The sequence below is a fragment of the Stenotrophomonas sp. 14P6.2.3 genome (assembly GCF_057799055.1).
Genome location: NZ_JBYOLA010000023.1, coordinates 1 through 57396, shown reverse-complemented (window position 1 = coordinate 57396; position 57396 = coordinate 1). Strand labels below are relative to the sequence as shown.

At 66.4% G+C, this 57396-nt stretch carries 49 protein-coding genes (1 of these 49 only partly in view); 17 read left to right on the top strand and 32 right to left on the bottom strand.

Annotation, left to right across the window (positions count from 1 at the left end; genetic code table 11):
* Together AC27VL_RS16125 and AC27VL_RS16120 are read right to left on the bottom strand one after the other, a co-directional pair.
* Positions 1–75 carry the 5' end (the start) of a DUF4785 domain-containing protein gene (locus AC27VL_RS16125; RefSeq protein ID WP_488767349.1) on the bottom strand. 1125 nt of this gene lie to the left of the window's left edge, so only the first 75 of its 1200 coding nucleotides appear in the window; it begins with the start codon at positions 73–75; the stop codon falls past the left edge of the window.
* Positions 76–86: 11 nt separating this feature from the next.
* Entirely contained in the window at positions 87–965 is an 879-nt protein-coding gene (locus AC27VL_RS16120; protein ID WP_089241829.1) for a hypothetical protein, read from the bottom strand.
* A 233-nt stretch (positions 966–1198) separates the two neighbouring features.
* Here AC27VL_RS16120 and AC27VL_RS16115 point away from each other — a divergent pair, with 233 nt between their 5' ends.
* Positions 1199–2038, top strand: a complete 840-nt coding sequence (locus AC27VL_RS16115; RefSeq protein WP_488767347.1) for an acid phosphatase — start codon at positions 1199–1201, stop codon at positions 2036–2038.
* A 132-nt stretch (positions 2039–2170) separates the two neighbouring features.
* On the opposite strand, the gene AC27VL_RS16110 is transcribed toward AC27VL_RS16115, so the two are convergent.
* On the bottom strand, positions 2171–4441 hold the full coding sequence (locus AC27VL_RS16110; RefSeq protein ID WP_100554305.1) for a TonB-dependent receptor: 2271 nt from the start codon (positions 4439–4441) through the stop codon (positions 2171–2173).
* 159 nt (positions 4442–4600) lie between these two features.
* Between AC27VL_RS16110 and AC27VL_RS16105 the strand changes: the two genes are divergently transcribed.
* The gene (locus tag AC27VL_RS16105; protein WP_488767345.1) at positions 4601–5617 is read left to right on the top strand and encodes a TIGR00266 family protein; all 1017 of its coding nucleotides are present in this window, start codon (positions 4601–4603) and stop codon (positions 5615–5617) included.
* A gap of 211 nt (positions 5618–5828) precedes the next feature.
* Positions 5829–6821, top strand: a complete 993-nt coding sequence (locus AC27VL_RS16100) for a patatin-like phospholipase family protein (RefSeq protein WP_100554303.1) — start codon at positions 5829–5831, stop codon at positions 6819–6821.
* Positions 6822–6848: 27 nt separating this feature from the next.
* Here AC27VL_RS16100 and AC27VL_RS16095 read toward each other — a convergent pair whose 3' ends face one another.
* Both AC27VL_RS16095 and AC27VL_RS16090 read right to left on the bottom strand, forming a co-directional pair.
* The gene (locus AC27VL_RS16095; RefSeq protein ID WP_488767343.1) at positions 6849–8852 is read right to left on the bottom strand and encodes a hypothetical protein; all 2004 of its coding nucleotides are present in this window, start codon (positions 8850–8852) and stop codon (positions 6849–6851) included.
* Positions 8853–8956: 104 nt separating this feature from the next.
* The gene (locus tag AC27VL_RS16090; RefSeq protein WP_346558519.1) at positions 8957–9439 is read right to left on the bottom strand and encodes an Lrp/AsnC family transcriptional regulator; all 483 of its coding nucleotides are present in this window, start codon (positions 9437–9439) and stop codon (positions 8957–8959) included.
* 125 nt (positions 9440–9564) lie between these two features.
* Here AC27VL_RS16090 and phhA point away from each other — a divergent pair, with 125 nt between their 5' ends.
* Together phhA and AC27VL_RS16080 are read left to right on the top strand one after the other, a co-directional pair.
* Positions 9565–10458: a phenylalanine 4-monooxygenase gene (phhA, locus tag AC27VL_RS16085; protein ID WP_205404641.1), complete on the top strand. Its 894-nt coding sequence runs from the start codon at positions 9565–9567 to the stop codon at positions 10456–10458.
* Between the two features lie 91 nt (positions 10459–10549).
* Positions 10550–11200, top strand: coding sequence for a DMP19 family protein (locus tag AC27VL_RS16080; protein ID WP_100554300.1), 651 nt, complete (start codon positions 10550–10552; stop codon positions 11198–11200).
* Positions 11201–11280: 80 nt separating this feature from the next.
* Here AC27VL_RS16080 and AC27VL_RS16075 read toward each other — a convergent pair whose 3' ends face one another.
* From AC27VL_RS16075 to AC27VL_RS16035, 9 genes are all read right to left on the bottom strand, one after another.
* Positions 11281–12405 (bottom strand): GDSL-type esterase/lipase family protein, encoded by a 1125-nt coding sequence (locus tag AC27VL_RS16075; protein ID WP_488767340.1) that lies wholly within the window; start codon positions 12403–12405, stop codon positions 11281–11283.
* Between the two features lie 85 nt (positions 12406–12490).
* Positions 12491–13246: a 2-dehydro-3-deoxy-D-gluconate 5-dehydrogenase KduD gene (gene kduD / locus AC27VL_RS16070; protein ID WP_100554298.1), complete on the bottom strand. Its 756-nt coding sequence runs from the start codon at positions 13244–13246 to the stop codon at positions 12491–12493.
* A gap of 80 nt (positions 13247–13326) precedes the next feature.
* Positions 13327–14175, bottom strand: coding sequence for a 5-dehydro-4-deoxy-D-glucuronate isomerase (gene kduI, locus AC27VL_RS16065; RefSeq protein ID WP_089241851.1), 849 nt, complete (start codon positions 14173–14175; stop codon positions 13327–13329).
* 231 nt (positions 14176–14406) lie between these two features.
* Positions 14407–15465 (bottom strand): LacI family DNA-binding transcriptional regulator, encoded by a 1059-nt coding sequence (locus AC27VL_RS16060; protein ID WP_346558515.1) that lies wholly within the window; start codon positions 15463–15465, stop codon positions 14407–14409.
* Positions 15466–15503: 38 nt separating this feature from the next.
* Complete coding sequence (locus AC27VL_RS16055) at positions 15504–17093, bottom strand: family 43 glycosylhydrolase (RefSeq protein WP_488767337.1); 1590 nt, start codon at positions 17091–17093, stop codon at positions 15504–15506.
* Between the two features lie 17 nt (positions 17094–17110).
* Positions 17111–18394 (bottom strand): TRAP transporter large permease, encoded by a 1284-nt coding sequence (locus AC27VL_RS16050; RefSeq protein WP_488767335.1) that lies wholly within the window; start codon positions 18392–18394, stop codon positions 17111–17113.
* A gap of 3 nt (positions 18395–18397) precedes the next feature.
* A complete protein-coding gene (locus AC27VL_RS16045; protein WP_375068657.1) occupies positions 18398–18925 on the bottom strand; it encodes a TRAP transporter small permease in 528 nt (175 codons plus the stop codon).
* 10 nt (positions 18926–18935) lie between these two features.
* Positions 18936–19940, bottom strand: coding sequence for a TRAP transporter substrate-binding protein (locus AC27VL_RS16040; protein WP_488767333.1), 1005 nt, complete (start codon positions 19938–19940; stop codon positions 18936–18938).
* Positions 19941–19979: 39 nt separating this feature from the next.
* Positions 19980–20807: a 2-keto-4-pentenoate hydratase gene (locus AC27VL_RS16035; protein ID WP_251477401.1), complete on the bottom strand. Its 828-nt coding sequence runs from the start codon at positions 20805–20807 to the stop codon at positions 19980–19982.
* Positions 20808–20982: 175 nt separating this feature from the next.
* Here AC27VL_RS16035 and AC27VL_RS16030 point away from each other — a divergent pair, with 175 nt between their 5' ends.
* Genes AC27VL_RS16030 through AC27VL_RS16020 form a run of 3 tightly spaced genes read left to right on the top strand, consistent with a single transcriptional unit; the run spans position 20983 to position 24206 of the window.
* Positions 20983–21948 (top strand): alpha/beta hydrolase, encoded by a 966-nt coding sequence (locus AC27VL_RS16030; protein ID WP_488767356.1) that lies wholly within the window; start codon positions 20983–20985, stop codon positions 21946–21948.
* Positions 21945–23567 carry a carboxylesterase/lipase family protein gene (locus AC27VL_RS16025; RefSeq protein WP_488767331.1) on the top strand — a complete coding sequence of 541 codons (1623 nt, stop codon included), beginning with the start codon at positions 21945–21947 and terminating at the stop codon, positions 23565–23567. Before AC27VL_RS16030 ends, AC27VL_RS16025 begins: the two co-directional genes overlap by 4 nt.
* 51 nt (positions 23568–23618) lie before the next feature.
* Positions 23619–24206, top strand: coding sequence for a cysteine dioxygenase family protein (locus AC27VL_RS16020; protein ID WP_099819440.1), 588 nt, complete (start codon positions 23619–23621; stop codon positions 24204–24206).
* 91 nt (positions 24207–24297) lie between these two features.
* Here AC27VL_RS16020 and AC27VL_RS16015 read toward each other — a convergent pair whose 3' ends face one another.
* Positions 24298–28101: a LamG-like jellyroll fold domain-containing protein gene (locus AC27VL_RS16015; protein WP_488767329.1), complete on the bottom strand. Its 3804-nt coding sequence runs from the start codon at positions 28099–28101 to the stop codon at positions 24298–24300.
* Between the two features lie 136 nt (positions 28102–28237).
* A complete protein-coding gene (locus tag AC27VL_RS16010) occupies positions 28238–31000 on the bottom strand; it encodes a TonB-dependent receptor (protein WP_488767327.1) in 2763 nt (920 codons plus the stop codon).
* 285 nt (positions 31001–31285) lie between these two features.
* Between AC27VL_RS16010 and AC27VL_RS16005 the strand changes: the two genes are divergently transcribed.
* Both AC27VL_RS16005 and eda read left to right on the top strand, forming a co-directional pair.
* Positions 31286–32305 (top strand): sugar kinase, encoded by a 1020-nt coding sequence (locus tag AC27VL_RS16005; RefSeq protein WP_100554289.1) that lies wholly within the window; start codon positions 31286–31288, stop codon positions 32303–32305.
* Positions 32292–32930 carry a bifunctional 4-hydroxy-2-oxoglutarate aldolase/2-dehydro-3-deoxy-phosphogluconate aldolase gene (gene eda / locus AC27VL_RS16000; protein WP_100554288.1) on the top strand — a complete coding sequence of 213 codons (639 nt, stop codon included), beginning with the start codon at positions 32292–32294 and terminating at the stop codon, positions 32928–32930. The genes AC27VL_RS16005 and eda overlap by 14 nt, the downstream gene beginning before the upstream one ends.
* A 52-nt stretch (positions 32931–32982) precedes the next feature.
* Here the strand turns inward: eda and AC27VL_RS15995 are convergent, their stop codons facing one another.
* On the bottom strand, positions 32983–34833 hold the full coding sequence (locus tag AC27VL_RS15995) for a sigma-54-dependent Fis family transcriptional regulator (protein WP_243382148.1): 1851 nt from the start codon (positions 34831–34833) through the stop codon (positions 32983–32985).
* Between the two features lie 222 nt (positions 34834–35055).
* Here AC27VL_RS15995 and adh point away from each other — a divergent pair, with 222 nt between their 5' ends.
* From adh to AC27VL_RS15980, 3 genes are all read left to right on the top strand, one after another.
* Positions 35056–36585 carry an aldehyde dehydrogenase gene (adh, locus tag AC27VL_RS15990; RefSeq protein ID WP_089241881.1) on the top strand — a complete coding sequence of 510 codons (1530 nt, stop codon included), beginning with the start codon at positions 35056–35058 and terminating at the stop codon, positions 36583–36585.
* 74 nt (positions 36586–36659) lie between these two features.
* Positions 36660–37688: an alcohol dehydrogenase AdhP gene (gene adhP / locus AC27VL_RS15985; RefSeq protein ID WP_089241883.1), complete on the top strand. Its 1029-nt coding sequence runs from the start codon at positions 36660–36662 to the stop codon at positions 37686–37688.
* Between the two features lie 104 nt (positions 37689–37792).
* Positions 37793–38182 carry a hypothetical protein gene (locus AC27VL_RS15980; protein WP_100554286.1) on the top strand — a complete coding sequence of 130 codons (390 nt, stop codon included), beginning with the start codon at positions 37793–37795 and terminating at the stop codon, positions 38180–38182.
* A gap of 117 nt (positions 38183–38299) precedes the next feature.
* Here AC27VL_RS15980 and ligD read toward each other — a convergent pair whose 3' ends face one another.
* The 3 genes from ligD to AC27VL_RS15965 form a co-directional block, all read right to left on the bottom strand.
* A complete protein-coding gene (ligD, locus tag AC27VL_RS15975) occupies positions 38300–40777 on the bottom strand; it encodes a DNA ligase D (RefSeq protein ID WP_488767323.1) in 2478 nt (825 codons plus the stop codon).
* 3 nt (positions 40778–40780) lie between these two features.
* Positions 40781–41710 carry a non-homologous end joining protein Ku gene (gene ku, locus AC27VL_RS15970; protein ID WP_488767321.1) on the bottom strand — a complete coding sequence of 310 codons (930 nt, stop codon included), beginning with the start codon at positions 41708–41710 and terminating at the stop codon, positions 40781–40783.
* A gap of 145 nt (positions 41711–41855) precedes the next feature.
* A complete protein-coding gene (locus AC27VL_RS15965) occupies positions 41856–42254 on the bottom strand; it encodes a hypothetical protein (RefSeq protein ID WP_100554284.1) in 399 nt (132 codons plus the stop codon).
* Positions 42255–42395: 141 nt separating this feature from the next.
* Here AC27VL_RS15965 and AC27VL_RS15960 point away from each other — a divergent pair, with 141 nt between their 5' ends.
* Positions 42396–42722, top strand: coding sequence for a hypothetical protein (locus AC27VL_RS15960; protein WP_089241889.1), 327 nt, complete (start codon positions 42396–42398; stop codon positions 42720–42722).
* 105 nt (positions 42723–42827) lie between these two features.
* Here the strand turns inward: AC27VL_RS15960 and AC27VL_RS15955 are convergent, their stop codons facing one another.
* Positions 42828–44942, bottom strand: a complete 2115-nt coding sequence (locus AC27VL_RS15955; RefSeq protein WP_488767319.1) for a TonB-dependent receptor family protein — start codon at positions 44940–44942, stop codon at positions 42828–42830.
* 171 nt (positions 44943–45113) lie between these two features.
* Between AC27VL_RS15955 and AC27VL_RS15950 the strand changes: the two genes are divergently transcribed.
* The 3 genes from AC27VL_RS15950 to AC27VL_RS15940 all read left to right on the top strand — a co-directional run bounded on the left by AC27VL_RS15950 (position 45114) and on the right by AC27VL_RS15940 (position 48427).
* Positions 45114–46316: an amino acid aminotransferase gene (locus tag AC27VL_RS15950; RefSeq protein WP_100554282.1), complete on the top strand. Its 1203-nt coding sequence runs from the start codon at positions 45114–45116 to the stop codon at positions 46314–46316.
* A 275-nt stretch (positions 46317–46591) separates the two neighbouring features.
* Complete coding sequence (locus AC27VL_RS15945) at positions 46592–47608, top strand: class 1 fructose-bisphosphatase (RefSeq protein ID WP_100554281.1); 1017 nt, start codon at positions 46592–46594, stop codon at positions 47606–47608.
* Between the two features lie 108 nt (positions 47609–47716).
* Positions 47717–48427: a 2OG-Fe(II) oxygenase gene (locus tag AC27VL_RS15940; RefSeq protein ID WP_488767317.1), complete on the top strand. Its 711-nt coding sequence runs from the start codon at positions 47717–47719 to the stop codon at positions 48425–48427.
* Positions 48428–49228: 801 nt separating this feature from the next.
* Here AC27VL_RS15940 and AC27VL_RS15935 read toward each other — a convergent pair.
* From AC27VL_RS15935 to AC27VL_RS15885, 11 genes are all read right to left on the bottom strand, one after another.
* Positions 49229–49411, bottom strand: a complete 183-nt coding sequence (locus AC27VL_RS15935) for a hypothetical protein (RefSeq protein ID WP_488767315.1) — start codon at positions 49409–49411, stop codon at positions 49229–49231.
* Between the two features lie 299 nt (positions 49412–49710).
* The gene (locus AC27VL_RS15930; protein ID WP_488767314.1) at positions 49711–50358 is read right to left on the bottom strand and encodes a hypothetical protein; all 648 of its coding nucleotides are present in this window, start codon (positions 50356–50358) and stop codon (positions 49711–49713) included.
* Between the two features lie 21 nt (positions 50359–50379).
* Entirely contained in the window at positions 50380–50988 is a 609-nt protein-coding gene (locus AC27VL_RS15925; protein WP_488767312.1) for a hypothetical protein, read from the bottom strand.
* A 139-nt stretch (positions 50989–51127) separates the two neighbouring features.
* Positions 51128–52240: a PA0069 family radical SAM protein gene (locus AC27VL_RS15920; protein WP_488767310.1), complete on the bottom strand. Its 1113-nt coding sequence runs from the start codon at positions 52238–52240 to the stop codon at positions 51128–51130.
* A gap of 302 nt (positions 52241–52542) precedes the next feature.
* On the bottom strand, positions 52543–53286 hold the full coding sequence (locus AC27VL_RS15915) for a pyridoxine 5'-phosphate synthase (protein ID WP_488767309.1): 744 nt from the start codon (positions 53284–53286) through the stop codon (positions 52543–52545).
* Positions 53287–53295: 9 nt separating this feature from the next.
* Positions 53296–53556, bottom strand: a complete 261-nt coding sequence (locus AC27VL_RS15910) for a hypothetical protein (RefSeq protein WP_100554276.1) — start codon at positions 53554–53556, stop codon at positions 53296–53298.
* Positions 53557–53596: 40 nt separating this feature from the next.
* Entirely contained in the window at positions 53597–55057 is a 1461-nt protein-coding gene (gene cls / locus AC27VL_RS15905; RefSeq protein WP_180164759.1) for a cardiolipin synthase, read from the bottom strand.
* Between the two features lie 206 nt (positions 55058–55263).
* Positions 55264–55677 carry an ExbD/TolR family protein gene (locus AC27VL_RS15900; protein WP_004132666.1) on the bottom strand — a complete coding sequence of 138 codons (414 nt, stop codon included), beginning with the start codon at positions 55675–55677 and terminating at the stop codon, positions 55264–55266.
* A 3-nt stretch (positions 55678–55680) separates the two neighbouring features.
* Positions 55681–56106 carry an ExbD/TolR family protein gene (locus AC27VL_RS15895; protein ID WP_012509603.1) on the bottom strand — a complete coding sequence of 142 codons (426 nt, stop codon included), beginning with the start codon at positions 56104–56106 and terminating at the stop codon, positions 55681–55683.
* 56 nt (positions 56107–56162) lie between these two features.
* Complete coding sequence (gene exbB / locus AC27VL_RS15890; RefSeq protein ID WP_025875552.1) at positions 56163–56924, bottom strand: TonB-system energizer ExbB; 762 nt, start codon at positions 56922–56924, stop codon at positions 56163–56165.
* A 94-nt stretch (positions 56925–57018) separates the two neighbouring features.
* Positions 57019–57396 (bottom strand): energy transducer TonB (locus AC27VL_RS15885; RefSeq protein ID WP_488767306.1); only part of this gene is annotated, 378 nt, incomplete at its 5' end.

The window sequence follows — 57396 nt, the reverse complement described above, 5'->3', positions numbered from 1 at the left end:
CTGCGCGGCCTGCGCCGATGCGGTGGAAAGGACCGCAAACACGGCGGTAGCCAGCAAGGTGGAATGGATCGTCATGGTCATCTCCCTCACTGGGTCAGGTCGTTGCGCAGGATGCTGCCGAGGCCGAAGCACTCGCGGCGGCTCTGGTTGTGGCTGAGCGGCTCGGCGCCCTGGGTGCGCGCCTTGTCGGTGAACCACAGGGTGCCGGCCGCCTTCTGGCTGCTGCATTCCAGGAAACCGTCCGAGCACGACGACAGCCAGTTCTGGGTGAACTCCAGGCCGACGTTGGCGGCATAGCCACCGCAGTAGCTGTTGCTGTCCCACACCGCCGATTCGACATCGCTGCCGACCACGGCGCGGAACGGCTTGGGCAGGGCCGGGCGGCCGGCGGTGCCGTACAGGTTCTGCGCGTTGTAGGTGGCCATGTGTCCCACCTGCTGCATGCGCACGGCATCGCTCTTGTAGCCCAGCAACCAGCCCAGCGAGGTTTCGAAGGTATTGCCGTTGAGCACGGCGTCGGCCAGCGGCGTACCTGCCGACGAGGGCGCCAGCGCAGTGACCTTGCGCACCCGGTTGATGATCTTCGGGTAGCGGCTGTCGTAGGTGGGGTTGGACAGGATCCAGCGCATCACGTTGCCGCCGTTGGAGTGGGTGATCACCACCAGCTGGGTGATGCCACGGCTGTCGATGAAGCCGGTGAGCTGGTTGGCCAGGCAACCGGCCGCTTCCGGCTTCCACATGTACTGGGTGAAGTCGCAGTTGATAACCACGTAGTTGCTGCTGTTCGGCAGGCCCTGGCGGACGGTGTCGATGATCGCCGGCTGCCAGTAGTCCTGCGTGGCATTGGTCTGCGCGCCGGTGCCATGCACGAAGGCCACGCCGTAGACGTCGGCGGCCTGCGCCGGGGCGGTCGCCAGCCCCAGAACCAGGGCCAGAACGGTACTTCCTGTTGCGGTGCTGCGCATCGCTTCTCTCCCTTTCAGCGGATCCCCCCGGCCCGGCTGTGACCTGATGCTCATGGCGGCAGCGCGTGAAAGTCCGTGCGCTGCGCCCGGATTCAGGAGATTGCCGACAATTGATGACTGTTTTCATCGCCCAGCGTCTGACCATGCCGGGTCTGGCCGTATGACTGATGGACGCTGCGGCCGGCAATCGAGGCTGCGATCATGGCCAGCGAGTTCCCAGCCCGAGTCTGCCCATGTCGTCGATCCTCCCCCCTGCCCGTCCGTTGCTCGGCCTGGCAATCGCGCTGTCGCTGGCCGGCTGTGCCGCCACCGCCAGCAAGCCGACCGCGGTCGAAGCCAACATCACCACCAAGGCCGTGGGCTACCTGGACAAGACCGCAGTGCCGGCCAGCATCGATCTAGTGCCTGCGCCACCGGCCGCCGGCTCGGCCGCCTTCGCGCTGGATGAGCAGGTCAGCCGCGAGGCACGTGCGCTGCGCGGCAGCCCGCGTTTCGCCCAGGCAAGTGTCGATGCCGAACTGGGCTTCCCGGAAGGCGCCAACCACTTTTCCTGCGCCGCCGACATCGACGTCGATGCAGTGAAGACCCCGGCCCTGTACCGCCTGCTGGAGCGCAGCCGCATCGACGCCAGTGCTGCCACCAAGGCCGCCAAGAACACGTACCAGCGCCCGCGTCCGTTCATGGTCAACGGCGAGCCGACCTGCTCGCCGAAGGATGAGGAGGGTCTGCGCAGCAACGGTTCCTACCCGTCCGGCCACACCTCGATCGGCTGGGCATGGGCATTGATCCTGTCGGAGATCGCACCGGACCGCGCCGATGCCATCCAGGCACGTGGCCGCAACTACGGCGAGAGCCGCCTGGTGTGCAACGTGCACTGGCAGAGTGACATCCTCGAAGGCCGCTTCATGGGCGCAACCGCCGTTGCCCGCCTGCATGACAACGCCGCGTTCAACAAGGATCTGCTGGCCGCACGCAGGGAAATCGCTGCCGCGCGCAAGGCCGGCCTGCATTCCAGCCGTGACTGCGCCACCGAAAACGCGGTGCTGAAGGTGCGCCCGCAGAGCGCGCTGTAAGCCATGCCTCTGTAGAGCCGAGCCATGCTCGGCTCAGAGCAGCCGAGCGCAGGCTCGGCTCTACAGGAAGCAAAAAACAGAAGGGCCGGCGTTGCGCCGGCCCTTCTTCATTGCATTACCGCAGCAACCGCATCAGAACTTCGCGGTGAACTCCACGCCCCAGGTACGCGGCTCGTTGAGGAAGCCGGTCAGGTTGTTGAAGTCGATCGCGCCGACCACGCGGGTCTGGTTGGTCAGGTTGCGGCCGAACACGGCCACGTCGTACTGGCCGTAATCCCAGTTGTAGCCCAGGCGCAGGCCACCTTCCAGCGAGCTGCGGCCACGGAACTCCGGCGACTCGTAGATGAAGAAGTTGACCGCGCTGCGGTAGGCCCAGTCGGTGTAGGCATACAGCTCGCTGCCATCGCTGAGCGGGAAGCCCACGCGCAGGGTTGCGTTGTGGATCCACTTCGGCGCCTGCGGCAGCGGATTGCCGTTGACCAGGGCGTAGGTGCCGCCATTGATGATCGTGGTCGGGTCGGTGATGGTGCAGCCGCCACCGCAGACCGCCACCGCCAGGTTCTTGTCCTTGATCTCGGTGTCGTTGTAGCTGCTGCCGAAGGTCAGCAGGACGTTGTCGGCCAGATAGGCCTCCAGGTCCAGCTCGACGCCCTGGCCGATGGTCTTGTCGGCGTTGAGCAGGGTGGCGGTGTTGTTGGTGCCGCCGACGGCGATCAGCTGCTGTCCGTCCACGTCGTAGCGGAACACGCTGAAGCCCAGGCGCGCGCGACGCTCGAACAGGTCGGCCTTGATGCCCGCTTCGTACGAAATCACCTTCTCCGAATCGGCCTGCGACAGACCCGGCGCAAACGCCAGTCGACCCTGGATCGACGGTGCGCGGAAGCCCTTGGCCACGCGTGCATAGGCATTGACGTTGTCGGTCAGCTTGTACACGCCGCTGACATCCCAGCTGACGTCGTTGACGTCGGTGTTGGCCAGGTACGGGCCACTGACCGGGGTACCGAACGGCACGGCCTGCAGCACGCTGGCGCTGAAGTCCTTCTTGTCCTGCGTGTAGCGCACACCGGCACGCAGCTTGAAGCGGTCGGTGACATCGAAGTCGCCCGAAGCGAACACCGCCCACGCCTTGTTGCGCTGCTGCTGCACCACGTGGCCGGTCTGCGGATTGCCCGGCGTCAGCGAGTCATAGTTGAAGTTGTTGATGGTGACGTCTTCATCGAAGTAGAAGACGCCGGCCTGCCAGTCGAAGCGGCCCCATTCGTTGGATTCCACGCGGAATTCCTGGGTCCACTGGCGGTGGTGCGGCAGGCCGTCGGCCGACTCGGACGAGAACGGAATCAGGCCCGGGCCGGAGTTGCCCGCGCCGAGGAACGCTGCGCCGTAGCCACCGTCGATGTCGCCACGGTTGAGCGATTCGGCGGTCTCATAGCCGGTGATCGAATGCAGGGTCACCGAACCGAGGTTCCACTGCAGGCGCGCGCTGCCGCCCCAGGTTTCCAGGTCGGAGAAATTGACGCCGTCGTTGGCGACCTTGTCGCGGTCGAAGTTCTCGACCAGCGCGTTGCCGCCCTTCTCGATGATGTTGGCGCGGAACAGGCGGGCGGTGCCGTTGAGCTTGCGCTTGTGCAGGTTGAACAGCGCTTCGAAATCATCGCCTTCGTACAGGAACTGCACGCGGCCGGCGGCTTCGTCATAGCCTTCGAAGCCGCTGTTGGGCGCACCGGCACGGGTGTTGTCGACCCAGTCGTCGCGACGCTGGTAGATGGCCGACACGCGTGCGGACCAGCGGTCGGTCAGCGGGCCGCCGTAGGCGCCCTGCACATTCCAGCTGTTGTAGGTGCCATAGCCCACGCGCACGTAGCCATCGGCATCCTGCGACGGACGCGCCGAATCGAACTTGACCACGCCGGCCGGGGTGTTGCGCCCGAACAGGGTGCCCTGCGGACCGCGCAGCACTTCCACACCGGCCAGGTCGAACAGCGGGAAGCCCTTCAGCAGCGGGCTTTCCTGCACCACATCGTCGTACACCAGCGAGACCGGCTGCGAAGCGTTGAGGTCGAAATCGGTGTTGCCCAGGCCGCGGATGTAGAAGCGCGGGAAGGCACGGCCGTAGGAAGACTCGATGTTGAGGCTCGGCACGCGCGCAGCAAGGAAGCGGATGTCATCGCCCGCCGAACCGAGCACGTCGAGCTTTTCGCCCTGGATCGCGCTGATCGCAACCGGTACGTCCTTGGCGTTCTCGACGCGACGCTGTGCAGTCACCTGCAGCGCATCGAGGGCGACCGGATCCTTGGCGGCGGGGGTTTCCTGGGCGGCTGCTACCAGCGGCAGCAGGGCGGAAAGAGCGACAACGAGCGGGCGCGCGACCGGAGAGCGGCCACGGGAAGTACGGGTCGGAGACATGGCGGTAGGCTGTGTTTGGAGGGGTGGTAAAACGGCGCTACCAGATAATTGTTGCAATACAGCACCTCCCCCGCAAATGCCGATCGTTCATGGCCGCCTCCCGCGCCGCCGGAAGCTGCCGCTAGACTCGGGGTTTTCCCCCGCAACGGACCTGCTGCGATGACCCAGTGGTACTTCCATGCTCCCGGCCAGGCCGACCGTGTCGGTCCGTTCGACGAGGAGGCCGCGCGCCGCTTCGCACAGGCCAATCCACGCGCGTTGGCCTGGTGCCAGGGCATGACAGGGTGGACACCGGTGTCCGAAATCGTCGGCCTGCAGCAGGCCGGCGCCGCGACGGCAGCGCCGCCGCCGATGCCCGCAGCCATGCCCGCAGCCATGCCCGCAGCCGCAACAGCATCAGCCGGCGGCCGTGCCGACCGCATCGATTTCCGCATCGTCGGCCATGAAATGCAGTTCGTGGAAATCGAACTGGACCCTGGCGAAGGTGCGGTGGCCGAGGCCGGCGCGTTGATGTTCAAGGACGCTTCGGTGCAGATGGATACCGTCTTCGGCGGCGGCGCACGCGGTGGCCAGGGCAGCGGTTTCATGGACAAGGTGATGGCCGCCGGCAAGCGCGTGCTGACCGGTGAGAGCCTGTTTGCCACCGTCTACACGCAGACCGGCCAGGGCCGCGGCAAGGTCGCCTTCGCCGCGCCCTATCCCGGCACGGTGCTGGCGATGAAGCTGGACCAGCACGGCGGTCGCCTGATCTGCCAGAAGGACAGCTTCCTGGCGGGTGCGCGCGGCGTGCAGATCGGCGTGCAGTTCCAGCGCAAGATCATGACCGGCCTGTTCGGCGGCGAAGGTTTCATCATGCAGAAGCTGGAAGGCGACGGCTGGGTGTTCATCCATGCTGGCGGCTGCGTGGTCGAGCGTGAGCTGGCCGCCGGCGAACGCCTGGATGTCGATACCGGCTGCATCGTCGCCTATCACCCGACCGTGGACATGGACGTGCGCCGGGTCAAAGGCATCCGAAGCGTGCTGTTCGGTGGCGAAGGCGTGTTCCTGGCCACCCTGACCGGGCCGGGCAAGGTCTGGCTGCAGTCGCTGCCGTTCTCGCGCCTGGCCGGGCGCATGTGGATGGCCGCGCCGCAGGGCGGCGGCAAGAGCCGCGGCGAGAGTTCGCTGCTGGGCTGAGCGGGCCGGAGGCTGGACACCGCGCCGGTTCTGACCGCGGGATATCGGTAGGTGCCGACCTTGGTCGGCACTGGATTGTGCAAGCGCCGGCCAAGGTCGGCATCTACCGCCAGCATTTCATGAATGGGGAGTCGCCCCACCCTGCCCGCTCCGCCTCGCCTTCGGTATGCTGGCGCCCTTTCCTGAATCCGGCGCCGCGAGCGCACTGCCGATGAGCCTGTTCCGCCCCCGTGTGCTGCTGTCCGTCGCCCTGCTCGGCCTGCTGGCCGGCTGCGGTGGTGAAGAGGTCCGCCCCACCCCGCCCGCGCAGCCCACCCTGGTGCCGCAGGCCAAGCCGGTGAAGATCGGCATCGCGCTCGGCGGCGGCGCGGCCAAGGGTTTTGCGCATATCGGCGTGATCAAGATGCTCGAGGCCAACGGCTTCGAACCGGTGGTGGTGTCCGGCACCAGTGCCGGCAGCGTGGTCGGCGCCCTGTATGCCAGCGGCATGGATGCCTTCCAGATGCAGAGCAAGGCGGTGGCGCTGGATGAAGCCAGCATCCGCGACGTACGCCTGTTCTCCGGTGGCCTGGTGCAGGGCCAGAAGCTGCAGGACTACGTCAACGAACAGGTGGCCAACCGCCCGGCCGAGCGCCTGAAGAAACCGTTCGCTGCCGTCGCCACCCAGCTGGAAACGGGTGAGCGCTCGATCTTCGTGCGCGGCAACGTCGGCCAGGCGGTGCGCGCTTCCAGCAGCATCCCCGGGGTGTTCGAGCCGGTGAAGATCGGTGGCCGCAACTACATCGACGGCGGCGTGGTCAGCCCGGTGCCGGTGGACGCCGCACGCCAGCTCGGCGCCGAGTTCGTGATCGCCGTGGACATCTCCAGCAAGGCCAGCGGCAAGGCGCCGACCGGCATGCTCGGCATCGTCAACCAGTCGATCTCGATCATGGGCCAGCGCCTGGGCGAGCAGGAACTGGCACGCGCGGACATCGTGATCCGGCCGAAGGTGCTGGACATCGGCGCTGCCGATTTCAGCCAGCGTGGCACTGCCATCCTGGAAGGCGAGAAGGCCGCGATGGCGGCGATGCCGCAGATCCGCGCCAAGATCCAGCAGCTGCAGAAGGCCCGCGCCGCCGCATTGGCGCCGGCACCGGTGGCTGCGCCGAAGTGCGACGAACCTTCGCGCCTGGGCAAGCTGATGGGCCGCAAGGAAAAGTGCTGAAGCGCGCCGCTTGATCGACCGTGGCGCTCAGCGCCGCAGCGGTGGGTAGCCACTGGCCAGGCGTCGCTGCCGGCGCCGCTCATCGACCGCCCGGTCATGCCGCTGTGCGCTCAGCTGCAACTGTTCCATCGCGTCGCCCGGCAGCCACAGCTGCTGCTGGGCACGGGTGATCGCCACATAGGCGGCGCGCACCGGGCTGTGCAGCGCGCGCGCATCATGGCCGCTGTCGAAACAGCACGGCGCCATGGACACCGTGGCGAACTGCAGGTTCTTGGCATGCTGGGCCAGGCACAGCACGATGCTGGCCTCGCCCGCATCGACCAGCTGCCCGAGCAGGCGCTGCAACGCTGCAGCATCGAAGCCACCGGCAAACAGCGCGGGGATATCCGCCTGTCCACGCTTGGCGCAGACCTGCACGAAGCTTTCCCAGCGTTGCCCCGGGCCGCCACCGGCGGCGCTGCGCCATGCGTCGATCGGACCATCCACCTCTTTCAACAGCGCCTGCCGCGATGCCGGGTGCAGATGCACGCGCGCGCCGCGGGCAACCAGCTGGTTGGCTTCCAGCAGCATTCGCCACAGGCTGCCGTACACGCGGGCGCCGGTGCTGGGTACCACCGACCAGTCGTCATAGCGGCGCAGGCCGGTGGCGCGGTCGCTGGCCCCCATGAACGGTGCCGGCTCGCCGAGATCGTCCAGCGCCAACGACTGGTTGACCAGCGCATCGACCTGGCGCCCCTGGCGCACCGACTGGTGCATCTCCAGCGTTTTCGCCGATGACCAGCGCTGTACGCGTCCGCTCAACCGCTGATGCGGATCGCCCAGGCTGACCACGCCGGGCGCGTGGGTAGCCAGCAGCTGTTTCCATGCCGGGCTGAGATCGTGTGCCTCATCGACCAGCACCATGCCCAGCGACACCGGCAGCGGCACGCCACGCAGCGCCAGCCATTTGCCGATATGCCCGGCATCCAGGCGCAGGCAGCCGCCCTTCTGAACGACCGCATCGAACATGCAGCGCCAGACGAACTCCGCCGCCGCGATGAACGGCGTGGCTTCCAGCTGCGCTGCGGCCAGCGAGCGCTGGAAATGCCAGGCCTGCAGGTTCGGCGCTGACGATGCGCACCAGCGGTTGATGGCGTCCAGGGCGATCATCAGCACCTGGTCCGGCCGGCGCGTGCCGATGGCTGGCAAGCCGAGGCGGGCAGCCGCTTCGCGCAGGGTCAGCGTGCTCTGCCGGTAGGTCGGTACGAAGCCGCCGGTCAGGCCGTTGGCGGCAGCGTGGCGGGCGATCGCGTTGGCGAACTCGATCTGGGTCAGCAGGCGCGTGCCGGCGTCAGCCGGCAGCCGCGCGCGGAATGCCTCGACCTGGCCACGCGTGGGCGCCACGTAGGCGTAGCGGCCTGGGCGTGCCTGCAGCAGTGCCAGCACCAGATGGCCCTTGCCGGTGCCGGCATAGGCCTGCAGGTCGATCAGCTCATCGGGATTGGCCGCGATCGCGCGCAGCACGCGTGCCTGTTCGGAGGTGAACAGGCCGTTGTGCTGGGTCGCGTGCGTTGTCTGTTCGTCATCGCCGGCGTCTTCGTCATCGCCTTCGGCGAGCGATGTCGCCGGGAAATGGATGGTGTGCTCTTCCAGGGTGATCCTGCAGGCCGCCTGGAAGTCTGCGCCGGGATATGCGTGCGGCGACACGGCCAGCACCGCCTCCATCACTTCGTCCGGTGCCAGCAGCACGTCCTGCGCGGCCAGCACGCCCAGCCAGGCCTCCAGCGCACGCGCGTCCTGTCCTGCAGCGGCCGCCAGCTGCGCCTGCGCAGCATGGCCATCATCCGCAGCGAACAACGCACAGGCATCGTGCAGCACGCGCTGCAGCTGGGCGGCCGGTTGCTTCTGCCGGCGACACAGCATGGCCACCAGCAGGCCGGCCTGCTCCAGCGGGGTGTCCGGCGGCGTACCGTCGGTCAGGTGCCGCAGCAGGCTCTGCTCGCGCAGCGGAAGGAACACCAGGGAAGACGTCGAGGATGGGGTATCAGACATGCCGGAGCCAGAAGGAATCACTGCGCTGCCTGCATGTTGACGGCCGCCGCGGGGCACGATGCTCGGCCAGTGCACGCGCGCCGTCAAACATCACGGCGCCCCGCTCATTCAAGCTGCGACAACGGCAATGCCTGGAAACCCTTCACCGTGCGCAGCACGAAGCTGGAATTGGCGTCGGCCACGCCACCGGCGTTGAGCAGCCTGTCCAGCAGGAAACGCGAGAAGTGCTCCAGATCGCGCACATAGACATGCAGCAGGTAGTCCATGTCGCCGGTCAGGGCGTGGCAGGCCACCACTTCATCCCAGGCCTGCACGCTGTCGACGAAGTGCCCGATCGCGGCCTGGTCATGCTTTTCCAGCTGCACGCGCACGAAGGCCTGCAGCCCCAGGCCGAGCCGGCGCGGCTCCAGGCGCGCGCCATAGCCGACGATCACCCCTTCGCTTTCCAGCCGCTGCAGGCGACGCAGGCAGGCCGACGGCGACAGGTTCACCCGGGCCGCCAGCTCGGCGTTGGTGGCGCGACCATCACGCTGGATTTCGGCCAGCAGACGTATATCCGTGCGATCGAACTGGACTTCTCCGGCCATTGTTGCCCCGCAACATGGTGAGTACGCAATGATATTGCGCCAAGGCGGCTGATCCGCGCAACTTTTGCAACCCTGTTGCGCGCCCCCTGCCCTAGCATCAACGGTATCCCGTCAAGGAGTCTTCCATGGACCTCGCCCAGCCCCGCCGCGTCGAACACCAGCAGACCGACAAGGGCTACGTGCCGGTGTACACCACCGCGCTCGTCGAGCAGCCGTGGGACACCTATACCGCCGACGACCACGCCACCTGGAGCACGCTGTACCAGCGCCAGCGCGAGCTGCTGGTCGGCCGCGCCTGCCAGGAATTCCTGGATGCGCAGGACGAGATGGGCATGAGCGCGCACATGATCCCGCGCTTCGACCAGCTCAACGAAGTACTCGGTGCGGCCACCGGTTGGACACTGGTGGGCGTGGAAGGCCTGCTGCCGGAGCTGGATTTCTTCGATCACCTGGCCAATCGCCGTTTCCCGGTCACCTGGTGGATCCGTCGCCCCGACCAGATCGACTACATCGCCGAACCGGATCTGTTCCACGACCTGTTCGGCCACGTGCCGCTGCTGATGAACCCGGTGTTCGCCAACTACATGGAGGCGTACGGCCGTGGTGGCGTCAAAGCGCACGCGATCGGCCCCGAGGCGCTGCAGAACCTGACCCGCCTGTACTGGTACACGGTGGAGTTCGGCCTGATCGACACGCCCGAAGGCATGCGCATCTACGGTGCCGGCATCGTCTCGTCGAAGGGCGAATCGCTGTACTCGCTGGAGTCGGCGGCACCGAACCGCATCGGTTTCGACCTGCAGCGGATCATGCGCACGCGCTACCGCATCGACACGTTCCAGAAGACCTACTTCGTCATCGACAGCTTCGAACAGCTGATGCAGGCGACGTCGCCGGACTTCACCCCGATCTACGCCGCGCTGGCCGACCAGGCGCACCTGCCGGCCGGCGATGTGCAGGACGACGACCGCGTGTTCCAGGCCGGTACGGGCGAAGGCTGGGCTGATGGTGGGGATGTGTGAGTAGGCAGCAGAGGTCTGGCTGAACTTCAAAAGCGTCTGCAGCTTTTGAAGTTTAAGGGGCCTGGTTCAGGCCTCCGGTATCCTGCAGGCCATGACCGATGTGTTTACCGACCTGCGGGTTACCGACGTTGCCTTCAACGACGACTTCGTCCTGTTGACCCTGGCCGATGGCCGCCACACCCGGCAGCCGCTGCGCTGGGCGCCAGCCCTGTTCGAAGCCAATGCCGAACAACGTGCGCAGTGGGTCACCACCGCCGACGGACTGGGCGTGAACTGGCCGGCGCTGCTGCCGGCGCAGGAGCGCGGCGTGGTCGATGTTCCGAACCAGGTGTGGGATGACCGCTATGAAGCCGCCCTCGCCCGCCTGCAATCGCATGCCTGGTCGCTCGATGCGCTGTCTGACGAAGACCAGCAGCTGGTCGCGCTGTGGCGCATGGAAGCAGACATAAACAACGGCGGCTTCATGCAGTTCCTGTGCAACTGGGGCGACCCCACCTGCCAGCTGGCGCTGCGCGCATTGCAGGCGATGGGCGCAACACAGACGCACACGATCCTGGCGGGCATGCGCGGGCTGCTGGATCGTCTGGAAGACGACCCGGCGATCAAGGAACTGACCGACCTGTACGGCGCGATGAGCGAAGACGAGCAGCAGGCGCTGGAGGCGTTCGAGGACGACTACTACGCCCGCCCGGAAGACCTTGCGCGATTGGGCCTGAAGCATTTCGGCGCGGAACCGTTGTAGAGCCAAGCCGAGCATGGGCTCGGCTCTACAGATAAGCGCAGACCCGTGTAGAGCCGAGCCCACGCTCGGCTGCTTTTCAGCTACCGCGGATACGCCAGCAGCACCACCAGATCCTCTTCGCCCACCTGTTGCAGCGCATGCGTGCTGCCCGTGCGGGTCAGCAGCGCATGGCCGGCTTGCACATCATGCTGCTTCCCATCCAGCACGTAACTGCCCCGCCCGCTCACGATGTAATAGATCTCGTCCTTGTGCTGCGGGTGCAGGCCGATGCCCGCGCCCTTGTGCAGCACACGCTTGCGCAGCACGAATGGCAGGCCCTGCGCATCGGCGAAGAACGGATACGCCGTGGTCGGCCCGGCGCCGCCGTGCGGGCCCGCTTGCGCGCGCGCCAGCGTGTCTTCGTGCACCACCTGCGAGCGTCGCGCAGGATCGCCGCCCTGCCCTGCACCCATCACATCGCAGTCGATGTCGCGTACCAGCGCCGGTTGCAGCGTCGGTAACACCTGCACCGCCTCGCGCAGCACCAGGCACGCCACCGCAGTGGCACCGGCCGCGCTGAAGTGCGTGCCATCGGCCTTGTTCTGCTCCGGCACGAACAGGAAGTACGGGCGTGCGCCCTGCTCGCCCAGCGCGCGGATCCATCGTGTGCTGCGGTCGTTGAGGTCGATCAGCGCGACGTGTTCGCGTGCGGCCAGCTGCTGCATCGCCAGCGTGTAGCGTGCGTGCGTATCCAGCAGCGAACCGAAGTCGTACAGCAGCCGCGCCACCGGCGTGACCAGCACCGGTGTGGCGCCCTTGTCACGCGCCACCTGCACGTAACGCATCAGCAGCTGTGGATAGTCGCTGTCCGGGTCGGTGTAGCGCGTGGGATCTTCAAACTTCGCGTCGTTGTGGCCGAACTGGATCAGCAACACATCGCCACGACGTAGTTCGGCGGCAATCGCATCCAGGCGCCCTTCGTCGATGAAGCTGCGCGTGCTGCGCCCGCCCTTGGCGTGGTTGTGCACTTCGAAACGCGCCGGGTCCAGATAGCTCTGCAGCATCTGTCCCCAGCCGGCCTGCGGCGCGCGATCGGGGCCGTATTCGGCAGCGGTGGAATCACCGGCAATGAACAGCCGCACCGGCGCTGCATTCGCGGCGGTGCTCGACAGCAACAGCAGCCACAACAGCTTCCACATGGCCGGGCCCTGGTAGTGCCGAGCCATGCTCGGCTGCTTTTCGATCAGAGTGCACGAGGTCGCGCGCTGCGCGACAGCCGAGCATGGGCTCGGCTCTACAGATCCGTGCGCGTCAGCGCGCCAACCAGCCACCATCGACCGGCAGCACTGCGCCGTTGACGTAGTCCGACGCCGACGAGGCCAGGAACACCGCCGCACCGGCCAGATCTTCCGGGTTGCCCCAGCGACCGGCCGGAATGCGCTCCAGAATCGCCTTGTTGCGGTCTGCATCGGCGCGCAGCGCGGCGGTGTTGTCAGTAGCCATGTAGCCCGGCGCGATCGCGTTGATGTTCACGCCCTTGCCAGCCCACTCGTTGGCCAGCAAGCGGGTGATGCCGGCGATGCCGCTCTTGCTGGCGGTGTACGACGGCACGCGGACGCCGCCCTGGAACGACAGCATCGAGGCGATGTTGATGATCTTGCCGCTGCCCTGGGCGATGAAATGGCGGCCGGCGGCCTGCGAGATGAAGAAGGCGGACTTGATGTTGACGTTCATAACGTCGTCCCAGTCCTGCTCGCTGAAGTCCACTGCATCGGCGCGACGGATCAGGCCGGCGTTGTTGACCAGGATGTCCAGCCTGCCGAGGCCCTCGATGGTTTCGCGCACCACGCGCTCGACCGGCTCGATGCTGATCAGGTTGGCTTCTATAGCCAGGCAGCGGCGGCCCAGCGCGGTGATCTTCTCGATGGTTTCAGTGGGCGGGGCGATGCCGGCCACCGCGACATTGGCGCCGGCGGCAGCCAGTGCCACCGCGATACCCTGGCCCAGGCCGGTATTGCCACCGGTTACCAGAGCGACTTTTCCTTCCAGGCTGAAGGGATTGGTCATTGCGTATGCGTTCCTTGGTAGAGGCGTGCGTGATGCAGGCAAGCGACCACCGCACAGCGTGCGCGGTGGCCTGTCAGTGCTTACTTGAGCTGGCAGATGTCCAGCACGTGCATGTCGGTGTAATCCAGGTTCTCGCCACCCATCGCCCAGATGAAGGCGTAGTTGCTGGTACCGGCACCCATGTGGATCGACCACGGCGGCGATACCACCGCTTCGTTGTTCTGGATGACGATGTGGCGCTGTGCGTCCGGCTCGCCCATGAAGTGGTAGACGCGGTCGCTGTCGCCCAGGTCGAAGTAGAAGTAGACCTCGCTGCGGCGGTCGTGCAGGTGCGGCGGCATGGTGTTCCACACGCTGCCCGGCTTGAGCACGGTCAGGCCCAGCAGCAGCTGCGAGGACTGGCAGGTGGCCGGCACGATGTACTGGTAGATGGTGCGCTCGTTGCTGGTTTCCAGCGCGCCGCGATCGAGTGCAACCGCGTCCTTGATCGACAGCTGCTTGGTTTCAAAGCGCGCATGGGCCGGGGTCGAGGCCAGGTAGAACTGCGCCGGGTTGGCGGCATCCTGCGAAGCGAAGACGACGTCCTTGCTTCCCATCGCCACGTACAGGCCATCCTTCGGCCCCAGCGTGTACACGGTGCCATCGACGGTGACCGTACCGGTGCCGCTGCCGACGTTGATGATGCCCAGCTCTCGGCGCTCCAGGAACGGATGGCCGGCGGCGGAGGCCGGTTCGGTCTGCGCGGGCAGGGCCAGCGGGCCGTTGACCGGCGCGGCGCCGCCCAGCACGAAGCGCTCGTAGTGGGTGTACTTCAGGGTCACCGCATCGGCGTTGAACAGGCCATCGAGCAGGTACAGCTCGCGCAGCTGATCGTTGCTGGCGCCCTTGATGGCATCGGGATGGGTGGCGTAATGGGTCTTGCAGTACATGGCTTCTCCAGAGCAGGGGGCGGGCCGATGGTTCGGCCCCGGCACGGTTCACGGTCGATTCTAGCCAGACAGGAAACCGGTGTCATTTTGCGCCGCACGATACCGGTCAGACGGCATCGGCGGGGTGGGGCGGGTTGAAAGGTGTCGCGAGCAAGCTGGCGACCTACCGGACTGATTCTTCTGGACGCGTCGCAAGCAAGCTGGCGACCTACAGGATTGATCCCTGCGGGATCAATCCTCTGGCGGTTGGCAGGAATCGCGCACGATCAGGTGCGGACGCACGCTGGCGATCTGCAGCGCAGGCTGGCCATCGGGCTGGATCAGCATCGCCGCGGCGGTGCGGCCGGTATCGCGGGTATGCCGGCGCACCGAGGTCAGCGACGGCCACAGGCGCGAGGCCAGCGGGCTGTCGTCGTAGCCGACGATGGACAGCTGGCGCGGAATGTTGATGCCGGCGCGCAGCGCGACCTTGTAGACACCGGCCGCCATTTCATCGTTGCCGGTGAAGATGGCGGTCGGCCGACGCTTGCCCAGCAGCAGTTTCTCGGCGGCGGCCACACCGGATTCGAAGGTGTAGCCGGCCTCGATGATGCGATCCTTCGGCAGCTCGATGCCACGCTGCGACAGCGCCTCGATGAAGCCGGCGGTGCGTTCGTGCGCCGAGCGGTAGGCACTCGGGCCGGTTACCAGGGCGATATCGCGGTGGCCAAGCGAAAGCAGGTAGTCGGCCGCTTCGGCAGCACCATCGCGGTCGTGGGTGACCACCATCTGCGAGGTTTCATCCAGCGGCAGCGCCGCCACGCGGGTGAAGCGGCAGCCGATCTCGTCCAGCATGTCCGCCAGCGCCTGGTCTTCGGACGCACGCGGCACCAGGATCACCCCATGCAGCTTCTGCTGCTGGGCGAAGCGGCGCACGCCGTCGATGTAACCCGGGCTGCGACTGTCGCAGGGGTGCACCACCAGTTCGAAGCTGGAGCCACGCAGCGCATCCAGCGCGCCGTACTGCATGTCCACGATGTACTGCGCGGTGGGGTTGTCGTAGACCATGCCGATCAGGAACGAGCGGCGGAAGGCCAGGCCACGGGCCAGCGGGTCGGGGCTGTAACCGACCTCGCGCATCAATGCTTCCACCTTGTCGCGCGTGTCCTTGCGCACCAGCGGCGAGTTGTTGATGATCCTTGAAACCGTTTTCTTGGATACACCCGACAGTCGCGCGATGTCATTGATCGTGGCTGCCTTGCCCTTTGCCAATGCCGGCGTAGCGGCATCGTTCTTGTTGCGCACTGACATGTAGTGAACCCGATAAGCCTGGGGATTCCAGCGCGCGCTCAGTCCAGCGCGCGATAGCGGAAGCTGCGGAAGGTTACCGCACCGTTGCCGGCCGCATACAGCGCCGGTTTCAGTGCCAGGAACTTGCCGGCCACATTGTGATGGTAACCGGACACTTCCATCTGAACCGGATACTTCTGCCAGCGCTGGCCATCGGCGCTGGAGTGGATGGTGACGATGTGGCGGTTGTTGGTCACCCGCAGCCAGAGCCGGCCGCCCTTGGCACTGGCCGCCAGCCGGGTGGGGCGCTCCTCGCCGTAGCGGTGCATGACGAACTGCTCGCCATTGCTGCCCACGCCCACGTACAGGCGGTCGCTGTAGAACAGCAGGGCACCGCCGACCGCGCCGGGGGCGATCTCCATCTCCACCTCGAACTGGTACGCCGGGTCGCCGGCGATGGTGGTCAGTGGCGAGGCATCGCGCGGCGTGCTGCCCTTGCCCTGCAGCACCAGGCCGTCGCCGCTGAAGCGCAGGCGCCGGTATTCATCCACCGCCGGGTTGAAGAACGCCCACTGCGGGCCGAGCGTGCGGCCGTTGAAATCATCGGACAGGGCCATCCCGTGCGGCGTCAGCGCGCTGCCCGATGGCTTGCGCAGCGGCTGCCCGAGGTCCCCGCCCTTGGCCACGAACCAGCCATCGGCGGTCCACTCGATCGGCTCCAGCAGGGCCTGCCGGCCCAGCGTCCAGAAGCCGTTCTCGTAGCCGTGGTACATCATCCACCAGCGGCCGTCGGTGCCTTCGATCACCGTGGCATGACCCCGCGACCACCACGGTTCGGCGGCCGACTGCGTGCGCATGATCGGGTTGTTCGGCGCGTTCACCCAGGGGCCGTGGATCGAGCGCGAGCGCGCGGTGATCACCATGTGCCCGGTCGGTGGGCCGGCGGTGCCGCCCACCGCAGTGGTCATGTAGTACCAGCCATCGCGGAAATGGATCTTCGGGCCTTCCTGGGCGTAGGCCTCCACGTCCCAGCTTTCCGGGTAGCGCCAGCCGTCGTACACGTGCTTCGGCGTACCCACCACGCTCAGGCCGTCATCGGCCAGCTGCACATAGTCGCCGCCGCTGAGGAACAGGTAGCGCTTGCCGTCTTCACCCACCGCATGGCCGGGGTCGATGTAGCCCCCCAGGCCGATGTCGATCGGCGCGCTCCAGGGGCCCGTAATGTCATCGGCCCAGACCACGAAGTTGCTGCGGCGCTCACCGGTGCGCGCCGGGAAGTAGATGAAGTAGCGGCCGTGGTGCTTGACGATGTCCGGTGCCCAGATCGCCCCAACGTTCTGCGTGATCGCATGGCCGAGCGGCTGCCAGTTCACCAGGTCGCGCGAGTGCCAGATCGGCAGGCCGGGATAGGCGTCGAACGAGGACAGGGTGAGGTAGTAGTCCTCGCCGTCCTTCAGCACCGACGGATCGGGCCTGTCACCGGCCAGCACCGGGTTGAGGAAGGTGCCGTTGCCAAGGTCAGCCTGGCGCTGCTGCTCGATGCCGCGCTTCCACTGCGCGGGCGCGGGATCGGCAGCCAGTGCGGGCAGCGCAGCCAGCAGCAGGCCGAGCAGGGCAGTTGCAGCAGCGCGGTGCAGGGTCTGTGTCATGGGATCGGCTCCGGTCATCAGGCGCGCAGTGCGGTGGGCAGCCACAGCGACAGCGATGGGAAGAAGGTGACGATCAGCAGCACGCCCAGCGCGGCGAACCAGAACGGCCAGATCGTGCGCATGCTCTGGCCGACGCTGATCTTGCCGATGGCGGTGCCGATGAACAGCACCGAGCCCACCGGTGGGGTGACCAGGCCGAGGCCACCGGTCAGCACCAGCACCAGGCCGAAGTGGATCGGATCGATGCCATAGGCCTTGGCCACCGGCAGGAAGATCGGCGTACAGATCAGGATCATCGGTGCCAGGTCCATGAAGGTGCCCAGCAGCAACAGCATCACCACGATCATCAGCAGCACCATGAACTGGCTGTGCGCGAACGACTGCAGGAAGTCCACCGCCGCCGCCGGCACCTGCAGGTAGGCCAGCAGCCAGCCGAACACCGCCGCGGTGGCGATCACGAACAGGATCACGCCGGTGCTGCGTGCGGCATGGATGACGGTGTCGAAGAACTCGCGCCAGCGCAGTTGCCGGTACAGCACGGTGGTGACCAGCAGGGCGTAGACCACGGCGATGGCCGCGCTCTCCACCGCGGTGAAGATGCCGGCGCGGATACCCACGAAGATCAGCGCCACCAGGCCCAGGCCGGGCAGGGCGGAGACGATGCGCAGCAGTACCGCGCGCCAGCCCGGGAACACTTCCACGCCATAACCACGGCGACGCGCGACCACATAGCCGGTGATCATCAATGCCAGGGTCATCAGCAGCGCCGGCACGATGCCTGCAGCGAACAGGTCGGCGATCGACAGGCCACCACCGGCAGCGGCCGAGAACAGGATCAGGTTGTGCGATGGCGGCACCAGCAGCGCCACCAGCGCGGCGGTGATGCTGACGTTCACCGCGAAGTCGCGGTCGTAGCCGCGCTTGACCATCTGCGGAATCATCGTGCCACCCACGGCCGAAACATCGGCGATGGCCGAGCCGGACACGCCGCCGAAGAACAGCGAGGACAGGATCGACACCTGGCCCAGGCCGCCACGCATGCGCCCCACCAGCGATGACGCCAGGGCGATCAGGCGTTCGGAGATGCCGCCGCGCATCATGATCTCGCCAGCGAAGATGAACAGTGGAATGGCGATCAGCGAGGCCGAACCGGTGCCGGCGGAGATCTGCTGGACCAGCACGATGCTGGGGATGTCCAGGTAGAGCAGGGTAGCCAGCGCGGCGGCGGCCAGCGCGTAGGCCACCGGAACGCCCAGCAGCAGCAGTGCGGCGAAAACAGCGAACAGGATGGTGATGCCCATGGATCAACGATCTCCTTCAGCGTCGGCGTCGGCTGCCGTGGCCTGCAGCGCCTTCCACGCACGGTTCAGTGCGAACAGCAGCATCAGCGCACCGCCCGCTGCCAGCGGCAGGTAGTTGATGCTCTGCGGCAGGTTGGCGCCGGCGGTCTTGATGTCCATGCCATCGAGCAGCAGGTCGGCCGACCAGAACGCGATGAAGCCACCCAGCACGGCCACCACCAGTTGGGTGAACACATCCACCGCCCGGCGCAGGCCGGCACCCATGTAGGCGTGCAGCAGGAAGAAGCCGAAGTGGCGGTTGGTATGCACGCCGCAGGCCGCGCCCAGGCTCATCGCCGTGGCCAGCAGCAGCAGCGTCACCGGCTCGGTCCAGCTGGGCGAATCGTTGATCACATAGCGGGCAAACACCTGCCAGCCCTGCACCACCACCAGGCCCAGCAGCGCAGCCACGGCGATGTAGATGGCGATGTCGGCGATACGGTCCAGCAGGCGCTGGCCGGGGCCGGCGGCGGCAATCGTCGTCTCGGTCATGGCAGTGTCCTCAGGCGGCAGCGCGGATGCGGGCGACCAGCGCGGCCAGCTCGGGTTGCTGCAGGTAATGCTGCAGCAGCGGCTGGGCGGCGGCGCGGAACGCGGGAAGGTCCACCTCGTTGGCTTTCACGCCAGAGGCCAGCACCGCGCGGCGCGCGGCATCTTCGGAGGCATCCCACTGCGCGCGCATCACCTTCACCGAAGCGCGTGCGGTCTCCAGCAGCAGCTGGCGGTCGGCCGGCTGCAGGCGCTCGAAGCTGGCGCGCGACATCAGCAGCACGTCCGGCGCATACGAGTGATCGCTCTGCGACCAGTAATGCGCCGCCTCGAAATGGCGGCTGGAATGGAAGCTGCGCATGTTGTTCTCGGCACCGTCGATCATGTGCGTCTCCATGCCGGAGAACGTATCGCCCAGCGACATCGGCGTCGGGTTGGCGCCGAGCAGGCGCATCAGCTGGATGAAGATGTCCGAGGACGCCACGCGCAGTTTCAGCCCGTGCAGATCGCTGGGCTGCACGATGGGATGCTTGGTGTTGTAGAAGCAGCGCGCGCCGGAATCATAGATCGCCAGGCCGACCAGGTCGCGGCTCTCGAAACCCCGCAGCACCGCCTCGGCGATGCCGCCATCGAGTGCGGCGCGCTGGTGCGCCACCGACTCGAACACATACGGCAGGCACAGTGCCTGGGTCAGCGGAAATGCGTTGTTCAGCGCACCGGCATACACGCGGGTGATGTCGATGGCACCGAAACGGGCCATGTCGATCGCTTCCGATTCGCGACCGAGCTGGCCGGAATGGTATTGCCGCAGGCGCAGGCGACCGTTGCTTTCACGCTGCAGCGTTTCGCCGATCCACTTCACCGCGGTCACGGTGGGGTAGTCGGCCACATGCACATCAGTGGCGGTCAGCAGCTGGCCACCGTCGATGGCATCGGCGGGCCCGCGGCCACAGGCCGCGAGCATCGGGGTGGCCAGCGCAGCAGCGCCACCGGCCAGGAAGTGTCGTCGTGTGATCATCTGCGCCCTCCCGCGCGTGTTCACCGGATCGTGCGGCGGTTACCCGGCCGGCACGGCCCTGCAGGCAATCTCGCCGAAGCCGGCAAACCGCACCAGCGCCGTCTGTCCTGCGGTGATGTCATGGATGCCGGTGGCGTTGCCGGTGGCGATCAGGTCGCCGCGCCGCAACGGCCGGCCGCGCAGTGCCGAACGGGACAGCGCGAACGCGTACGCCGCGCGAAGGCCACCGGGCAGGCGGGTCGCTCCGCCGGTGCCGACCACCTCGCCTTCGATCAGGGTTTCGGCGCGCAGGTCGGTCTCGTCGCGGGCAGTCCAGTCGGCGATCTCCGGCCCCAGCACCAGACCGTTGTTGTTGCCGAAGTCGGACACCACCACGCGCGGGCCGAGCTCGTTGATCGTCGCCAGCGGGCTGCTGGCCACCTCCACGCCGATGTACAGGCGCGCCGGCAGCGCTTCAGCCTGCTCGGGTGACCAGTGCAGCTGCGCGGCTGGAGCGTCCTCCAACAGCTCCAGCACGTACTCCGCCTCGACCGCGCCGAAGCCGCCGACGAACACGGGGATGTCCACTGTTCCACCGGTAGCATTTTTCAGCTGACGCGAGAAAACCGGGCCCAGCAGACGGTCGTCGCCGGATGCATCGCGGCGCTCGGCGGCGATGTAGCCGACCTTCCAGCCGACCACGTGGTCATCCCAGCTGGCGATGGCCAGATCCTGCACCTGGTAGGCAGCCACCAGGTCAGGCGGGACAAGGCCCGGGAAGCCGGGCAGGGCCTGGCCGGCGCGGCGCGCGGTGGTGAAGGCGTGGGCGATCGCGGCCGCATCGTCCGGCGGCGGCGTCTGCCCATGTATGCCGTGTTCGTTGCTCAAGAACGGTCTCCCTCTGGCGTTGTTGCACTGCCCATCGACAGCGTCTGCAGGAGGTGTATATGGTAAACCGGTGTCATCGTGCAAGCCGCAGCGCATCACGAGCGCTTGTCGGTGACCTCAGCCACTCTGTTGCCTCCCCGTTGGAGCCCTGCCCACCATGCGTTTTACCCGTGTGCTGTTGTTGCTGACCGGCCTGCTGTTGGCCATCCCTGCGTCCGCCGTCGATGCGCCGCTGCGCGCGGGCGAGCGGCTGGGCAAGGAGCTGGCTGGTGAACAGATACCCCTGTGGCCGACCGGGCAGGTGCCCGGCGAGACCGGCACTGCGCGACCGGCACGCGTGGTCGAGCGCAGCGATGATCCGGCCCACCCTGATCGCTTCATCGACCAGGTCGATGCGCCCTACCTGCTGGTGCACACGCCGGCCCACGCCAACGGCCGCGCGCTGCTGGTGATTCCCGGTGGCGGCTACCAGCGCGTGGTGATCGACAAGGAAGACAGCGCGCTGGTGCCGGAGTGGGTGAACCGTGCCGGCTACACCCTGTTCGTGCTGCGCTACCGCCTGCCGCAGGCCGGCCGCGACCGCCAGGCGGCGCTGGCAGACGCACAGCGCGCACTGCGCGTGGTGCGCGACCAGGCCGCACGGCGCAAGCTGGATGCCGACAGCGTGTCGGTGATGGGCTTCTCCGCCGGTGGCCACGTCGCCGCACGGCTGGCCACCGGCTTCGATGCGGCCGTCTACCCGCCGCGCGATGCCATCGACCGCCTCAGCGCGCGCCCTGCACGTGCGGTGCTGGTGTATCCGGTGATCGACATGGGTCCGCATGCTCACAGCGGTTCACGCGGACGTCTGCTGGGCGAGCAGGCCGATGCGGCGCTGGCCGCGCGGTACTCGATGCAGCAGCACGTACGCGCGGACACGCCACCGACGCTGCTGATCCACGCCAACGACGACCGCGTGGTCAGCGTGCACAACAGCGAGGTGATGGCGCAGGCGCTGGCCAAGGCGGGCGTCGAGCACGAACTGCATCTGTTCGCCCACGGCGGCCATGGCTTCGGCATGCGCATGCCGCCTGATTCAACGCTGGCCGTGTGGCCGCTGCTGGCACAACGCTGGCTGCAGGCGACGGAGGCCGCACCTTGAACGCAGGGACGACCGACCTGCAGCGCCGTCGTTTCCTGCGCGACAGTGCACGCTGGGCGCTGGCCACCGCTACCCTCGCAGCACTTCCAGTATCTGCGATGCCTGGACCACGCGATGACACGCAGATCGTTGCGCGCGTCCGTGGCGGCCGCGTGCGTGGCCAGCGCGAGCACGGCGTGCACATGTTCCGTGGCCTGCGATATGGCGCCGACACTGCGGCCTACCGTTTCCAGCCGCCGCGCCGCGAGACAGGCTGGCGAGGCATCGCCGATGCCCTGGAATACGCCGCATCTGCGCCACAGTCGGGCACGGACGGTCCGGGCAGCGAAGATTGCCTGTTCCTCAACGTATGGACGCCAGCGCTCGGCGACGGCGGCAAGCGGCCGATCCTGGTGTACCTGCATGGCGGCGGCTTCAACAACGGTTCCGGCAGCGACCCGCTGTACGACGGCAGTGCGCTGTGCCGACGCGGCGACGTGGTGGTGGTCACCGTCAATCATCGCCTGAACACCTTCGGCTACCTGTACCTGGGCGCGCAGGGCGATCCGCGCTATGCGGCCTCCGGCAACGTCGGCCAGCTCGATCTGGTGCAGGCCCTGCAATGGGTGCGTGAGCACGCAGCGGTGTTCGGCGGCGATGCCGGCAACATCACCGTGTTCGGGCAGTCCGGTGGCGGCGCCAAGATCGCCACGCTGATGGCGATGCCCGCAGCGAAGGGGCTGTTCCAGCGCGCGTGGACGATGAGCGGGCAGCAGGTCACCGCGGCCGGCCCGCGTGCGGCGGCGCAACGCGCTTCGATTGCAATGGACGCCGTGGGCGCGCGCGACCTGCAGGCACTGCTGCGCTTGCCAGCAGCCGACCTGTTGGCCGCTACGCGCGCACGCGACCCCTCGCGGGTGGAAAGCAGCGCGCTGTACTTCGGCCCGGTGCTGGATGACGTGGTGCTGCCGGTGCATCCGTTCTGGCCACAGGCACCGGCGCAGTCCGCGTCGATTCCGATGGTGATCGGCAACACCCGCGATGAGACGCGCGCGTTTCTTGGCAACGACCCGGCCAACTTCACGCTGACCTGGGAGAGCCTGCCGGCGCAACTGCAGAAGCAGCAGTTCGTCGATCTTTTACCTTCGGTGGTGATCGCAGAATATCGACGCCTGTATCCGCACTACACGCCGTCAGAGGTGTTCTTCGCCGCCACTACGGCCGGTCGTTCATGGCGTGGTGCAGTGGAAGAACTGGAGGCCCGCGCCCGGCAGACATCGGGTGCAGCACCGACCTGGGCCTACCAGCTCGATTGGCCGTCACCGGTGGAAGAGGGACGTCTGCGCGCGTTCCACACGCTGGATATTCCGCTGGTGTTCGACAACGCAGGCCTGCCCGGTGCCCGCACCGGCGGCGGTGAAGACGTCATGGCACTGGCGGCGACGATGAGCGATGCCCTGATTGCGTTTGCGCGTTCCGGTGATCCGAATCACGCGGGAATGTCGCAATGGGCCCCCTATTCACTGCCACAACGGCAGACGATGCTGTTCGATCGACACAGCCGCATGGTTGACGATCCACGCGCGGGAGAGCGTGCGCTCTATGCAAAAGTGCCGTTCGTGCAGCGTGGCACGCAGTGATGACACCGCGATGCAAACATTCTGTTAACCCGCCTCGGCTAGAGTCGGTTCATGGAAGCGATGTTCACGCCACCGCCGTTTACCGGCCGCGAGCGCTTGATTGCAGGGATCGACGGCGCTGTCTGCCTGGTCGATCCGAAGGCGATCACCGATGCGCTGCAACGGGTGCTGCGTGAGGCCATCATCGATCCGCTGATCGAACTGCCCCCCTGCGTACGCCGTCCGGTGGATGGTCATTACGCACGCCGTGAACTGCACCGCAGCCCTACGCTGGGCTACAGCGTGATTGCGATGTGCTGGGGCCCGGGGCAGGGCACGCCACTGCACGACCACGATGCGATGTGGTGCGTGGAGGGGGTCTGGCAGGGCGAGTTGATCGTGACCCCGTATGCGCTGCTGGAACAGCGTGGCGAGCGTCACCGCTTCGCCGCGCAGGACACGCTGTACGGGCACCGCGGCAGCGCCGGCAGCCTGATTCCGCCGCACGAGTACCACACGCTGCGCAACGCCAGCGACGAGGACATAGCCGTATCCGTCCACGTCTACCAGGGCGTGATGGAGCGCAGCGCGGTGTTCGATCCGCTGGATGACGGCTGGTACCAGCGCCGGGTGAAGGTGATGGAGACCGAGGCGTCCTGATCGCATTCCGCCGGGCATGGCCCGGCGCTACCAGGGCTTGTGGGCAACCGATTCATCGGTAGCGGCGGCCATGCCCGGCGGAACGCGGAATTCATCGCGGCACGTCCACCACATTGTTGAGGCGCGTCACTTCCTCACCGCCGTCGGCCAGCGCAACGCGCACGCGCAGGTTACTTCGGTCACCGGCCGGCAACGGCAACGACACCACCGTCGTCTTCGGCAACAGGTCAGTCGGTGCAGCCATCGCCGGCACTTCGGTGCGTGCGATCTCGCGGCCCCGCGCATCTTCCAGCACCGCCACACCCACACCGCTGGCCACATGCCCAAGGCCGTGCACCGTCACGTGTACCTGGCGCCCGTCCACCCGTACATCACCACGGCCCACACCCAGGTCCGGGCGTGTTTCCACCGGCGTCCCCGCAGACACACGCTCGAACTCGAATACCTCGGTGCGCCCAGGCTGGAACTGCATCGGAACCGACGCACTCGTTTCCAACTGCACCACGCGTTCGCGCGGCGTGCCGTCGATGCGGCCATCGCCGTCGGCATCCACGCCACTACGCACGCGCCATGACCCGCTGGCCACGTTCCAACCGGTCATGTCAGCGGTGATCACGCGCGCGCCGAGGTTGTGGCTGGTGACCGTGAAGTGCTCGCGCGAGGGCGCATGCACCAGCAGCGCCACCTGTTCGGCGGCACCCTCGCGATCGAAGCGCCAGCTGACGGTGTGCCCGGGCCAACTCTGGTTGCGCTTCAGGGCGATGCCACCCAGCCGTGCACGCTGCAGGAACTCGCTCGGCGCTTCCACCCGGTCGGACCACCAATGGCCTTCGGTGTTCATGTACGCGCGTTGTGCCTTGGCTTGCAGGCCATCGGCATGCAGTGCATCGATGTACTTCCGTTCCCCGCTGGCCTGCCAGGCCATCAGGCTGGCGAAGCCGGTCTTCCCGGCGTCGGCCTCGGCGGTCAGCAGCGGGTACCAGTCCTGCTGCCGGCCGAGCGCCTCCACGTAGTTCTCGCCGAGGTTGGCCAGCGCGCCGGGCCCGCCGCGCTGCACGCGGTAGTCCAGCGCCTGCAGGTACTTCGCGTCGCCGGTCCAGCGCCATGCCGCCCAGAACGTATGCATGGTGTCGCCGCTGCCGGAGCCGTTGTTGAGTTCGCCGCCGCGGGTCTCGCCGGTCGCCCAGTTGATCTCGTTGGGCAGGGTGAAGCGGCCCTTGTCGTCGGTACCGGCGTGGGCCAGATAGCCATCGGCCAGGCCGATCACCAGCCGGCGCCCGGTCGCGTCGGCGTTGTACTGGCCCAGCAGGAACGCCGGATGCAGCACCGGGAACGAGTACGGCTTCTGCCACTGCCAGTTCGGTTCGCGGTAGACCTTGTTGCCACCGAACCAGTTGCTGGAGAACAGCAGATGGCCCTGCGGGTTGCGCAGGATGATGCGCTCGTCGAACGCCTTCACCGTTTCCATCAGTCGTTCCAGGGTCAGCGGATCGCCCCAGTTGAGGTAGAGCATCGCGCTGTTGGTGTTGATGCCTTCCTCGTAGGCATGCAGCTCGTCGGTCTCGATGGTGCTGAGGCCATTGCTGAACATGCCATTGCGGTACACCGCGTCTGACAATGCGGTCAGCGAGGCATTCAGGCGGTCCGGCTGCACGCCCATCAGGGCCAGCCCCGGCCATTGCTGGGTCAGGTCGGAATCGTCGGAGATGCCGCCACCGAAATCGCCGTAGGCCACCTGCCGCTGATCGATCCACCAGTCAACGAACTGCCGCACCTGGGCCAGATCCTGCACCTGATGGAATGCCCACGCCGGTACACCGTTTGGCACCTCCGGCGCGGTGTACGGTGGTCGGCCCTGGCTGTTGTAGCTGATGTAGTTCCAGTACAACCGGCCCAGTTCGTGGTCCGGGTCGACCCGCAGCAGATCGCTCAGGTCCGCGTATACGCGCGCGTAAAGGCGCTGGCGCTTGGAGGTGGTGTGTTCCTCCACCAGGAAGCCCCAGTTGTCGCGCACCTGGTTGAAGCGGTCGGCCAGGTGCTCCTTGATCGCATCGGCGCGTGGCTTGAACACCAGCCGCACCTGCGCACCGTCGAGTGCCTTGGCGTCGAAGCCGGGCGCAGCCGAGGCGATGCTCAGCCACAGGCTGTCGGGCGTAAGGATGCGGTCGCGCAGGTCCAGCCACAGCGTGCGCTTCTGCCCGGGTTGCACCGAGACCGAAGCATCGATCATGTCGCGCGCCGGCCAGATCGGATCCTTGATGCGGATGTTCAGCGGGATCAGGCCGTCGTGCGTGGCCGGCAGGTCCAGCGCGGGGATGTCGATGGCCACGCCGTCCAGCCCGTCATGCATGTTTTCCCAGCTGTAGGCCCAGCTGCGGATCAACGGCTGGTTGGCCGGCGCATCGCCCACGCCCGAGGGAATCAACACGTGCACGATCGGTTCCGGCTCGGCCGGCAGCGTGTCGGCGCTGCGGCGCCGCGAGCCTGCGCCCTTCGGCAGCGCCATCACCGTGCTGCGTTCGGCCAGCGGATAGCGGCCGTCGATGTAACGGCGCAGGGTGTCCAGGTTGGTGTAATCGGGCAGCGCCTGGCTGTCGATGACATAGGTCTGTTTGACCGTGCCATCGGGCTCGGCGCCTTCGCTCACGTCGTACGCCCAGATCTCCTGGATCGGCGTTTCCTGTTCAACGTTGCTGAAACGCAGCACGCCCCCGGTCTGCGCCGGAATGTCGTCGACGCTGCGCACCACACCTCGCGCACGCGTCGCCAGCACCTGCGTGGCGTGCGCCGCATCGCGGCCATGGGCCAGCGTGCCGAACGCCGCACCGCGGATCTCCACGCGGTTGACGGTCTCGCCGGCCGGCACGGTCAGGTCCAGGTGCTGGCCGCTTTCCACGTAGGTGTTCCAGTCCGGCAACTGGAAGTAGTCGTTGCGGCCGGGCAGGCGCGAGCGGTTGTAGACGCCGGGCCACGTGGTTTCGGCGATACCGTCGGTGGCCTTCCACATCCATGCCTTCATATCGCGGGTATCGGCAAATTCGATCTTGCGGATACGCGTGCCGGCTGCGGTCAATGCCGGTGGCGCTGCGCCGTCCCAGCCGAAGCGATGGCGCCAGGCGCGGTCATCGCTGGCGCTGGCAACGGCGCTGGTGACGGCCTTGCCACGCGCGAGCGCACTGACGGCCGCAGCATCAAGCATGCGGTCGTACACGCGGATGTGCTGGAAATCGCTGCCGCGCAGGAAGTTGTAGCGGCTCTGCACCTGGTAGGGCGCCATCACCCGTCCGGCCAGGCCGAGCTGGTCCAGCGCCGCATCGTAGTCACCGCTGGCCTGCACACGCGCCACCTCGCGACCATCGACGAACAGGCGCACGCCCTGGTCTTCATCCCAGGCGAAGGCCAGGTGCAGCCACTGGTCCGCGCGTGGCGGCGTATCCATGCGGAACGACACGCGCGTGCGGGCAAGGTTGGCATCGGTGACGAACGCATCGAAGCCATGCCCGTTCCAGTCGATGCGCAGCCAGGCCATGTCCCAGCTGCTGTGGTCGGCATAGCCGACGCGGAAGATCACGAAGGGTGCTTCGCCCACCGCATAGCGCGCGCGCCAGTCGAAGGCGAGGGTGCCGCGCTGGGCGAGGATGTTGCCGGGTGCATCCCAGGCCAGTACGCCGTCGTCCTGCCACTGGATCGCCTTGCCGCGCGCTCCGTCGTCGACGATGTCGACCTTGTCGCGGAAGTTCGGCACCGCCTCACCCTTCGCCACCACCGCCTCAAGACCCTTGCCGGCATCGACGTGGAACAGCAGCGTGGTCGCATCGGTGGCGGCCATCGCGGGGCCGGCAGCCAGGGCCACCGCCAGCAACAGGCAGCGGGACAGGATAGAGCGGTGCGGCATCAGGCGTTTCCTTTCAACGGGCGACGGCCGGCAAGGGCCGCCGGACCGTAGCAAGGCCACGCCGCGACGGCACCTTGCGGCGCAGCAGCGATCGTGGCGAACGGCGGCGTGTCGGGAGGCACGCCGCCGGCGTTGCTCAGAACTTGTAGCGCAGCCCCAGCAGGTACTGGCGGCCGGTCTCGGTGTACTGCAGCGGCAGGCGACCGGTCAGCGGCGAGTACACCCACTCGTCGGACGCCTCGTTGGTCAGGTTGATGCCTTCCAGGCTCAGTTCCAGCTGGTCGCTGATCTTGTAGCGGATGGACGCATCGAACACCGTGGTACCGGTCATGCCGTGGTAGCCGTCGAGGTTGAAGCCGGTTTCCTGGCCCGGTGCCTGGGTCAGGTAGTCATCGCGGTTGGTGGCCGAGATGCGCCCGGCGAACTTCTCGCCTTCATAGAACAGCGTAGCGTTCCACGACGACTTCGACAGGCCGGTCAGGTCGGTCTTCATCACCGGTTGCCCGGCCGCGTTGATGTACTGGATCTTCGATTCCACCCAGGTGTAGTTCAACTGCACGCCCAGGTTCGCCCACTTGCCCGGCAGGAAGGTGAAGGGCTGGGTGTAGTTGGCCTCCACGCCGTGCAGTTCGCCGCCCGGGGTGTTGACCGGCTTGCTGTAGGTGAAGTCATCGGTGGCCGAGGCGCCGGTGCCGACCAGCAGCGAAGCCGGCAGGCCGCTGTCGCTGTACGGGCGCACTTCGCGGGTGGTCTGCACGAAGCTTTCAATATCCTTGTAGAACAGGCCGATGCCGGCCATCGCACCTTCGGCGAAGTACCACTCGAAGCCGAGGTCGACATTGGTCGCACGGATCGGATCCAGTACCGGGTTGCCACTGGAGATGGTGCGTGCACCACCGGCCACCGCCACCGTCGCGCCCGGCGTCAGGCTGCCCAGCCCCGGACGGCTCATCACCTTGGCCGCACCCAGGCGGATCAGGAAGTCCGGAGTGACTTCAGCCACCAGGTTGAACGAGGGCAGGGTGTCGTCGTAGGTGCGGCTGACCGTGGTTTCGACGGTGCCGTTGGCCAGCGTCGACTGCCCGGTGGACGACTGCTTGGTACGCACGTAGCGCACGCCGAAATTGCCCGACAACGGCAACGAGCCCAGTTCGGTGGAGAACTCGCCCATCAGGTAGGCGCCACGGTCCTTCTCTTCGACGCTGCGCACGTTGTTGGCACGCGGGGCGACGGCGAAGGTGCCGCTGTTGCTGTAGATGTCCAGCTGTTCGGCGATCGCGTCCAGGTTCGGCACGACCCAGTTCGACGGACTGCCGCTGATGCCCTTCAGTCCGGCCTGCTCGGTCAGGTCCACCGGCACGATCTTGCTGCCGTCGGCGAAGTTGGGCACGGCCAGTTCGCTGGCGCGGCGCAGTTCGACGGTCTTGAACGTGTAGTCCTTGGCCAGCACGCCGCCCTTCAGGCGGAAGCCCGGGCTGATATTCCAGTTGAAATCGATCTGGCCGGTGTCGAAGTCGTTGTCCACGTACTGCGGACGCAGGCGGATCTCGGCCAGTTCCCAGCCGTTGGGATTGGTCGGGTCGATGCCGTAGTTGAGCACCGGCGCACGGCTGTTGCCACGGTAGTCGTAGCTGTAACCCTTGACGTCGTACTTGTCCATGATGACGGTGGTCTGCACCGGGTTCTCGTGCTTGGAACGCGAGATGCCGAGCTTGCCGGACAGGGTGAAGTCATCGCCGAAGCGGTGCTGGCCGTTCAGCGCGATCTGCTTGAACTCGGTGCTCCACTCGTCGTGGCGGTTCTCGGTGCGGATGTCGACGTTGTCGAATTCGCCGTAGAGCAGTGCGTTGTCGCGTATCTCGCCATTCTTGACGATGGTGGTCGGCTTGCCCGACAGGCGTGCGCTCGCGTTGGCGCCGCGGCTGAAGGAGATCGCTTCGATGTAGTGCTCGTCGCGCGTCGCATCGATCTTCGAGTACAGCGCATCCAGCGAGATCTCGGTGGCGTCGTTCGGCTTCCACTGCAGCGAACCGGTTACGCCCAGCCGCTTCTGTTCGTGTTCCATCTGCACGTAGCGCGGGAAGCGCGGATGGAACACGTTGGCGCCACGCGCGGCGGCGAACGGCGAGGACGCGGCGAAGTTGCCGTTGCTCGGGCCGTTGGCCCAGCGGCCGGTGTTGGAACCCTCCTCCAGCGCCTGGCGCTCGGAATAGGCCACCGACAGCAAGGCGCCGAAGGTGCCATCGGCGAAGGTGTTGGAGACCAGCGCGGCGATGCGCGGGTCGGCCTTCTCGGCCATCGCGTTGTAGCTGGCCTGGCCACTGGCGGCGAAGGTGAAGCCGTCGTAGTCGAACGGACGCGCGGTGCGCAGATCGACAGTGGCGCCCAGCGAGCCCTCCTCGACGTCGGCCGAGGCGGTCTTGCGCACCAGCAGCTGCGAGAACAGGTCCGAGGCGAACACGTTGAAGTCGAAGCCACGGCCGCGGTTGGTGCCGCCGCTCTGGTCACCGGCGCCGACGGTGGTCAGCGCTTCCATGCCGTTGATGCGCACGCGGGTGAATTCCGGGCCGAGGCCACGCACCGAGATGTTGCGGCCTTCGCCGGCCTCACGGGTGATGACCACGCCGGGGATGCGCTGCAGCGACTCGGCCAGGTTCAGGTCGGGGAACTTGCCGATGTCTTCGGCAACGATGGCATCGACCACGCCGGCTTCGCCACGCTTGATGTCCAGCGCCTTCTCCACGCTGGCGCGGTAGCCGGTGACGGTGACCGTATCCAGGTCGGTGGCGTTCGGGTTGGCGCTCTGCTGCTGCGCGCTGGCGTTGCCTGCCAGGGCCAGCGCTACGGCCAACGCGAGCAAGGTAACCGGTGTCTTTTTTTCATGGTTCCGAGAATGCATGCCTTTCCCCTCTCCCAAAGGTCTGGTATCGCGGCTGTTTCAGCGTGATGACACCGCTGGTCAGGCCGGACGTTAACAGCACGTTCCCGATCCGGCATCTTGCACCGCAACAGATCTGAAATGTCTCCAAGACGCTTGCAGGACAATGCTTCCAACAGTTTGGTAGGCTTAGGGCAAGGCCGGGCGGGATTGAAATGACACCGCTAGCCAATTCCACGCCCCACGCGTGGTCCACAACCACGCCGCCCAGTGTCACATGCTGGCGGCACGCGTGAAGGAGCAGAAATGGGTCGTATCGTGTGTTTCGGGGAATTGCTGCTGCGCCTGGGTGCGCCCGGTCGCGAGCTGCTGCTGCAGTCGCCGCAGTTGCAGGTGCACGTCGGCGGCGCCGAGGCGAACGTGGCTGTCTCGCTGTCCCGCTTTGGACATGACGTGGCCATGGTCAGCACCGTCGCCGGCAACGCGCTCGGCGCGCATGCGCTGGCCGAACTGCGCCGGCATGGCGTCGATACGCGCGGCGTGCGCGAAGATGCCGAGGGCCGCATGGGCCTGTATTTCCTGACCACCGGCGCGGTGCAGCGGGCCAGTGAAGTAGTCTACGACCGTGCCGATTCCGCATTCGCCAACAGCACTGCCGCCGACTACGACTGGCCGGCGCTGCTGCAGGGCGCGCAGTGGCTCCACCTGTCCGGGGTCAGCCCGGCGCTGGGCCCGGACGTGGCCCAGGCCACGCTGGCTGCAGCGCGCGCCGCCCGTGCGCTGGGCGTGCGTGTGTCCTTCGATGGCAACTTCCGGCCGAAGCTGTGGCAACGTTGGGGCGGCGATGCGCAGGCGATCCTGCACGAACTGTTCGCGCAGGCCGACATCGTCTTTGCCGATTACCGCGATATCGAAGTCATCCTCGGCCAGCGCTTCGAACAGGCCGACGTGGTCGCGCGGGTGGAAGCGGCAGCCGCCGCGGCATTCGACGCATTCCCGCAGCTGCAGTGGCTGGCCTGCACCCAGCGGCAGACGCTGAGCGTGGACCACCATGCGCTGGGCGCGCTGCTGCTGGGCCGCGATGGCACCCGTGCGCAGGCACCGGTGCGCCAGCTGCAGGGCATCGTCGATCGCATCGGCGGCGGTGATGCCTTCGCGGCAGGCATCCTGCATGGCATCCTGTCCGCCTTCGATGCCGACGCCACCGTGCGCTTCGGCCTGGCCGCCGGGGGCCTGAAGCACTCCATTCCCGGCGATTTCAATCCCGTCAGCGAAGCTGATGTGTTGGCCCTGATGGGCGAGGAGCGATTCGATGTCCGGCGCTGATCCACGCGTTCGTGCGGTACTGAAACTGGCACCGGTGATTCCGGTGTTCACCCCCGATGACATCGACGATGCGGTGCAGGTCGCGCATGCGCTGTTCCGTGGTGGCCTGCCGGTGATCGAGGTGACCCTGCGCACGCCGCGTGCGCTGGAGGCCATCAAGGCCATGGTCGAAGCGGTGCCGGATGCGGTGATCGGTGCCGGCACCGTGCTCGATGCCGCGCAGATGCAGGCCGTGAAGGAAGCCGGCGGCCGCTTCGCGGTATCGCCCGGGGCGACGCCACGGCTGTACGCCGCCGCACGCGATGCCGATCTGCCCTACCTGCCGGGTGTGGCCACCGGTTCGGAGCTGATCGTCGGCCTGGAGCATGGCCTGGATACCTTCAAGTTCTTCCCCGCCGTGCAGGCCGGGGGGGCCGCGATGCTGTCGGCGTGGCACGGCCCGTTCGCTGATGTGCGCTTCTGCCCGACCGGCGGCATCAGCGCGCAGACCGCCAGCCAGTTCCTGCACCTGCCCAACGTGCTGTGCGTGGGCGGCTCCTGGCTGACCACCGCCGCGCTGATGCAGACCCGCGACTGGGACAGTGTCGAGCGCATGGCGCGCGAGGCCGCGGTGCTGGCCAGCTGACCGTTCGGCCGCTGGTGGAGCCGGGCACAGACCCGGCGCTACCGGCATCCGCTCAGCCGCGTGGCGCACCCAGCCGCCGGTACAGGGTGCTGCGATTGATCCCCAGCCGCTTGGCCGCCGCGCTGACGTTGCCCTGGCAATCAGCCAGCGCCTGGCGCATGGCCGCCTCGGTGATCTCCTCCAGCGCACCGCTGGCAGGCAGTGCTGGCGCGGCCACCGTGCCAGCACGCACATCCACCGGCAGCAGCTGCGGATCCACCGCTTGACCGGGCTCAGCCAGTGCGGCCAGCGTGCGCAGGCAGGCGCTCAGCTGCCGCAGGTTGCCGGGCCAGGCATGGGCCACCAGTGCCGCCCGCGTCTGCGCAGACAACACATGGCCGTGTCCCAGCTGCTGCCACAGCGCATCCACCACGGCAGCGCGATCGGGATGCTGCCGCAACGGCGCCAAGGTCACCACGTGGTCGGCGATGCGGTAATACAGATCCGCACGGAAGCGGCCTGCGTCCACCGCCTGCGGCAGTTCGCAGTGGCTGGCGCAGACCAGCGCGAAATCCAGTTTTACCGGCTTGCCACCGCCCAGCGGTGACAGCTCGCGCTCCTGCAGCACGCGCAGCAGACGTGGTTGCAGCGCCAGCGGCATGTCGCCGATCTCATCGAGGAACAAGGTACCGCCCTCGGCCTGCCGCAGCAGGCCCGGGCTGCCCTGGCGGCGCGCACCGGTGAAGGCACCGTCCTCGTAGCCGAACAGTTCTGCTTCGATCAGGCCTTCCGGCAACGCCGCGCAGTTCACCGCGACGAAGGGCTTACCGGCACGCGCGCTGCGCGTATGCAGTTCACGCGCGAAGACTTCCTTGCCGGTGCCGGTCTCGCCCTGCAGCAGCACCGGCAACCCGGCCTGCAGCACACGCCCGGCGGTGGCCAGCTGCTGTTGCTGTGCGGTATCGAACAGCGGCCCCTGCGCGCGCGCCGGCAACGGCGCGGTCGCCACCGGCGTGGCCACACTGCGTCGCGACGCGCGTGCTTCGCGCACGCCATACAGACGACGACCCTGGCGATCAAGCAGCACGCCGTCATCGGCCAGCCGCGACAGCGGTTGTTCGAACAGTGCTTCGTACGGCGTGCGGCCGATGTCCTGCCGATCGAGCCCGAACAGGGACAGGCCAGCACGATTGGCTGCGACCAGGCGACCGCCGCGGAAGCCGAGCACACCCTCGCGCGCACTGCCGAGCAGCGCGGGTTGATGATGCAGGCGCAGCAGCTCGCAGTCGGCCAGGCCGTCGGCGAAACCGCGGTGCTCGATCTGCGCTACCGCCTGCCGCACCAGCGCCAGCGCGTGCACGTGTGGCAGCCGCGCGTCGCCCGAAACATCGAGCACACCCAGGCACTGCCCGTAGGGATCGAGGATCGGCACCGCCGAACAGGTGAGGATGCCGTGCGGGGCGAAGTAGTGCTCGCCGCCACGCACCTGCAGCGCACGTCCGTCGACCAGCGCGGTGCCGATCGCGTTGGTGCCGACCGTGCCTTCGTCCCAGCGCATGCCGGGCATCAGCGCGACACGACCGGCCTTGTCGAGGAAACCGGTGCTGCCTTCGGCATCGAGGATCCAGCCGTCTTCATCGGTCAGCAGCACGATGCTGCCGCTGTGGGTCATTTCCGCCGCCAGTCCATCCAGCTCCGGGCGCGCCTGTCGCCACAGGCGCTCGCGGCGCTGGCGCAGTTCGCGCAGGCGGTGGTCGGTCAGTGGTTCGGCGGCCGGCTGCGCATCCACCAGCAGGCCATGCCGCTGGCAGCGTTGCCAGGAATGCAGGATCGCCTCGGGCACCGCGCCAACCGGAGCAGCGCCGCGCTCGAAGAAACTGCGCCGGGCACTGCCCAGGCGGGGATCGGGAGCAAGCGGGGACACCGACAGCCTCCTGTGTCGCACATTGCGACAGTTGTTGCGGGACCTGTCCCGATTAACAGCACACCCCGCGCCGGCCTGCAACGGCCGCACCTGCTGCACTGCCGCAGCCTGCGCGACACGATGACCGATGGCCGGGCGATGAAGGCGTGATGCAGCGCAGCAGGCCAGGGTTGGCATCGTCCTTGCGCCTGTGGATACACCACGCCCATCACAGGAGCCGCCATGAACGCCGTACCGTCCGCCCGCCCGCATGCCACCGATCCGCGTTCCCTGTTCAAGCCGCGCTATGGCAACTACATCGGTGGCGAATGGATCGCCCCGCGCAGCGGCCAGTACTTCGACAACATCTCGCCGGTGAACGGCCAGGTGTTCACTGAAGTGGCCCGCTCCAACGCCGAGGACATCGACGCCGCACTCGATGCCGCGCACGCCGCCAAGGACGCCTGGGGCCGCACATCGGCCGCACACCGTGCGCTGCTGCTCAACCGCATCGCCGATCGCATCGAGCAGAACCTGGAACTGCTGGCCCACGCCGAGACCTGGGACAACGGCAAGCCGATCCGCGAGACGCTCAACGCCGACGTGCCGCTGATGGCCGACCACTTCCGCTATTTCGCCGGCTGCCTGCGCGCGCAGGAAGGCAGCCTGTCGCAGATCGACGACGACACCGTGGCCTACCATTTCCACGAACCGCTGGGCGTGGTCGGGCAGATCATTCCGTGGAACTTCCCGCTGTTGATGGCGGCCTGGAAACTGGCGCCGGCACTGGCCGCCGGCAACTGCGTGGTGCTGAAGCCGGCTGAGCAGACTCCCGCGTCGATCCTGGTGCTGATGGAGGTGATCGGCGACCTGCTGCCGCCGGGCGTGCTCAACGTGGTCAACGGCTTCGGCCTGGAGGCGGGCAAGCCGCTGGCAAGCAGCCCGCGCATCGCCAAGATCGCCTTCACCGGCGAGACCTCCACCGGCCGCCTGATCATGCAGTACGCCAGCCAGAACCTGATTCCGGTGACGCTGGAACTGGGCGGCAAATCGCCGAACCTGTTCTTCGCCGACGTGATGGCCGAGGACGATGATTTCCTCGACAAGGCGGTGGAAGGTTTCGTCATGTTCGCCTTCAACCAGGGCGAGGTCTGCACCTGCCCGTCGCGCGCGCTGGTACAGGAATCGATCTACGAACGCTTCATGGAGCGCGTGCTCGAACGCGTGGCAGCGATCCGGCAGGGCAATCCGCTGGACCCGAACACCATGGTGGGGGCGCAGGCATCGGGCGAACAGCTGGAGAAGATCCTGTCCTATATCGCCATCGGCCGCGAGGAAGGCGCCGAGGTGCTGATTGGTGGCGACAAGGCCGCGCTCGGTGGCGACCTGGCCGGCGGCTTCTATGTGCAGCCGACCGTGTTCAAGGGCCACAACGGCATGCGTGTGTTCCAGGAGGAGATCTTCGGGCCGGTGGTGTCGGTGACCACGTTCAAGACCGAGGAAGAAGCGCTGCAGATCGCCAACGACACGCTGTACGGGCTGGGTGCCGGCGTCTGGAGCCGCGATGCCGCGCGCCTGTACCGGGTGGGCCGCGCGATCCAGGCCGGGCGGGTATGGACCAACTGCTATCACGCCTACCCGGCACACGCCGCGTTCGGCGGCTACAAACAGTCGGGCATCGGCCGCGAGAACCACCGGATGATGCTCGACCACTACCAGCAGACCAAGAACCTGCTGGTCAGCTACGCACCGAAGAAGCTCGGCTTCTTCTGAGGATTGATCGGGATCAAGGCGCGGGCATGGGGCCGGCGCCATCCTGTCTGCAAGCGCACTACGGAGAAGCACGCATGAATAGAACCATGAAGGCCGCCGTTGTCCGTGAGTTCGGCAAGCCGCTGGTCATCGAGGAAGTCGTGGTACCGCGCCCGGGGGCGGGCGAGGTGCTGGTCAAGATCGAGGCCTGTGGCGTCTGCCACACCGACCTGCACGCCGCCGAGGGCGACTGGCCGGTGAGACCGAACCCGCCGTTCATCCCCGGCCACGAGGGCGTGGGGCACGTCGTGGCCGTGGGAGGCGGGGTAGGGCACATCAAGGAAGGTGACAGGGTCGGCATCCCCTGGTTGTACTCGGCGTGTGGCCATTGCGAACACTGCCTGGGCGGCTGGGAAACGCTGTGCGAAACGCAGCGCAATACCGGCTACTCGGTCAACGGCGGCTTCGCCGAGTACGCACTGGCCGATGCCAACTATGTCGGCCTGCTTCCGAAGGAAGTGGGCTTCGTGGAGATCGCGCCAGTGCTGTGCGCGGGCGTCACCGTGTACAAGGGCCTGAAGGTCACCGACACCAAGCCCGGTGACTGGGTGGCGATCTCCGGCATCGGCGGCCTCGGCCACATGGCCGTGCAGTACGCCCGCGCGATGGGCCTGAACGTTGCAGCGGTGGACGTGGACGACGCCAAGCTGGCCCTGGCCAAGCGCCTGGGCGCGCAGGTCACCGTCAACGCGCGCACCACCGATCCGGCCGCGTTCCTGAAGAAGGAGATCGGCGGCGCGCATGGTGCGCTGGTCACCGCGGTTTCGCCCAAGGCGTTCGAACAGGCGCTGGGGATGGTCCGTCGCGGCGGCACGGTCTCGCTCAACGGCCTGCCACCGGGCAACTTCCCGCTGGACATCTTCGGCATGGTGCTCAACGGCGTCACCGTGCGCGGCTCGATCGTCGGCACCCGCCTGGACCTGCAGGAATCGCTGCAGTTCGCCGCCGAAGGCAAGGTTGCCGCCACGGTCAGCACCGACCGCCTGGAGAACGTCAACGATGTGTTCGCGCGCATGCATGCCGGCACCATCGAAGGCCGCGTGGTGATCGACTTCGCTGCCTGACCCCCTGTGCATGGCCGCCGTGCCCGTTTCCCTCTCCCACGGGTGCGGCGGCCATGCCGATCTGCCGGCAGCGCCGGGCAGCCTGGCGGCCGTACAATGCGCGCATGCCCGCCACGCTCAAGACCATCTTTTTCTCCCTGCTCGCCCTGATCGGCGCGTTGCTCGCGCTGACCCTGGTCAGCAGTGCGGCAGGCTGGCTGCCATCGCTGCTGGGCCTGACGCCGGGAAGCGAGGCGCAGCTCGGCTGGGACCTGGCATTCACCGTGCTCGGCGGCATCGCCGCCATCGCCTTTGCCACCTACTACGCACCGTGCTGGCCACGTGCGCATGGCACCTCGATCTGGTCGTTGCTGGTACTCGGCGCGGGCTATGGCCTGTGGATGATGGGGGGCGATTTCCCACAGTGGTTCGTCATCGGCCTGCTGGTTTCGCTGCCGGTGCAGTTGTTGTTGGGCTGGTGGTTCGGCCGCCGCGCGTCGCGCGATCCGCGCTGAGCGCGCATGGTCAATACTGGCCGCTTCTGCTTCAACGCGTCGATGCCCGTATACGGGTAGTGCCGGCCGCTGGCCGGCAACCTCGATGATCCTGCAGCTGCCGGCCAGCGGCCGGCACTACCGCTTCGACGTCGGCAACGTCTGCTTCAGCGCGTCGATGCCCTGCCACGGATCCGCCTTCAATCGCTTCGCCCGTGCCAACGCCTTGTCCATCGGAAACGCATCGGCAGCGCCGACCCTCGCCAGCTCTTCCCAGCGCAGCGGCACCGCCACGCCCGCGCTCTCGCGCGCACGCAGCGACCACGAACACACGCTTGTCGCACCGCGTGTATTGCGCAGCCAGTCGATGAAGATCACGCCGCTGCGCTTGGCCTTGCTCATCGTCGCCACGTAGCGGTCCGGCGCCTGTTCGGCCATCGCCTGCGCGAACGCCTCGCAGAACGCTTTCGCGTCCTCCCAGTCCGCCTTGGGCAGCAGCGGCACCACCACATGCACGCCCTTGCCACCGGACAACCGCACGAAGCTCTGCAGCCCGGTCTCCTGCAGTCGATCGCGCACATCGCGCGCGCCGCGCTTCACGTCGGCCCAGCTCACGCCCTCACCCGGATCAAGATCGAACACCAGCCGGTCGGGATGTTCGGGATCGGCCACCGTCGCCCCCCAGGGATGCAGCTCCAGGGTGTTCATCTGCACCAATTGCAGCAGCCCGCGTTCGTCATCGATGTAGACGTAGTCCTCGCGCCCGCTCTTCTGCTGCAGCGGCACTGCATGCACGGCGTCGCCCAGGCCTTGGCCGTGGTGCTTCTGGAAGAAGCACGCCTTGCCCACGCCATCGGGACAGCGCAGCAGCGACAGCGGTCGTCCACTGATTTCCGGCAGGATCCAGCGCGCCATCTGCCGGTAGTAGTCGGCGACGTCGCCCTTGCTGAGCTTCTTCTTCGCAAACACCACGCGCTCGGGATGGGTGATGGCAACGTCGTCGCCGTCATCGGCCGATGTTGCACTCATCGCCAGGTCCTCCTTCTTCTTGTCACTGCGCAGTCGCTTGAAGCTGGCCTGGCGCAGCAATCCTTCCTTGCCCCAGCCACGGAACGCGACCTCGGCCACCGTCACCGGCTTCACCCAGCGCACGCTGGCCGCACGGAAGGGCACGTGCGCCGGCAGCTCCAGCACCGCTGCCTTCACCGCCAGCGACGCCAGCGTGGCCGACAGCGCGCGCAGGCTCTCGTCGTCGAAGCCGGTACCGACCCGGCCGACATAGCGCAGGCCGCCCTTGTCCGGCGTGGCCAGCAGCAGCGAACCGAATCCCACCCGCGAGCCCTTTGGCGCGGTGTGGCCGATGATCAGGAATTCATCGGTGTCCTCGTGCTTCACCTTCACCCAGCTACGCGCGCGGGCGTTCACGTAGGGCGCATCGACCTGCTTGCCGACGATGCCCTCGAAGCCCGCCTTGCCGCTGGCCTCGAACACCGCCGGGCCATGGTCGATGACGTGCTCGCTGAAGGCCAGCGTGCCAACTGCATCGCCGATCAGTTCCTTCAACAGTGCCTTGCGTTGCAGCAGCGGCGCGCGGCTGATGTCGACCCCGGCCACGCCCGGCAGATCGAACACGATGTAGCGCAGCGGTTGTTTCGAGCTGCCGTCGATCACCCGCTGCAGCGCGGCGAAGTCGCTGCGGCCGTTGTCGTCCAGCACCACCAGTTCTCCATCCAGACGCGCATCGCGCACGGGCAGCGCCTGTACGGCCTGCACCACTTCGGGAAAATCCGCCGTCCAGTCCAGGCCATTGCGCGAGCGAAGTTTTACCTCGCCCTCATGCAGATCGGCCAGCAGCCGGTAGCCATCCCACTTGATCTCGTGCAGCCAGCGCTCGCCGTCCGGTGCGCTGTCGCGATGATCGGTGAGCTGTGGTTTGAACTGACGCGGGTAGTCCTTGTCACGCGCTCCGTCCAGCTTCAGCGCGCGCGCACGCCAGCGTGCATCGGCCTTGCGTGGGTGTGCGGTACGCGGCGCTGACGCTGCCTTCTTCGTAGAGGCGCGGGCCGCCTTCGCAGATTTGGTTGCCGACGCGTGCAGCAGATCATCCGCTTCGGCATCCCGCGCCTGCTCGTCGTCGCGCTTGATCAGCAGCCACTGCACCTGGCGCCCCTTCATCGCCGTGCGTACCAGCTTCCAGCCACCGGCCAGACGCTGCCCATGCAGCACGAAGTCGATTTTGCCGGCCGCCAGTGCCTGCAGCGGATCACCTTCGCAGGCCCAACTGCCGTGGTCGAACACATCGACGTGGCCGGCGCCATAGTGTCCTTCGGGAATATCACCTTCGAAGCCGGCATAGGACAGCGGGTGGTCTTCCACCTCCACCGCCAGGCGCTTCTCACCCACCCGCAGCGACGGCCCCTTCGGCACCGCCCAGCTCTTCAGCACGCCATCCATTTCCAGGCGGAAATCGTAGTGTCGGCTGCTGGCGTGGTGCAGTTGAACCACGAAGATCGGCCGTCGCTTCGGGTTGCCCCGTGCAGGCGCCTCATCCGGCTCGGGGGTCTGCCCGCTGCCTCCGCCCAGTCGACGCTTGCGCCGGTACTGATGCAACGACATGGCTCAACCTGCCTTGCGTCGCGCGGCGGTCTTCTTTGCAGCCTTCTTCGCAGGGGCCTTTTTTGCCGGTGCCTTCTTCGCCGCTGCCTTCCTGGCCGGTGCCTTGCGAGCTGCTGCCTTCTTTGCCGGCGTGCGCTTGTTGGCATCCAGGCTCTTCTGCAGCAATGCCATGAAGTCCACCACGTTGGTGCTGGCGTCCTCGCGCGGTGCCGGCTCGTCCTCCACCTTGGTGGTCCCACCCTTGGACTTGATGCGCTTGTTCAGCACCTGCTGCAGGCGCTCGCGGAATTCATCGTGGTACTGCGACGGATCCCAGTCGCCCGCCATCGACTCGATCAGCTGCTCGGCCATCGCCGTTTCCTTGCTGGTGATGCGATAGTCGGCGAGCTTTCCACTGGGCAGCTTGTAGTCGTCAGGCTCGACCAGTTCCTGCGGATAGCGCAGGATCATCAGCACCAGTGCGTCGTCGTTGGGCATCACCGCGCACAGGTACTCGCGCGTGCGCACCACCACCCGTGCGATACCGACCTTGCCGGTGCTGCGCAGTGTTTCCCGCAGCAGCACGTAGCCTTTCTCGGCTTTTTTACCCGGCACCAGCAGATAGGGTTTTTCGTAGTAGCGTGGATCGATCTGCGTGGCGTCGACGAAGGTCTCCACCTCCACCGTCTCATGGCTCTCCGGGGCCGCCGAACGGATATCGTCTTCCTCCAGCACAACGTAGCTGCCTTTGTCGTACTCGTAGGCTTTGACGATGTCCTTCCACGGCACTTCTTCGCCGGTGTCCGCGTTGACCCGTTCGAAGCGGATCGGTTTGCGGTCGCGCGAATCCAGCATGCGGAAGTGCAGGTCGACCTTGCGTTCACCGGACATCAGCGAGACCGGTACGTTGAGCAGGCCGAAGGAAAGTGTGCCGGTCCAGATCGGGCGGGCCATGATGCGCACCTGGGTTTCAGCAGGGGTAGCCAGCTTCAGCCGGCCGCCGTGAAACGCTCGTGTCGACAACGTGCACGCCGTGCGGGTAGTGCCGGCCGCTGGCCGGCATCCCACGCATCATCGAGCTGCCGGCCAGCGGCCGGCACTACTGCAGCAGCGGCCTCACCGCAGCGGCCGGGATATGGTCCAGCGCGCGCCAGGCATCTTCCACCACCGGCTGCGCTTGTGCCCAGTTCAGGCGCGACTGTCCGCGCATCTGGTCCCAGTGCTCGGCCAATTCGCCACAGGTATCGGCGCCACCGCCACGCGGCCAGTCGGCGGCGTGCGTGGTCAGCGCGAAGGCATATACCGGGCACAGGTCGCGCCAGTTGCGATGCCCCTGTGCGCGGCGTTCTTCGTAGTCGCTCAGCATGTACTGCAGGTAATCCTGCGCCACCGCTTGGGGATCCTCCGTGCGGCGGGTCCGGCGCTGCGCGCTGCGCTGGCCCAGCGGATCCAGCAGGGCGTTGAACACGGACGGGGCGGGGCGTTCAAGACGGGGCATGGCCGGCTCCTGCAGCAGGGCGGGTGGGCAGGAATACGCGCGGTGCCGTTATCCAGTCGTGACAAAGATGTTCATGACGCCAGGTTCGCAGTGGCTTTACTTCGTCCGCGCTGTAGTGGAGGCCTACCGGAGGAATGCCCCATGACCACCACCCGTGACCCCCTGCGTGAGAACCACACCCCCGAGCCGGGCGAGCAGCGCGGCAAACACGATCTGGCCGACGCCGAGGACCGCGGCGCGGGCATGTCGACACCAGACGAGGGCGCCTTGCCCGTCGTGCGTCGACCTGAACAGGCCGCACAGGACCGCAAGGACTGTGGCGATCGCAATCGCGGCGGCCAGGAAAGCCCGCTGAAGCGGCGCGAGCGCAAGCAGCATGCCAGCGACAACCAGGACGAGGCGCTGGAAGAGACCTTCCCGGCCAGCGACCCGACCTCGCCGTTCGTGCCAGCCAAGGCCCCGGATTGATCGCCACGCCGGCCAGGGCCTCCGTTTGACGGGTAGTGCCGGCCGCTGGCCGGCAACCTTATCCCCTGCACGGAGCGTTGCCGGCCAGCGGCCGGCACTACCGCTTCAGCGCCATGACCACTGCAGCCCCACGCTGGCGCGGCGGTCCGGCCCCGGTTCGAAGAACCGGCCGTTGCCGTCGTTCACGATCACCGAGCCGATGTAGCGCTGGTCCAGCGCGTTGTCGATACGCGCGAATGCACGCAGCTCACCGGCCTGCAGCCTCCAGCTGCGCCCGGCCTCCAGGTTCAGCAGTGCGTATCCCGGCGCGCGCTCGGTGGCGATGTCGTTCACCACCACGTCGCTGCTGGCGGCAGCTTCCAGCGCCCACTGCCAGTCCCCCGGCGACCACTGCAGGCGCGCATACGCCTGCTGCCGGGGCACGCCTGGCAGGCGGCTGCCGGCGGCAACGACGGTATCGGGCACGGCGCAGTTGCTGGCCGCGCAGGCAAGGTAGGGCGAGCGCACCTGCGCCTGCAGCCAGGTCCAGGCCAGCTGCAGCTCCAGCTGCTCGGCCAGCGGTTGCCGGTACTGCAGCTCCACACCCTGGCGGCGGGTGCGGCCGATGTTGCGGTACGTGCTGCGACCGTTGGTATTGCTGGCAACGGCCAGCTCATCGTCGGTATCTGCACGGAACAGGCTCACATCGAGCTGCCTTCCATCCTGCGCATGCCACTTGCTGCCCACTTCCAGGCTGCGGCTGCGGGCGGCCGCCAGATCCAGCGCCAGCCCGGCCTGGCCGTCGGCGCGGTAACCCAGTTCGTTGAACGTCGGGGTTTCAAATCCACGGCCCACGGCCGCGTGCAGGCGCCACTGCGGGCTTGCCTCGAAGCTGACACCCGCCACCGGCGTGGTGGCCTGGTAGCGGCGGCGGCCGCTGTCGTCCGGGTTGCGCCCGACGATGTAGCGATCATCCGATTCGAAGCGCACCGTGCTGTGGCGCACTCCGGCCAACAGCGACCAGCGCGGGCTCCATTGCCACCACGCCTGCGCGAACTGGTCCACGTTCTGCACGATGTCGATCTGGTCGCGGCGCAGGCGCCCGCGTACCCCCACGGTGCTGCCGATGAAGTTCTCGTAGCCAGTGCGGTGCTGGCGTTGGCGATCGGCATTCACGCCCACCACCAGATCCAGCGGGCGCCCCCACAGATCGCCGTTCCAGCCCCAGCGCGCGTCCAGCCCGCCGTAACCGCCATCCAGGTCGATCACACCACCGGCGTGCAATGGGTTGGCCTGCGGTCCCGGCGGAATCGGCAGGTACTGGGTCACCGCGCGTTGCCCGGCGTAGCCCATCAGCTGCCAGCGCTGCGCGCCGGCTTCCCGCGTCCAACGCAGGCCGGCCTGCTGCTGGCGCACCGATTTGCGGGTGTTGTACTGGTGGGCCACCGCCGTCGCCTGACGCGGGTCGGCCGCCACCTGCGCGCGGCTCAGTCCCAGCGGGTCCTGCGCGTTGGGCGCGTGCAGCGCGTTGAGCAGCAGTTCCAGGCGGCCGCCAGCGAACTCGGTGCCCAGCCGCGCGTTCAACGACTCGCGGCGCGCACGGCTGTGGTCACGCCAACCATCGGTGCTGAAATGGTTGGCGGCCACGTTGTAGTCGATGCTCTTGCCGGCCCCGCGCAGCTGCGCGCCGACGCTGAGCGTGTTGTCGGCACCGGCATTCACGCGCAGCCGCCAAGGGTCACCGGCCTGGCCCTGCGCACTCCACACCTGCAGTACGCCCCCGGACGAGTTGCCGTACAGGGCCGAGAACGGCCCGCGCAGCACCTCGATGCGCTCGGCACCGAGCAGGCTGGCGTGCGACAGCTGGCCCTGGCCGTCGGGCATGGTCGCCGGCACCCCATCAATCAGCACCCGCACCCCGCGCACGCCAAAGGTCGAACGGGCGCCGAAGCCACGGATCGACAGCTGGGTGTCCTGCGCGAAGTTCTGCCGGTCGCGGGCCAGGAGGCCCGGCACCCCGCCCAGCGCCTCGGACAGCTGCGTGTTGGGGCCGCTACGGTCGGCATCGATCCACACCGTATCCAGGCTGGCGGGCAGGGCGAAGGGATCCACGCCCGGCACCCGCGCGGCCTGCACCTGCACCGCCGGCAGTGAGGTGGGCGAGGGCGCGGCCGCCACCGAAAAAGGCGACAGCAGCAGGGCGGACAGCGGCAGGCAATGACGTCGTGCGGCGGAATTCATGATTCAGGTTGATGGATCGGGCGGCAACGCACGCCATGGTACGGGCAGGCGGATGACGATGGCGGCGGCCAGCCCCGGCAGGCTTTGTTACGATGGGCTGTTTCCGGCCGAAAAGCCGCAAGCCGCGTGGCGCAATTCCTCCCCCTTTCCGTCTACCGAACGAGTACCGCCGTGTCCTTCTTTGCAAACGTGGAACTGGTCCCAGGCGACCCGATCCTGGGCCTGACCGAGGCGTACAACGCCGACAGCCGCCCGACCAAGGTCAACCTGGGTGTGGGCATCTACTACGACGAGAGCGGCCGCATTCCGCTGCTGCGCGCCGTCAAGCAGATCGAGCAGCAGCTCGCCAACGAAGCCAAACCGCGCGGCTACCTGCCGATCGATGGCCTGCCGGCGTACACCCAGGCTACCCGTGAGCTGGTGTTCGGCAAGGATTCGCCGCTGCTGGCCGCCGGCCGCGTCACCACCGCACAGACCGTCGGTGGCAGCGGTGCGCTGCGCGTCGGCGCCGACGTGCTGAAAAAGCTGCTGCCGCACGCCACCGTCGCGCTGAGCAACCCGAGCTGGGAAAACCACCGCGCCGTGTTCAGCGCCGCTGGTTTCGAGGTGGTCGATTACACCTACTTCGACCCGGCCACCCATGGCGTGAACTTCGACGGCCTGCTGGCCGACCTGGGCAAGCTGGAAGCGGGCACCGTGGTGCTGCTGCATGCCTGCTGCCACAACCCCACCGGCGCCGACCTCACCGTCAGCCAGTGGAAGCAGGTCGCGCAGCTGCTGAAGGACCGCCAGCTGTTCCCCTTCATCGACATGGCCTACCAGGGCTTCGACAAGGGCATCGAGCAGGACGGCGCCGCGGTGCGCATCATCGCCGAGGCCGGCATCGACAGCTTCATCGTCGCCAACTCGTACTCCAAGTCGTTCTCGCTGTATGGCGAGCGCGTGGGTGCGCTGTCGATGGTGGCGCCGACCGCCGCTGACGCCAAGGCCGTGCAGTCGCAGGTCAAGCGCGTGATCCGCACGATCTACTCCAGCCCGTCCACGCACGGTGCTGCACTGGTTGCCGGCGTGCTGACCAACCCGGAACTGCGCGCGATGTGGGAGCAGGAACTGACCGAGATGCGCGAGCGCATCCACGCCCTGCGCCAGGGCCTGGTCGAGAAGCTGGCCGCCGCCGGTGCCCCGCAGTTCGGTTTCATCAACGAGCAGGCCGGCATGTTCTCGTACTCCGGCCTGAGCCGCGAACAGGTCGAGCGCCTGCGCGACGAGTTCGGCATCTACGCCGTCGGCACCGGCCGCATCTGCGTGGCCGCGCTGAACCAGAACAACCTGGAATACGTCGCCAAGGCCGTGGCCACCGTCGCCAAGGGCTGAAGCACCACTCCAGTGGTTTGAAAACAAAGGCGCCGCAAGGCGCCTTTGTTTTTGCTCCTGCCTTCGCCAAGGGTTGCTGTAGAGCCGAGCCTGCGCTCGGCTTGCGCGGCGTGACGGACGAAGAGCAGCCGAGCGCGGGCTCGGCTCTACAGAAGCAGAGCGCCCCGCTTCTGCAGCGCAACGCATCTGGAAACGATTACGCCCTCCCCGCTCACCCACGCGCAAGTCAGACCAGCGACAATAGTCGTTTCCCCGTTGCCGAGACCTGCCCGCCCATGTCCCGTACCTCGTTGACCCGCTTCCTGATCCAGCAGCAGCACGCCGGCCGCATCAACGCCGACCTGCGCCAGCTGATCGCGGTCGTCGCCCGCGCCTGCACCAGCATCTCCATCGCCGTCAGCAAGGGCGCCCTCGGTGGCGTGCTCGGCGAAGCCGGCACCGGCAACGTGCAGGGCGAAGCGCAGAAGAAGCTGGATGTCATCAGCAACGAGATCCTGCTGGAAGCCAACGCCTGGGGCGGTCACCTCGCTGCCTGCGCATCGGAGGAAATGGACCACAGCCAGCCGGTGCCGGACATCTACCCGCGCGGCGATTTCCTGCTGCTGTTCGATCCCCTCGATGGCAGCTCCAACATCGACGTCAACGTCTCCGTCGGCACCATCTTCTCGGTGCTGCGTTGCCCGACCAACGTCGAACTGCCTGGCGATGACGCCTTCCTGCAGCCGGGCAGCAAGCAGATCGCCGCCGGCTACTGCATCTACGGTCCCAGCACGCAGCTGGTGCTGACCGTCGGCCACGGTACCCACGCCTTCACCCTCGACCGCGAAACCGGCGAGTTCCTGCTGACCACCGAGAACATGCAGATCCCGGCGGCCACCCAGGAGTTCGCCATTAACATGTCCAACCAGCGCCACTGGGAAGCGCCGATGCAGGCCTATGTGGAAGATCTGCTGGCCGGCAAGGAAGGCCCGCGCGGCAAGAACTTCAACATGCGCTGGATCGCCAGCATGGTCGCCGACGTGCATCGCATCCTGACCCGCGGCGGCATCTTCATCTACCCGTGGGACAAGAAGGAACCGGGCAAGGCCGGCAAGCTGCGCCTGATGTACGAAGCCAACCCGATGGGGCTGCTGGTGGAGCAGGCGGGCGGTACGGCCTGGACTGGTCGCGAACGCATCATCGACCTGCAACCCGACCAGCTGCACCAACGCGTGCCGGTGTTCCTCGGTTCGCGCGAAGAGGTCGCCGAGGCCGTGCGTTATCACCAGGAGCATGACGCGAAGAGCGTCTGACAGCGGCCATCCCTACAGCGGTCATGGCAGATTGATGACATGACCGCAGGGTGACAGCAGCGGCTGCAAACGGCACCATCAAGCCCTTGCCGTCGAAGGAATGCACGCATGCACGAGCCGGGCCCTGTCGATTTCATCGAGGTCATCCACAACGCCGTCCCCAGCGACGTGTGCGCTGCGATCGTCGCCCGCATGCGTGCAAGTCAGGGCCTGAAACCCGGTGCAGTGGGCAGCGGCGTGTTCCCGGAACTCAAGCACAGCAAGGATCTGCGGATCAGCGGCCTGGACGGATGGCAGGATGTCGACCAGCAGCTGCAGCAGGCGGTTTTTGCCGGTCTGCAGACTTATCTACGCCGTTATCCACAGGCATTGATCGCGCCGCTGATGTTGCAGATCCAGGACAGCAACGGCCAGCCGCGACGTCTGTCGGCCGAGGATTTTCCCGACATGGCACCGGAGCAGCTTGCGGATCTGGCGCGCACCTGCCTGCGCCCGGGCGCGATCAACCTGCAGTGGTACACAGCGGGCGAGGGCGGCTACCCGTACTGGCACTGCGAGCTGTACCCGAAGGATGCGCAGGCCGACACGCTGCACCGCCACCTGCTGTGGACGCTGTACCTCAACGACGACTTCGAAGAAGGCGAAACCGAGTTCCTGTTCCAGGGCCGGAAGATCGCGCCGCGCACCGGCAGCCTGTTGATTGCGCCCACGGCATTCACCCACACCCATCGTGGCAACCGGCCGCAGGGCGGCGACAAGTTCATCGCGACCAGCTGGATCCTGTTCCAGAGTGCGCAGAAGTTGTTTGGGGGAGGGTGATACAAACTGGTCACTCGAGGTTCCCAGCGCCTTGTCCGGATCATGGAGCTGGCCCCCGAGATCCTGTGCTGTGGTGCGAGCAGTGGTGCTATCTCCTAAGGCAGACCACTACCCGGTCTGCCCTCGCTGATAAGGGAATCCCCAGATGCTGGCACGCCTTCCCATGCGCCCAGCTGACCCAGCGGCCTCCGGATGGCATTCAATTCATAGCTGAGCTCGCGCATCTTGCAGTGGGCCTTCCAGCCCGCGGGGCTGTCGAGGTTGGTCGCATGGTCAGGCCAACTAAGATGGTCGGTGTGACCGAAACTGACGTCCTCGTTCCGGTCGGTGCCGACAGGGCTCGCCCCCAAACCACGGGCTCAGAACCAGAGTCACTGCTTTCTCCATGGTCTGATCAAGGTCTTGTGCATTACCCAGGCGATCCAGCCGCAGACCAATCCGATCCCAGCGACAATGATTTCCTCTTCCCCGAAGGGGGACCCACTTACCCGTTGATAGACGACAAAAACCATTGCTCTCAATGACAACAGGGCAAATATGACTACAGGTGCCCAAAGTACAATCTTCATTATTCCCCCGTGTGCAATGCATGGACCAGTGCTCGACGACTGGCCGCCTACGCTCTCTATCCCGCCATCTGCGGCATCATGATCTTCTTGCACGCACTACCGGAGGTTCCTCTCTGCGCTCTTGCCACTGCAGCACTACCACAGAATACGGATGTTTCGCGCGCTTGCGCAGTTTCGGGCTTTCCGTGCCACCTACAAAAGCTTCCTGCAGCGAAGTCGAGCAAGCTCGACGCTACCGAGGACGGCGATGATAGAGAATCCCGCCCGCTGCTGCACCGAACACTGCGATACCCAGGCCAACAAGCTCTTCTTCTCCAAGCGCTTCGCCAGATATCAGCTTGCTGACGGTCAGCAGCAGGACGTTCAATGGGAGCATCCACAAGAACGCGATACCAAGCCAGTAGATGATCTTCATTTCATGTCCTCATTGATCCGGGTACATCGACTTGAACCAATAGGCAGATCTGTTCCTCATCCATGTCCTGAATTCTGTCATCTCCAGTTCCCGCAGCTGGCGCATGTCAATTCCATAGTGTTGGAACAGGGAAATGGGCTCTCTCATACTGTCCTCATCCACAGCCGACGGATCAACAGAGACGTTGATCTTTCTGAGAAACCCCTCAACGGACACCACGCCTGATGTTTCACTCAAACTGGAGGAGAACGCATCCTCATCCAGTCGTGAGTAGAACCTCAGGGAATCAATTTCTATTTTCAGCATTGCCAGTCGTTGCAGAAGTGGTTGCACACGGTCTGTTCCACCCGACTATCGGGTGGGACCAAAGGATCGCCAGAGATTACCGTCGCCGCCTTGCCAGGCACTGAGCTTCTCGACGGGGATTTCCTTGAGTTGGCAGGTGAACTGGAGATAGAAGAACGGTCTTCTTTTCGATAGCTGTTCCATCCGACAGCCGTCACTTTGACTTCGATCCGACCATCGCCCTTGTGCGGCTGGTGTAGTTCAACATCCGCAGAATGGGACAGCCAGTAGTCTCCCTTGTGTGCGAAGCCTGCGCCGCCACTGGTCAAGTGCGCATCCACTACCTCCGGCATCCCTTCGGACGATGGCGTGTATCCCTTCAGGCTGCCGGTGATCTTGGTGAACTGCTGGGAATCGATCACGCCCGGCGACTCCGAGAAGAGGCGCAGCAGAAGGAGCGTGCCCGTGCCCTTGCTCACCACCTGACCTGTATTTGCCGTCCACAGATGTTGCTCGAACTCGTCCAGACCGGCTGGCATATCAGTGGCAATCGATGCCTGCGGAACGGCGATGCATTCGTGAATGGCGCGAGCCTGCACCTGCAGGGTCACAAGGGAGAGAAGGAGAGCGCTGGCCGGAAGGCAGCACAGGCGTTTCATCATGTAGACACCGCTGATTCGAATTCAGTCACGCGAGCGACTGGCAGGATGTGCCTGATCAAAAGGGGATGCGTCGGGATCATGTGCTCCCGTCCATGCATCAAGGTCCTGCATCTGCAGGGGCGAGGCTTTCAGGCGCTCTGATAGCTGGGTCGGTGCATCACATTCATCGCGCCATTCCAGTGGGCTTGTGGAGCGGAACGATGCGTCAATCTGGATCTCGATGCCGGAATCTCCGGTGGAAATCACGGTGATCTGCCCTGCGACCGGAACTCCGTAGCAGCCGGTCTTTCCGGCGAATGCACTGGATCCACTGCTATGGAACATCCGTACGCGATCACCTGCGGCGGCGAATCGGTCTCCTGCCTTCGCATCAGCAGGGAGCTGGACCGTGAGCTTGCTGAAGGTGGAACGGTCGGTCCACCACGAAGACCGGAATCGTCGAACCCCGATCACACGGTTGTTGCCGGTAACGATCTGGTGACAGGCAAAGAGTCGCTGGCGTGGCTCGACCGTCAGGCAGGCGGGGTCATGCATGGCAGCGTCTTCAACCACAAACGCACGGGCGGCCTCTGCATCGGCGCCGCAGGCAAACAGAAACGCACCACGGCTGAAGGCATGTAGGCGCTTCATGCACGAATCGATTCATCGCCCAACAGACGGAATCGCACCCTCGCCGATCGTAGGTAATCCATCTGCACCCTTCCATGGTTTGCAGGCCATCCGGCCAAGCGCAGATTGTTGCCGGTAAGTCAGGCAGCGGTCCAGCGTTCTAGAACAGACTTCCCTGCGGCGAATCCTTGCGCGGCGGCAACGGCTTCTCGAACCGGCTGGAATCCAGCTTCGGCCAGTGGCTGTTCTGCGCATTGAACCCGAGGCGCTTGCGCGCCAGCTTGAAGCGGTTGCTCAACAGCTCCGCATAGACGCCCTGGCCACGCATGCGCGTGCCGAACTGGCTGTCGTAATCCTTGCCGCCACGCAGCTGCTGGATCGTGCTCATCACATGCGCGGCACGATCCGGATGATGGGTATCCAGCCAATCGCGGAACAACGGCGCCACTTCCAGCGGCAAGCGCAGCAGCACGTAACCGGCGGTACTGGCGCCGGCATCATGCGCAGCCTCCAGCACGGCTTCCAGTTCGCTGTCGTTGATCCAGGGAATCACCGGCGCCACCATCACACCGACGGGAATGCCCGCTTCATGCAGGCGCTTCATCGCACGCAGGCGCGCATGTGGTGCCGAGGCACGCGGCTCCAGTTTCGCCGACAGATGCGGATCCAGCGATGTCACCGAGAAATGCACGCTGACCAGGTTCTCCGCCGCCAGTGGTGCGAGCAGATCGATGTCGCGCTCGACCAGCGCGTTCTTGGTGATCAGCGAGAACGGGTGTTTGGTTTCGAGCATCACCTCGATCAGCTGACGGGTCAGCTTGAACTTGCGTTCGATCGGCTGGTACGCGTCGGTGTTGATGCCCAGCGCGATCGGTTGCGGCACGTAGCCCGGCTTCGACAGTTCCTTGCGCAGCAGCTGTGGCGCGTTGGTCTTGGCAAACAGCTTGGTCTCGAAGTCGAGCCCGGGCGACAGGTTCAGATAGGCATGCGAGGGGCGCGCGAAGCAGTACGAGCAGCCGTGCTCGCAGCCTCGATACGGATTCACCGATTGGCTGAAGCCGACGTCCGGCGAGTTGTTGCGGCTGATGATGCTGCGCGCGGTCTCGGCACGCACTTCGGTGCGCAGGCGAGGGGCGAGGAATTCTTCGCTCTCGTCCATCGCCCAGCCGTCGTCCACCGCCTCGCTGACGGTGCTTTCAAAGCGCCCGGCAAGGTGGGACGTGGAGCCCCGACCCTTGATGGCGGCCTGGGCGTTGCGAGGGGGGTGCTGCATGTTGCCCTCCGGCCGTTACGGAACATTAGTATTATTGCTAACCACAGGCGGCGCAAGCGGCCAGGATTCACGTAGCTGTAGGGGCGGAGGCGTATGGGACCGCACGTTGACCCCAGACTTGTCCACAGGGCTGCGCGGCTTGCGACCGGGCGCGCGCCATCGCCGCGGCGGGCCAGCATGGGCCACGGGTGTCTCAACAGCTGCGATGGGAAGATCGGCTACAGGGACGCATGCCAGGCCGGAATACGGCGACCTGCCGCACGTCCTCCGGCTTCAATCTGCAGGGGAAGTCCCATGCACTGCTACAGCAGTGCCAGGTAGCCCTTCACTGTGGCATCGAGGCCGTCGTACAGCGCCTCGCCGATCAGGGCGTGGCCGATCGAGACCTCCAGCACCTCCGGCACATCGGCCAGGAAGTCATGCAGGTTGTCCTGCGACAGGTCGTGTCCGGCATTCACACCCAGGCCGACGGCCTGTGCACGGCGTGCGGCGGTGGCAAACAGTTCAAGCATTGCCCGCGCGTCGCCGGCAGCATGGGCCTCGGCATACGGACCGGTGTACAGCTCGATGCGGTCGGCGCCGACCTCGGCCGCCTGTTCCAGCAGCGGGTTGCCGGCATCCACGAACAGGCTCACCCGGCAACCCATCGCCTTCAGTTCGGCCACCAGCGGGCGCAGTCGCTGCGCGTCGCGCTCGAAGTCGAAACCATGATCGGAGGTGATCTGGCCATCGCCATCGGGAACCAGCGTGGCCTGCGCCGGACGCGTCTGCGCGCACAGCGGCAGCAGCCCGGGGTAGCCCTCACGCGGCGGCGCGAACGGGTTGCCTTCGATGTTGAACTCGACGCCCCGCGCACGGGTCAGCGCCGACAGTGCCAGCACGTCCTCGGCGGTGATGTGGCGGCGGTCCGGCCGCGGGTGCACGGTGATGCCATGCGCGCCTGCATCCAGGCAGGCCTGGGCGGCACGCACCACGTCCGGTTCGGCACCGCCACGCGAGTTGCGCAGGACGGCGATCTTGTTGACGTTGACGCTGAGCTGGGTCATGGAACGGGACTACGGGGAGTAAGAGGGAGGGTCGCTGCCGTCGGCCGGAGTCACCTTGGCCTGTTCGCGCAGACGCCGCAGTTCGTCGCTGTCCACCAGTGTCGCCGGATCGCGCTGAAGGTCGCCAAAGCGTGCGACGTAACGGCCACGCACCCACGCCAGCAGGAAGGCGAGGGCGCCCAGCAGGGCCAGTGACATCAGCCCCATGTTCGGTGTTTTCAACGCAAAGGCGAAGCAGCCCAGCGCCAGCAGCAGGTACAGCCAGTACATTGTCAGTCTCCCCGGGCCACCGCCGCAGTGTAGCGCTGCCTCACAGCAGCGGCGAGGCCAATCGCGCGAAGGCCTCGGGCAACCGATGCAGCCACAGCGAGCGTCCTGCCTGGTCGTGTACGCGGGTAGCACGCTCGAACTCGGACTGCAGCAACAGGGACAGTTCCGCCACCCGGCCACGATCGCTGATCATCATCGACAGCTCGAAATTCAGGCGGAAGCTGCGGTGGTCGAAGTTGGCGCTGCCGACGATGCAGACATCATCGTCGGCGATGAAGGCCTTGGTATGCAGCATGCGCGGACCGTACTCGTAGATCTTCACTCCCGCATGCAGCAGTTCGTCGAAATACGAGCGGGCGGCCTGGGTGACGAACCAGGAGTCGCTCATCTTCGGCACCAGCAGGCGTACGTCCAGGCCACCGAGCGCTGCTGATGTCAGCGCCATCCGCGCCGCCTCACCGGGTACAAAGTAAGGGGTCACCAGCCAGACCCGCTCACGCGCTTCCTGGATGGCGGCCACATGCAGGCGATGGATGGTCTCCCATCCCGAATCCGGGCCGGAGACCAGCACCTGCGCGTCGATCGCGCCGTCGCCGCGCAGGGCCATATCGCTCGGCCACAGCCGGGCGATGTCGAACCGCGAGTGATCCTGGCCACTGGCGTACAACCAGTCCTCGGCAAACACCAACTGCAGGCTGCGCACCACGTGCCCGCGCAGGCGCATGTGCAGATCGCGATAGGCATTCGGGTTGCGACTTTCGTCTTCGTCGTCGGTGATATTGATGCCGCCGGTGAACGCCAGCCGGCCATCGACGATCACCAGCTTGCGGTGCGTGCGCAGGTTCAACCAGGGGCGTTTGAACGGCTTCAGCAGCTGCCGCGGATGGAACCAGACCACTTCCGCGCCGGCATCCAGCAGCGGCTGCACGAAGCGCTGGCGCACGGCGGAGGAGCCTACCGCGTCCAGTAGCAGCCGTACCTGCACACCGGCACGGGCCCGTTCCAGCAAGGCATCCCGCAACGCGGTGCCGGCGTGGTCGGGATTGAAGATGTAGTACTCCAGATGCACATGGTCACGGGCCTGCGCCACCGCTTCCAACAGCGCAGCATAGGTGGCCGCGCCGTCGACCAACCAGGTCACTTCGGTGGCGGTGCTTGGCGCCAGCCCAGTCGTCGCCTGCGCGATCTTGGCCAGCTCGGTGCAGTCGGCATCGGGTGGGCAGACATCGCTGTAGTGCTCCATGCCCGAGCGCGCACGACCGCGTCGCAGCCGTTGCCGCTTCACCTTCTGCGGCCCCAACAGGTAGTAGATGAAGAGGCCGAGGTAGGGCAGCAGCGCCAGCGACAGGATCCAGCTCAGCGTGGCCACCGGCTCGCGCTTCTGCAGCATGATCCAGCCGGTCAGGGCGAGCAGGTACAGCAGATAGGCCACCGCCAGGATCGTTCCCAGGTGGGCGATGCCATCAAGCCAATGGCGCACGGAATCGAAGAGGGCGAGCATCCGCCGATCATAGCGGGGACACGCACCGGTCAGCGGCATTTGTTCCCAGACGCGTTCCCGGCAAGACGCATCCACGCATGGCGTGGATCCACGTGTCGACCAAGGTCGACACCTACCAAGCGCAGGCATGTCATTCAAAAAAAGACGCCCCTGTTTCCAGGGGCGTCTGCAGTCGCGTCATGACTGATGTATTGCGGTGTAGCGATTTACTGCTGCACGAAGCCGATCTTCTTCATCTGAGCATTCTTCGCGGCGGCCAGAACCTTGGCCATCACGTCGTACTCCGAATCCGGGCTGGCATCGATCCGCAGTTCCGGCTGGTTGGTCGGGTCACGCTGGACCTCCTGCTCCATCCGCTGCTGCAGTTCGCTTGCGTTGATCGGGCTGTTGTTCCACGAGACCTGGTTGCTGGCGTCGATCTTCAACTCGATCGGCGGCGGCGGTTCGACCAGCTGCGGCGGTGGGTTGAGCACGCGCTGCGGCAGGTCCACGGCGATCGGGTACGTCATGATCGGCGCGGTGACGATGAAGATGATCAGCAGCACCAGCATCACGTCCACGAGGGGCGTGACGTTGATGTCTGCCATGGGGCCTTTGCCACCACCACTACTGAATGCCATGGCTTATTGCCCCTTCTCTTTGGTCGCCACGAAGCCGACGTCCAGCATGCCCTGTTCCTGCGCGATCTTGGTCATCTCGTTGATGACACGCATCTTGGTGGTGCGGTCACCACGCAGGTTCAACGGCGGCTGCGGGGTCTGCTGGGCGGCGGTCGCCAAGCGCGACTCGAGAGTCTGCTTGTTGATCTCTTCGTCGTTCCAGTAGATCGAACCGTCTTCCTTGACTGCCAGGGTGATGGGACCCTTGCGGTCGTTGGTGTCGTCCGGCTTCTGGACCAAGTTGGCCTCCGGCAGATCCACCTTGACCTTGTGGGACATCAGCGGCGCCGTGATGATGAAGATGATCAGCAGCACCAGCATCACGTCCACGAGGGGCGTAACGTTGATGTCGGCCATGGGGCCGCCGCTGTTACCACTACTGAAAGCCATAACGGGCTCCGTCTAGATCTTGGTGACTACGTTCTCGCGGGTACAGCGCGTCGCAATTAGCGGACGCGCGAACCGGTGGCGAAGAAGTCGTGCAGGTCGTGCGCGAAGGTATCGAACTTGCTGATGGTCGCGCTGTTGATCTTGCTGAAGAAGTTGAAGGCGAACACGGCCGGGATCGCGACGAACAGACCGATGGCGGTCATGATCAGTGCTTCACCCACCGGGCCGGCAACGGCGTCGATCGAAGCGGAGCCGGTGGCACCGATCTTGATCAGCGCGCCGTAGATGCCCCACACGGTACCCAGCAGACCGACGAACGGAGCGGTTGCACCGACGGTGGCCAGCAGGGTCATGCCCGACTGCAGCTTGTTGCTTTCGCGGGTCACGGCCTGGCGCAGAGCGCGGTCGACGAACTCCGAACGGCTCAGGTTCTCACCCACGCCGCCGACGGCGCCGCCTTCAGCCCGCTGGTGGTGCGCTGCAGCCTGGGCAGCGTCCAGAGCGATCTTCGAGAACGGCTCCGAAGCCGGCTGCTCTTCCATTGCACGGATGGCGTCCTGCGCGTTCGGGGTATCCCAGAACAGGCTGACGACGCGATCAGCGGCGCTCTTCAGGCGGGTAGCACGGAAGATGTTGATGACGGTCCAGTACCAGGACATGGCGGACATGACGACCAGGGTCAGCAGCACGACCCAGGAAACCGCGAAATCACCCGGCTTGGTGGTCATTTCGTGGATCAGATGCTCGAAGCCCATCTGCGACAGGGCGTTGGACGGATTGCCCCCGGCAGCAGCGGCGATGAAAATTTCCTGCAGCATGACGCTTACCTTTGTTGTGTGTGGTGATAAAGGGTGTAGCTAAGCTAAACAATCGAACTGGAGGCGAGGGTGGCCAGGCGGCCACCCGGGCGCATCAGTTCAGCGCAAAGTTGACCGGGACGCGGACGCGGCCAGCAGCCTTCTTACCGCCAGCTTCGGCGGCGTTGAAACGCCACTTGCGGGCAGCTTCCATCGCAGCACGGTCCAGATCGCGGTTACGGCTGGACTTTTCCACCGTGACATTGGTGACGTTGCCCTGGGCATCGACATCAATGATCAGGATCACTTCGCCCTGGATACCAGCGCGGAAGGCGGCCGGCGGATAGCGCGGCGGATTCATGGCCTTCGACGAGATGTCCACGCTGGCCTCGATCGAGGTCGGCGGTGCCGGCGGCGACGGCGGCGACGGCGGGGTGACGATATCGTTCGCGCGCGGTTCCGGCACGTCGACGACCGGCGCCTGCGGCGGCGG

What these genes read in the sequence shown, in the direction of transcription:
- AC27VL_RS16075 (WP_488767340.1), bottom strand. Translation starts at nt 12,405, where the DNA reads ATGGCTCGGCACTACCAGGGCCCGGCCATGTGGAAGCTGTTGTGGCTG.
- adh (WP_089241881.1), top strand. Translation starts at nt 35,056, where the DNA reads ATGAACGCCGTACCGTCCGCCCGCCCGCATGCCACCGATCCGCGTTCC.
- adhP (WP_089241883.1), top strand. Translation starts at nt 36,660, where the DNA reads ATGAATAGAACCATGAAGGCCGCCGTTGTCCGTGAGTTCGGCAAGCCG.
- ku (WP_488767321.1), bottom strand. Translation starts at nt 41,710, where the DNA reads ATGGCCCGCCCGATCTGGACCGGCACACTTTCCTTCGGCCTGCTCAAC.
- AC27VL_RS16010 (WP_488767327.1), bottom strand. Translation starts at nt 31,000, where the DNA reads ATGCATTCTCGGAACCATGAAAAAAAGACACCGGTTACCTTGCTCGCG.
- AC27VL_RS16040 (WP_488767333.1), bottom strand. Translation starts at nt 19,940, where the DNA reads ATGATCACACGACGACACTTCCTGGCCGGTGGCGCTGCTGCGCTGGCC.
- kduI (WP_089241851.1), bottom strand. Translation starts at nt 14,175, where the DNA reads ATGTACTGCAAGACCCATTACGCCACCCATCCCGATGCCATCAAGGGC.
- AC27VL_RS15910 (WP_100554276.1), bottom strand. Translation starts at nt 53,556, where the DNA reads ATGTACTGGCTGTACCTGCTGCTGGCGCTGGGCTGCTTCGCCTTTGCG.
- AC27VL_RS15925 (WP_488767312.1), bottom strand. Translation starts at nt 50,988, where the DNA reads ATGAAGCGCCTACATGCCTTCAGCCGTGGTGCGTTTCTGTTTGCCTGC.
- AC27VL_RS15920 (WP_488767310.1), bottom strand. Translation starts at nt 52,240, where the DNA reads ATGCAGCACCCCCCTCGCAACGCCCAGGCCGCCATCAAGGGTCGGGGC.
- AC27VL_RS16015 (WP_488767329.1), bottom strand. Translation starts at nt 28,101, where the DNA reads ATGCCGCACCGCTCTATCCTGTCCCGCTGCCTGTTGCTGGCGGTGGCC.
- AC27VL_RS16100 (WP_100554303.1), top strand. Translation starts at nt 5,829, where the DNA reads ATGAGCCTGTTCCGCCCCCGTGTGCTGCTGTCCGTCGCCCTGCTCGGC.
- AC27VL_RS16115 (WP_488767347.1), top strand. Translation starts at nt 1,199, where the DNA reads ATGTCGTCGATCCTCCCCCCTGCCCGTCCGTTGCTCGGCCTGGCAATC.
- kduD (WP_100554298.1), bottom strand. Translation starts at nt 13,246, where the DNA reads ATGACCAATCCCTTCAGCCTGGAAGGAAAAGTCGCTCTGGTAACCGGT.
- exbB (WP_025875552.1), bottom strand. Translation starts at nt 56,924, where the DNA reads ATGCTGCAGGAAATTTTCATCGCCGCTGCTGCCGGGGGCAATCCGTCC.
- AC27VL_RS15895 (WP_012509603.1), bottom strand. Translation starts at nt 56,106, where the DNA reads ATGGCTTTCAGTAGTGGTAACAGCGGCGGCCCCATGGCCGACATCAAC.
- AC27VL_RS15955 (WP_488767319.1), bottom strand. Translation starts at nt 44,942, where the DNA reads ATGAATTCCGCCGCACGACGTCATTGCCTGCCGCTGTCCGCCCTGCTG.
- AC27VL_RS16080 (WP_100554300.1), top strand. Translation starts at nt 10,550, where the DNA reads ATGACCGATGTGTTTACCGACCTGCGGGTTACCGACGTTGCCTTCAAC.
- AC27VL_RS16045 (WP_375068657.1), bottom strand. Translation starts at nt 18,925, where the DNA reads ATGACCGAGACGACGATTGCCGCCGCCGGCCCCGGCCAGCGCCTGCTG.
- AC27VL_RS16005 (WP_100554289.1), top strand. Translation starts at nt 31,286, where the DNA reads ATGGGTCGTATCGTGTGTTTCGGGGAATTGCTGCTGCGCCTGGGTGCG.
- AC27VL_RS15940 (WP_488767317.1), top strand. Translation starts at nt 47,717, where the DNA reads ATGCACGAGCCGGGCCCTGTCGATTTCATCGAGGTCATCCACAACGCC.
- AC27VL_RS15960 (WP_089241889.1), top strand. Translation starts at nt 42,396, where the DNA reads ATGACCACCACCCGTGACCCCCTGCGTGAGAACCACACCCCCGAGCCG.
- AC27VL_RS16060 (WP_346558515.1), bottom strand. Translation starts at nt 15,465, where the DNA reads ATGTCAGTGCGCAACAAGAACGATGCCGCTACGCCGGCATTGGCAAAG.
- AC27VL_RS16095 (WP_488767343.1), bottom strand. Translation starts at nt 8,852, where the DNA reads ATGTCTGATACCCCATCCTCGACGTCTTCCCTGGTGTTCCTTCCGCTG.
- ligD (WP_488767323.1), bottom strand. Translation starts at nt 40,777, where the DNA reads ATGTCGTTGCATCAGTACCGGCGCAAGCGTCGACTGGGCGGAGGCAGC.
- AC27VL_RS16110 (WP_100554305.1), bottom strand. Translation starts at nt 4,441, where the DNA reads ATGTCTCCGACCCGTACTTCCCGTGGCCGCTCTCCGGTCGCGCGCCCG.
- AC27VL_RS15965 (WP_100554284.1), bottom strand. Translation starts at nt 42,254, where the DNA reads ATGCCCCGTCTTGAACGCCCCGCCCCGTCCGTGTTCAACGCCCTGCTG.
- AC27VL_RS16050 (WP_488767335.1), bottom strand. Translation starts at nt 18,394, where the DNA reads ATGGGCATCACCATCCTGTTCGCTGTTTTCGCCGCACTGCTGCTGCTG.
- AC27VL_RS15930 (WP_488767314.1), bottom strand. Translation starts at nt 50,358, where the DNA reads ATGATGAAACGCCTGTGCTGCCTTCCGGCCAGCGCTCTCCTTCTCTCC.
- AC27VL_RS15980 (WP_100554286.1), top strand. Translation starts at nt 37,793, where the DNA reads ATGCCCGCCACGCTCAAGACCATCTTTTTCTCCCTGCTCGCCCTGATC.
- AC27VL_RS16020 (WP_099819440.1), top strand. Translation starts at nt 23,619, where the DNA reads ATGGAAGCGATGTTCACGCCACCGCCGTTTACCGGCCGCGAGCGCTTG.
- AC27VL_RS15900 (WP_004132666.1), bottom strand. Translation starts at nt 55,677, where the DNA reads ATGGCATTCAGTAGTGGTGGTGGCAAAGGCCCCATGGCAGACATCAAC.
- AC27VL_RS16055 (WP_488767337.1), bottom strand. Translation starts at nt 17,093, where the DNA reads ATGACACAGACCCTGCACCGCGCTGCTGCAACTGCCCTGCTCGGCCTG.
- phhA (WP_205404641.1), top strand. Translation starts at nt 9,565, where the DNA reads ATGGACCTCGCCCAGCCCCGCCGCGTCGAACACCAGCAGACCGACAAG.
- eda (WP_100554288.1), top strand. Translation starts at nt 32,292, where the DNA reads ATGTCCGGCGCTGATCCACGCGTTCGTGCGGTACTGAAACTGGCACCG.
- AC27VL_RS15945 (WP_100554281.1), top strand. Translation starts at nt 46,592, where the DNA reads ATGTCCCGTACCTCGTTGACCCGCTTCCTGATCCAGCAGCAGCACGCC.
- AC27VL_RS16120 (WP_089241829.1), bottom strand. Translation starts at nt 965, where the DNA reads ATGCGCAGCACCGCAACAGGAAGTACCGTTCTGGCCCTGGTTCTGGGG.
- cls (WP_180164759.1), bottom strand. Translation starts at nt 55,057, where the DNA reads ATGCTCGCCCTCTTCGATTCCGTGCGCCATTGGCTTGATGGCATCGCC.
- AC27VL_RS15915 (WP_488767309.1), bottom strand. Translation starts at nt 53,286, where the DNA reads ATGACCCAGCTCAGCGTCAACGTCAACAAGATCGCCGTCCTGCGCAAC.
- AC27VL_RS16090 (WP_346558519.1), bottom strand. Translation starts at nt 9,439, where the DNA reads ATGGCCGGAGAAGTCCAGTTCGATCGCACGGATATACGTCTGCTGGCC.
- AC27VL_RS15935 (WP_488767315.1), bottom strand. Translation starts at nt 49,411, where the DNA reads ATGAAGATCATCTACTGGCTTGGTATCGCGTTCTTGTGGATGCTCCCA.
- AC27VL_RS16105 (WP_488767345.1), top strand. Translation starts at nt 4,601, where the DNA reads ATGACCCAGTGGTACTTCCATGCTCCCGGCCAGGCCGACCGTGTCGGT.